The following is a 57,671-nucleotide window of genomic DNA, read 5'->3' on the forward strand; positions in this document are numbered from 1 at the left end:
GGTTGGGCTGACTTCCGCGACTCCACCTACACAGATTGGGCTGACTTCCGTAACTCCACCTACCAGGGCGGAGCTGACTTCCGCAACTCCACCTACACAGATTGGGCTGACTTCCGCGACTCCACCTACCAGGGCAGGGCTTACTTTAGCAGGTCTATTTTTTATAGTGAAACTTATTTTGGTAAAGACAAATACAGTAACAGCTTTTCTTGTTTTACAAACCGCGCCCCTCAATTTTATGACAAGAAGAACCGTAAGAATACGCTTTTTGGGTCACATAATAATGATTTCACAGTAGATATAGATAAAGGTTATCCTATTAATCTAGATTCCGAAGGCTTACCTCTTGGCTGTAAATTCCTTACTTCAGAGCAGAAGGAATACCTTGCAGATAAGTTCCAAGAAATAGAAAAAATAAATAATGAACTTCGTGAGATAAAAGACCCCAAAGAGAAAGCAGAACTCTCGAGAAAGCTGCAAGCTCTTAACAAAGAGCTCTATGAATGGTGGGAGGAAGCTACCACAGTAAAAGTGGAAGACGTAGCAGCAGAAGATACAGAGAGCTAATCAACCTGTAGAGTTTTGGGGACAGCTATTTCTTTAATAGCTGTCCCCAAAACTCTACAGCTCTCCCCTAGTACACGAAAATACCGGCGGCTTATGCATCCGCTCGTCCTTACTTCACCACCAAAGTTTTCAGGCTTAGTGGCGTACTAGTATCTTCACTAGATGTGCTCCAACCACATCAAAACCAGGACCTCACACAGAGCTCGATAAACCCCTGTGGCATATACTATTCATCTTCTTTGTAGACATAATCCTTGAAATAGTCAGGGTCACCGTCGCTGTCTAGCCAGAGCTCAAACCAGCCCAGGAAGTCCTGGCGTTCACAGCAGGGGCTAACGCCAACATCCGAAAAGCTCCACACCTCACCAGCGCACGGCCCGGCGGTGATCAGCTCATAGGTCATGCCGCATCCTTCATCCATGAGCTCAACGCCCTGGTTCCCCAGCTTATGTTCAAAGGACTCATCACTCAGCTGTTCTTCGTCCTCCTCATCCTCCCAAAGCCAGCCGTCCGTGAGCGTCATCGGGAGGGAAAGGTCTTTGCGCTCAATCTCTGCGAGCCGGTGAATGGAACCGGTGCTGATGTCCTCCGTCTCCGGGTCGTTCCAGCCGTCACCAACCTCTAGCAGAAAAAGCCGGTACGCCTGCGGCAGGCGGGTATTGCAGGCACTCTCAAAAGCAGCAATTTCCGTCTCCGAAACGGTAGGCCCCAGGTCGATATTCTTCTGAGCAACTTTAGCCTTAATACGCTCGATCACACTCGGGTATTCTTCAGGTGTATAGATGGGCACAAAAACTCCTCAAAATAGGTCATCGGTTTCACAGGGTCAGCGCGAGCCTTTGTACAAGCCACTGCACGCTGTTTTGTCTCCCAGCAGTCCTAAAGTTACGGGTGGACTATACCTTCACCCACCTGAAAAACATCTATGCCGAGGGAGAGCTGTTAGAAGAGCCAACCTGTCGGGATTTCCGACAGGTTGGCCAAGGTGTCAGGTAGGCTCAGCGCTCAAAACGCCTTTACTCCCCCACCAAAGTCTTCGGATCCAGCGGCGTGCTGGTGCCCTCCGCCAGGTGCTCTAGGCGCCTCAAGATTAAACCTTCGCGCAGTGCCCAGGGGGAAACACGCATCGTTTCGATACCGAACATCTCCATCGCAGCCTCAGCCGCCATCGCACCGGCGAGAACCTGGTCGGCGCGCATCCGGGAAACACCGGGCAAATCAGCGCGCTCGGTGGGAGCCATAGCCTCCATGCGGCGAGTCCACAGGCGCAAATCCGTCACATGCATTTCACGCTTCACATGCGGCCCCGCAGAATACGGTGCCGCCCCGCAAATACGCGCCAACGACCGGAACGTCTTCGAGGTGCCCACCACCATGTTCGGCTCGCCAAATGCCAGCAACCGCTGCGCCACCGGCTCAATCTGCTCGCGCACATACCTGCGCAGCCGTTTCGTCTGCTTCGGCGAAGGCGGCTGTTCATCAAAGAACTCGCGGGTCAGGCGACCGGCGCCCAACGGAACCGACATTGCCGCATCCGGCAGGGCATCCGTGCCCGTGGAGAACTCGAAAGACCCACCCCCAATATCAAAATTCAGGATGCGCCCCGCGCCCCACCCCTGCCAGCGGCGCACCGCGAAATAGGTGATAGCGGCCTCTTGATCGCCCGAAATCTCGCTCAAACTCACGCCGGTCTTCAACCGCACATACTGCAAAACCTCGGCACCATTACCGGCCTCACGAATAGCAGAAGTCGCGAAGGCGAGCAGGTCTTCGGCATTATTCTCAATGGCGAAATCGCGCGCAGACTTCACGAACTCGGTCAACGCGGCGCGGCCTTCATCAGAAATATCGCCCGACGGTGTCAAATACTGCACCAGCTGCAGCGGAATCTTATGCGAAGCATACGGCTCGGGGCGGGCGCCCGGGTGGCCGTCAAGCAACAACAGGTGAACAGTATTTGAGCCAACATCAAGAACACCGAGGCGCACGGCGCGCTCCTATCCCCCAGCCACCGCCGGGATAACGTACAACTTCATTAAGTGTGGCACACGTCGCCGCATGATGCGCGCAATCCACCGCCGGGTCTGCGCGAGTTCGCCCGTCACACATGGACGCACAGGCTAGGGAGCGCAAGTCGCGCATCCATGTAAATCTTGCCAAGCGCAACAATACGGATACGTAGCCCACGCTTTCGTGAGTAGCGCATCCGTATTGTTGGGAAGAAGAAAGGACTAGTCCTTCTTAGCCGCAGTCTTCTTTGCAGTAGTGGACTTTTTAGCGGTCGTTTTCTTCGCGGTACTCTTCTTGGCGGTCGTCTTCTTCGCCGCAGTCTTACGCTTCGCAGGCCCCTTAGCGCGCTTTTCGGCAAGCAGTTCGACGGCGCGCTCATGGGTGAGCGATTCGATGGTTTCCGAGCGCGGCACCGTAATGTTGGTAACGCCGTCGGTAATGTACGGCCCGAATCGTCCGTCTTTGACCACGATATTCTTTTCGCTGTTCGGGTCTACACCGAGCTCGGCGAGCGGGGGCTTAGCGGCGGCGCGTCCGCGCTGTTTAGGCTGCGCATAAATATCGAGCGCCTGTTCAAGGGTGATCGTGAAGATTTCTTCTTCAGACCCAATCGACCGCGAGTCGGTGCCCTTCTTCAGGTACGGGCCGAATCGCCCGTTCTGCACGGTGATTTCGTTGCCTTCCGCATCGGTACCGAGCACGCGCGGCAGGCTCAAGAGCTTGAGCGCATCCTCTAGGGTTACGGTCGCCAAATCCATCGATTTGAAGAGCGATGCGGTGCGCGGCTTAGCGGGCTTGGGTTTCTTCTTCGGCTTGGGTTTGCCGTTCTTGTAGTATTCGGTGGGCTGCGCATCCAGGTAGGCCTGAATCTGCTCCTCCGTCATCTCTTCGATAACTTCGGTGACGTAGGGGCCGTAGCGCCCGTCGCGGGCGATAATCTGGTTCCCGGAGGCGGGGTCGGTACCGAGCACACGCCCATCGGATTTGCCCTGCTCAAGCAGCTCTTTCGCCTTCTCGGCGGTCAGCTCGTCGGGCGCCAAATCGGTGGGAACGTTGGCACGCACGGGGTCAGATACCTCACCGGTTTCGGTATTGACGGTGCCTTCAGCCTCAAGGTAGGGACCAAATTTACCTACACGCAGCACAATGCCGTCAGCAATGCGGATCGAGTTAATATCGCGGGCATCAATATCGCCCAGATTATCCACGATCGGCTTGAGCCCGCGTTTCTTCTGCACCCCGCCGCCGAAGTAGAAGTCGCCCAGCCACTCCACGCGCGATTCTTCGCCGCGGGCAATGCGGTCAAGGTCTTCTTCCATCTGCGCAGTGAACTCGTAGTTCACGTAGGGGCCAAAACTGGTTTCGAGCAGGCGCACCACCGAGAACGCGGTCCACGAAGGCACGAGCGAACCGGAACGCACCTGCACATAGCCGCGATCCATAATCGTTGAAATCACGGCGGCGTAGGTGGAAGGGCGCCCAATGCCCAGCTCGTCAAGAGTTTTCACGAGCGAAGCCTCAGTGTAGCGTGGCGGGGGCAGGGTCTCATGCCCGGCGGCTTCAAGTTTTTCGGCGGTGAGCGAGTCGCCCTGCGCGAGCGCGGGCAGGCGTTTCTCGGCGTTCTTGGCGTCGCGTTCTGCCAGGCGGGTTGCGTCTACACCTTCCTCATAGGCGGCAAGGAAGCCGCGGAAGGTGATGACAGTGCCGGATGCTGCGAACTCGGCATCGCGCCCGTTGGATGCGGTTGCCCCTAACCGCACGGATGCGGTCGAACCGGTGGCGTCTGCCATCTGCGAGGCGATGGTGCGCTTCCAGATCAGCTCGTACAGTCGGTATTCGTCGTTGGAGAGCGTGCCGCGCACGGCGTCGGGGGTGCGGAAGGCGTCACCTGCGGGGCGGATTGCTTCGTGCGCTTCCTGCGCGTTTTTGCTCTTGGAGGCGTAGGTGCGCGGCGCGGAGGGCACGTATTCGGTGCCGTAGAGTTCGGAGGCTTGGCGGCGTGCCGCCTTCACGGCCTGGTCTGAGAGTGCCACCGAGTCGGTACGCATATAGGTGATGTAGCCGCTCTCGTAGAGGCGCTGGGCAACCTGCATGGTCACGCGCGATGAGAAGCGCAGCTTGCGTGCCGCCTCCTGTTGCAGGGTTGAGGTGGTGAACGGCGCAGCGGGGCGGCGTTTATAGGGTTTGGTTTCGACCGAGCGCACCGAGAAGGGAGCGGCGGTGAGGGCTTCGGCGAGGGTGCGCGCATCCGCTTCTGAGAGGTGGGTGACCTTAGTGGAAGTGAGGGTGCCGTCGTCGGCGAAGTCTTTACCGGTGGCAACTCGGGTGCCGTCGACCGCCACAAGTTTGGCGTCAAAGCCCTCGTTGCTGGTGGTGATGAAATGCCCGGTCAGATCCCAGTAGTTGGCGGCGACGAAGGCCATGCGTTCGCGTTCACGTTCAACAACGAGGCGGGTTGCCACGGACTGCACGCGGCCCGCGGATAGCCCGCGACCGACCTTGCGCCACAGCACGGGTGAGATTTCGTAACCGTAGATACGGTCAAGAATGCGGCGGGTTTCTTGAGCATCGACCAGGTGCAGGTCAATATCGCGCAGTTCCCCGAAGGCGCGTTCAATGGCTTCGCGGGTGATTTCGGGGAAGGTCATGCGGTAGACGGGAACCTTGGGTTTCAGAACCTCTTTGAGGTGCCAGGCGATCGCTTCACCTTCGCGGTCACCATCGGTTGCGAGGTAGAGGGCATCAACGTCTTTGAGTTTGCGTTTGAGTTCGGCGACTTTTTTCTTTTTGTCGGGGTTAACCACATAGTAGGGGTCAAAATCGTCGTCGATATTGACCGCGAACTTGCCGACCGGGCCCTTTTTCAGGTTTTCGGGCAGTTCGGAAGGCTGCGGCAGGTCACGAATATGTCCCATGGACGAATCCACCAGAAATTCGTTTCCTAAATAACCGCTGATAGTCTTCACCTTCGATGGTGACTCAACGATCAGCAGCGCTTTTCCGTTCTTTGCCTTGGTGGGCACGGCTCTCCTCATAATTGTGTGGTGTAGATGCGATACAACAATAGCGCACATTCTGGCGGTTACGCCTATTAGGTGCGCTTATCACGCATGTGTCTTATCACGTTTTACAGCTTGTGTTTGGATTAAGGGTGTGGATGCAACGATACCAGTTATTATGCACGTCTGTATTAAGTTGGCAACCGTAGATATGGGTCTTAGGCGAGCTGGCGGGCGAAATTAGTTGTACGGAAAATACCCTTCGCCCTGGGCGGGAAGAAGCGGGTATTCCCGGCCGTACACTTTGCGCGGCACAATGCGCACCCACTGCATGAGGTGCCCGCTTTCGTAGTGGCGCAGACCGAAAGTGTGCACGAGCGGCGGGGTCATTTCGGGCGGCAGCCAGTGCGCCACGCCCTGCACGATCACGGAGCGGATGCCGTTCTCTAATTCCTCGTCGATTTCAAAGGAGACGCGGCGGCTCATGACCACGGCGGAGAAACGGTCGCCGCGGGTGGTGCGCAGGTAGATTTCGTGGTCGGCTACCCCGTAGAGGACCGGCAGCACGTCTACAAAATTGCCGTCGGTGAGCACGAGTCGCCCTAAATTGTTGGCCTGCAGGCGCGCCCAGCAGTCTTCGGCGCTCATTTTCTTGGTGGTGTCTGGGGTGTCTTGCATAGTCATTCTTTTAGTGTAGGGGTTTCTTCGTGCCAAAATTTGTGATGTTCGGCGCGGCAAAGGCGTGTTTTACGGGTCCGCCGCTGGGGTGCCGGGGGTCAGCTGTTTTCGTCTGCGAAGTGCAGAAAACTTTTTTCGATGAGTTCTCGAATAGCGACCAGCAGGGTGTCACGCGGATGCTCGTTCTCGGTGCCGAAGGCGGCGCACGCATCCGGCGTGTAGTCTTCCCAGCCGAGAAGCACGGCGAGCGCACCTAAAATCTGCCCGATGCTCAGCTCGCCGTCGCATGCGGAGACGAATCCGGCGGTTTCGGTTGAGAGCAGAATTGTGCGGCACAGCCCGGATCCGGCACGCAGCAGAATCACGTTTGGATGCTCGGCGCCGGGGCGGCCGTGGCGTTCTTCGGTCACGTCTTCGGCGAGAACGAGGTGGGTTTCGGCGAGCGCCTGATCGGTCAGGGCGGTGAGGCGGTCGAAGCGTGCCACGGCCTCGGTGATGCTTTGCGCGATGGGCTGGGCTATGGGGTAGGTGATGTCCTCGAACCGGTTCAGGGGTGCGGTTTCGGTGGTGTGTGCCGGGCGGCGGAGCCAGAGCATCCCGAACCCAATAGAATGAACGTTCCGGTTTTTAAAGTCGTCGAGATAGGCTCGGTAGGTGTTCTCGTAGTGGTCACGGTCGCGGTTTTCGCTCGCGTCTTTGAGCCAGGTTTCCGCATAGGATTCGGGGGTGAGCACTTCGCGCTGAATTACCCACGCTTCGCTCGGAGTGCCGGTGGCTGATTCGGCGAACCAGGTGCGCAGGCGAGCATCCCAGGGCTGCGCCTCGCCTGTGTTGTCGCGGTGAATTTCCCAGTTGCCGAGCATCTGGGCGCGCCCGCCGGGCACCAGAACCTCGGGGATGCGCCGAATGAGCGTGCTGACAATATCGTCGCCGGGCAGCCCGCCGTCACGGTACGTAAACTGGTCGTCGCTGCTTTCGTCTGCGCGGCGCGGGGTAATGACGAACGGCGGGTTCGAGACCACAAGGTCAAACTGCTCCCCCGCCACGGGCTCCAGCAAAGAGCCTTGTCGAAGGCTGACGCGTGCTTCAAGGTTCTGCGGGTCGAGTTTCAGGGCGGGGGCATTCAGCAGCAGGTTAAATCGGGCGAAGGCGAGGGCGCGCGGCGAAATATCGGTGGCCGTCACGTGGTCTGCGTGGGCGAGCAGGTGGAAGGTCTGAATACCGCATCCGGTCCCCACGTCAAGGGCACGCGCCACGGGGGTGCGCTCGGTAATCTGTGCCAGGGTTAGGGATGCCTGCCCGATACCCAGCACGTGATCTTTGCGCAGCACCCCGGGTCGCTGATGCGCCCCCAAATCGGAGGCCACCCACAGCTCGGTGCCGTCGTCAGCCGAATGCGGTCGCAGGTCAAACACGGCGCGGTAATGCGGCGCTTCGCCGGGGTTCTCGGGGGTGCAGGTATTTTCTGACTCCGCCGGTTCCACGAGGTTTGCCGCGATAAAGTCGTTAAGCGCGGGTTCGCCGCCGAGCGCATCGGCAAGTTCCATGCGGGTTAGAGTGCGTGCGAACAGGAAAAACCCGATCATGTGCGCCAGGCGGCGGTCGGGGTCGGTGGTGTGTGCATCATCAAGGATGTTCTGTACCCGCCAGGTGCCGGGCACAACCTGGTCGCGCGCCATTGCCTCAAAAGCGCGCTCCCCCAGCAGGTCACGCACCCCGTCGTAGCTGTAGTTAAGCCTCTCAAGGGCGCCCCGGATGCGCTCAAGCCGGGCGGTATCGTCGCTTATGGGGGTGTCGGGGATGCGGGAGTACAGTTCATCAGCCATACTCCCCATTCTAAGCGCCCCGTTTCTTAACGCCGCGAGCAGGTGGTTTTTGGTCGAGCAAGTAGGAAAATACTACCTGCTCGTGTTATTCCCACTCGATCTTGGGGGCGGGACTCCGCTATGCCTTCACCGTCAGCGCAGGTTTGATGTCCTTCACAATGGATTCGAGCATCCGCAGGTTGAAGTCCACGCCCAACTGGTTCGGCACGGTCAACAGCACGGTATCTGCCGCCTGAACGGCAGCATCACGGGCGAGTTCTTCGGCAATCAGATCGGGTTCGCCAATATAGCTGCGCCCAAACCGCGAGAAGGTGTTGTCGATAATACCGGTGTAATCCTGCGAATCTTCCTGCGCGCGACGACCAAAATAACGCGCCGAATCGGCATCAATAATCGGGATCACCGAACGCGAAACCGAAACACGCGGCACGCGGGTATACCCAGCCTTGACCCATTCCTCGCGGTAAAGGCGAATCTGCTCTGCCTGCTGCTGATCGAAAGGCACACCTTTATCTTCGAGCATCAGCGTTGAAGACATGAGATTCAGCCCCTGCTGTGCGGTCCACACGGCGGTGCTGTCAGTTCCCGCGCCCCACCATATGCGCTCGCTCAGACCGGGCGACTGCGGCTGCACGGGGGCGTACTTGCCCTGCACCCGCGCGGAGGGTGCCATGCCCTCACCTCGAATAGCCTTCATAAAGATGTCGAGGTGACGGCGTGCCATCGCACTCTCATCTTCACCTTCGGCGGGGTAATAGCCGAAACTCTCGAAACCGCGGATAACGGATTCGGGCGAGCCGCGTGAGACACCCAGCTGCAGGCGCCCGGCAGAAATCAGGTCGGCCATCGCGGCGAGTTCGGCCATATACAGCGGGTTCTCGTAGCGCATGTCGATCACGCCGGTACCAAGCTCAATGCGGCTGGTTTTAGCGGCGATAGCAGACAGAAGCGGGTACGGGGTTGCCTGCTGCTGATCGAAATGGTGCACGCGGAAGAAAGCACCGTCTAGGCCAATGTCTTCGGCGCCTACCGCCAAATCGATAGCCTGGTGCAAAGATTCGGATGCGCTGTTCACGCGCGAACCGGGAATTTCGGCCCAGTGCCCAAAAGAAAGAAAACCAAGTTTTTTCTCTGTGCCCGGCTGTGGTTCAAGATTTTGTACCGCAAGTTCGGTTTTCTGAGTGTCTGATGCGTTCATTGTTATGCCTTTCGTATTGCCCTACAAGGGGTATTTCCTCGTGTATGAGCATTCAGCATACAATTATTTATTTTACAGAGCAAGCTTTAAATAATATGAGTAAAACCACTTATATAACTACTAGTCAATACGCTTTTCGACATAAAATATATGCGACATATTAGGTAATGATTCATTTATATTTTTTACGCGCAATACTTACCTCAAGGTAACGAATGTGCATTTCTTCTATCCTTAGCATATCCATACCTCGTTCAAATCTTTTATGTATAAGACCCCGGCAGAAAAACCATATGATTCATTATTTTCTAGGCACAGGTACTACAGACATTGCTTTTGTCGTAACTGCTTGCCTCAGATGACGTGAATCCGGGAGCGATGGTTTGTCGCGAGCCTGCCGACAGGTGTTTCCTGGAAAACACGCTTTATGATTCTTTACTCGCCTTGCGCTCATACCATTTCCCTACGCCCCACCACATCAGCGGCGTAAACGCCACCGCGATCAGCCAATACACAAGCCAGAAGCTACCCTTCAGGCCGGTCACAAAAATCCCGGCGATAAGCAAAGCCACCGCTATCAGACACGCCGCCACGCATTTTCTCAACTGCTGAGCGCTGCTGACCGCAACCCCCTCCGGGGCGGAGCCAGAGAATTTCCTGTCGAAAGCGTGAATAATACTCCGACCAAAAACGATTGAGAAAGCGATATAGAAGGCCGCGAATCCGTGCATAAATTCTGCCGCGCCACTCTGGCTCAGCGTGATATAAGAAAACACCAGCAATAACAGATCGATCACCGGGGTTGCCACTAATAATACGATTCCGGTTCTGGGCATCTTCAAGGTATAACGAAATACGCAGCCTAACACCAGGCATGCCCAAAACATCGCTTCAGCGACAACGGTGGCAACAAGCATCGATTTCCCTCATATACTGGCGGAAAGGTACGTAAAGTTTAGCATCAGAATAAGTTTTTATGATGTAAATCGAACGTATTTTCATAACTATACTTTGGTACTCGGCTCTTCAAGATGCACCTGAATTTTAGGAAATACTCGATATAAGACAGGTCATGACATAATGGCAACGCTCTGTCACAGTGGATCTCGCTGACCATGACGTCACGGCGCGGAACTCGTAGCCTAGAAGCATCTACACCACTGTGGGGCGCTCGAATCCTGTTCAGATGCGAGCGCCCCACAGGTACACCCGACCTCAATAATTTTTGGGCGGACCGCTGCTGTTTTACTTAAGAGCGCAGGTCTGCGGCGGTATAGTGGGTGGATGCGTATTTGGTCTGCCCACCCGTCCCTTCTTGACCGTCGCGCCCTGATCGCGTGCTGGCGTGAGAGCCTGCTTGCGCAGAAAGTGCTGCGCGGGCTCACCCGAGGGTACACGAATCACCCGCAGCTCATTCGGTTTCGTGCGCATTCTCAGCCGGTAGAGGCTATTGGGTCTTATCTGCATGGGCTCGCCGATGAGGCGCATCTGCGCGGGTACTCCTTCAACCGTTCGCTGATCGCCGCTGAGCGGGGTAAGAACCTGAGCTCTATTCCCGTGACCGAGGGTCAGCTTGCCTATGAATTGAGCTTTTTAGCGCACAAAGTTGCCGGGCGAGATGTCGATTGGGAGCCTATTCTTACCGAGCGTCTCGCGAAATTCACCCAAGCCGGTAAGCCCGCGGTGCACCCCGTGTTCGCGGTGATCCCCGGCGAAATAGAGGCTTGGGAGAAGACCAAGGAGTTCTAGTCGGAGCGCTTTATGCTGAGGCAGGAACCTCTAGCAGCGGAACCCACAGTTCCATCGTGTAGTCTGCCGCCTGCATATCGCCGCGACCGTACACCTCCAGGCCGCCTAGCGGGCGGTACTGCGGATGCGCCGGGAAGAACTCACGCTCAAAGCTCTCAAAACCTGCCGGGATAGACCGCGAAATCGGCCCGGTAACCTCAACCACCGCGTAGGTGCTCGCAGGAAGTTCCAGCAGCCCCAGCCCAAGTTTATGTGCCGAGGCGCGGTCATCAACCAAAATACCGGCCGTGTAGCGCACGAAACCGTCGGTACTGGGCTGAGTGCACACGCCAATGTACTGGGTGACCGCCAGAATATCGAGCATCGCCGGGGATGCCTTCTGATTCAGCTCATCCCACAGCGGCGTGAAATCGTCCCCCAGCTTATACACCTGGGATACTCCCGCGACCAGCAAAGAGCCGTGTTTCTCAATGCGCGCGGGTGAAACCGTCACGGGCGCCTGTACGGACTCGCTCATGAGATACCAGCGTGGGCGCTCTGGCGATCAGCCGCGCATTCGGGCACGCAGCGGCGTTTCGCATCATCGGTGGCGCACTCGGGGCACAGGAGCACAAGTTCGCGGCAGCTCTCATTCGAGCAGTTCTCAAATTTATTAGACGGTGCCGAGCAACGCTCACACTGACCGATCGTGACGGTATCCGGGGTGAACTCCATGTGCATGCGCTTATCGAATACGTAGAGCGAGCCCTCCCACAGGGACTTATCGCCGTATTTTTCGCCGTAGCGCACAATACCGCCGTCGATCTGGTAGATCTCTTTAAAACCGCGGTTTTTCATGAGGGCAGAGAGGATTTCACATCGAATACCGCCGGTGCAGTAGGTGACGACGGGCTTATCTTTCAGGTCGTCATACTTACCGGATTCGATCTCGCGAATAAAGTCATGGGTGGTGCGAACATCAGGCACCACAGCGTTCTTGAACTTACCGATTTTGGCCTCGAATGCGTTGCGTCCATCGAAAAAGACGACTTCATCGCCGCGTTCTTCTACAAGCTTGTTTACCTCTTCGGGTTTGAGGTGCACGCCACCGCCAACCACGCCGTTTTCGTCTACCTTGAGCTCGTCGGGAGCGCCGAACGCCACGATTTCATCGCGCGCTTTGACCGAAAGACGGGGAAAGTCTTCGGCGCCGCCCTCAGACCATTTGAATTCCATGTTCTTGAAGCCGGGGTACTGGCGGGTTTCTTTGGTGTACGCCTTAACCGCGCTGATTTCGCCGCCGAGCGTGCCGTTAATACCGTGTTTGGAAATGAGGATGCGCCCGCGCAAACCGAGCTTCTCGCACAGGGCACGCTGCCAGAGCATGACCGCCACGGGGTCGGTTATGGGGGCAAACTGGTAATACAAGATAATTCGATTCTGAGCCACCCTCCTATTTTACGCTTTCTGGGTACATCGTGTGTGCCGTGGCGGCGGAACTCGTCCCGTAACGTGGCCGATAATCCCTGTTCTCCCGCGGGATGCGCCCGCGATGATGGATTGCATGTGGTTTCTTCACCATGAGGTATGTCTCGTCGTTTTTCTGCCCCATCGCACCGGCTGGTTTCGCCATTTTCTGGTAGCGAATGCCTGCCTGCTGGGGTGGATGGAACATACCGGGCGCCCTGCGATTGCCCACGCCGGTTTACCGTACCCGAGGTTTTACAATGGTGTGATGCGCCCCGAACCTTCCTGCGACTCCCCGGCTGATGAGCACCCCGGGTTCTCCCCTGCCTCGCGCCCCGACGAGAACCTTCGCGAACAGCTGAGCAGGCTTATGCCCAAACTCCCCGGCGACGGTTCGCTGCCCCCGCAAATCACTCATGTGCACCGCATTCCCGCACGTGAAGGGCAGTATTCGCCGTGGCCGCACTGGCTGCACCCGCGCGTGATTGAGGCTTTCGAGTCGCTGGGCGTGCACGAACCATACACCCACCAGGTGCAGGCGGCACAGGCAGCGCATTGTGCATTCGATGCTGCACTCACCGAAGACGCGCACCGGCTCTCCTTCGGGCTAGCAGCCGGGCAGGGGCACGATGAGCCGGGCACAACGGCGCGGCACGTGATTGTAGCGACCGGTACCGCATCCGGAAAATCGCTGAGTTACCTCATGCCCGCCTTCGATGCTCTCTACCGCGGGGCGCACCGTGAACCGCTCAGCACCACGGCAGCGGATGCAGGTTCCACAGGTTTTCATCAGAGAGCGAACGTTCTATATATTTCACCGGCACGGGCACTCTCAGCCGACCAGCTCAACGCCATCACCGCCTACCACCTGCCCGGGCTCAACGCCGCCACCTATGACGGCGACACCCCGGCGCAGGAGCGGCGGTGGGTGCGCGAACACGCTAATTTTGTGCTCACCACCCCGGATATGCTCAACTACGGGATTCTGGGTAACCACCGGCAATGGGCAAACTTCCTGCGCGGGCTGCGCTATGTGGTGCTTGACGAAGTGCACAGCTACCGCGGCGTGTTCGGCGCGCATATCGCCAATCTGCTGCGCCGCCTACGCCGAGTCTGCGCGCTGTACCGGGTGAGCCCGGTATTCTACGGGGCATCCGCCACGAGCGCGAACCCTGCCGAGTCTTTCGCCAAGCTCATTGGAGTGCCCGAGGGGAACGTTGACGCGATTACCGCATCGACCGCACCACGTGGAGAATCCACCGTCATCCTGTGGGAACCGGAGTTCCTGCCCGATACGCAGGTGACCGATAAGCTCGCCGCCGGCGCGAGCGCCTTCGACACCCGTTCCGAGGCGGAAAAGCAGGCGCCACAGCGTATCTCCGCTATCGAACAGGGCGCCCAAATGCTCACCGACCTGGTACTCTCACGCACCCGCACGCTTGCCTTCACCCGGTCGCGGCGCGGTGCCGAGCTGATCTCCCAGCGAGCGCAGCGCTACCTTGACGAGACCGAGGCGGGGCTGGCGCATCGGGTGGCGGCGTACCGTTCGGGGTATATGCCCGAGGAACGCCGTGAGCTTGAGCATCGGCTGCGCACCGGCGAACTGCTCGGGCTGGCAAGTACCTCTGCGCTTGAGCTGGGTATCGATATTTCCGGGCTGGATGCGGTGCTCGTGGCGGGCTGGCCCGGAACCCGCGCATCCTTTATTCAGCGGATTGGGCGTGCCGGTCGCGGGGGTCAGGATGCGCTCGCTGTGCTTATCGCCGGGGACGATCCGTTGGATACGTACCTGGTGCATCATCCGCAGGCGATTTTTGGGCAGAGCGTGGAGGCTACCGTTTTCGACCCAACGAACCCTTACGTGCTTTCGCCGCATTTGTGCGCTGCCGCGGCGGAGTCGCCGCTGCGTACCGAGGAGCTTTCGCTGTTCGGCGAGCATACTGAGGCTCTGCTTAACCGGTTGGTGCAGCAGAATTATCTGCGCCGCCGGGCGGATGGCTGGTATTGGACGCACGCGGAGTCGGCGACGAATCTGGTGGATCTGCGTGCCACCGGCGGTGGTCCCTATCAGCTGATTGATGCCGAGGATGGTTCGCTGATCGGCACGATGGATTCGGCGCAGGCGATGACTCAGGGTCACCCGGGGGCTATCTATATTCACCAGAACGCCCAATACCTGGTGGAGTCCTTGGATGAAGCGGCGCGCGTTATTCTGCTCTCGCGAGTGTACCCCGACTATTACACGCGGGCGATTGAGGCGACCGAGGTGAAGATTCTGCAGGAAAAGGCGGGTGTGCGGTACGAGTTCGACGGCGCCCAGCCCGGTGCTGCTGGTCTGACGATGCATCGCGGGCGGGTTCAGGTGACCGATCAGGTTATGGGCTTTCAACGGTTCTCGGTGTACGGCAGTGAGTACCTGGGCGATGAGCCGATGGAGATGCCGCCGAGCATCCTGATGACCGAGGCTATCTGGTTTACCTTCGAGCCAAGTTACCTGTTTGCCGCCGGTGTGACCGAACCCGATGCACCCGGCACCCTGCACGCCGCAGAACACGCCGCCATCGGTCTGCTACCGCTGATTGCGACCTGCGACCGCTGGGATTTAGGCGGACTCTCCACCCTGTACCACGCCGATACGGAACGCCCCACCATCTTCGTGTACGATGCAGCACCCGGCGGAGCAGGCTTTACCCAGCGCGGGTTTGAGGCGGTTCGCACCTGGCTGGGCGCAACCCTGGACGCTATTGATTCCTGCGGATGCGAGAGCGGCTGCCCCTCCTGCGTACAGTCCCCCAAATGCGGCAACCGCAACGAACCGCTCTCCAAGGCGGGCGCACAAAACCTACTGCGGGTAATGCTGCACTCACTCGATGACGCAGAACGGGACATGCTGTAAGGCTAGAGCATTCCACGAGGTCTGACTAACACCTCCTATCGATCTCATCAGCCGGATTTTATGGGCTTTTCGGTTCTTCAGCAGATCGGTCAGAGGGAGCGTTTTCGGGAATCTCGTCGCCGGATAATCCCTCATCGGGTGCACCCTCCCCAGAGTCCGGATGCGGCGCACCGGCACGCGATGTACCTTGCGCATCACCGAGGAAAGCGAACGGCCCGTGCACGGCAGAGCTCACCCGAATATCCACGGTTTCGGGGCGGTCCGCGAGGGCGCATCCCACCAGATTGGCGTTATTATCGCGCGCTATCTGGGCGGCAATTTCGCAAGGGTCCCCAGGGGTGATGCCGCGCAGCGCATCCGCCGCGGCGAGCGCCGCCAGGTCTGCCGCCTGCGCCGCCCGCCGATTCGCCATGCTTACCCCGGCAAAACCGATGATGACGGTTGCCAGGATCAGCAGGGCGGCGATAATGCCTACCGCGAGTACGGTGCCGCTCCCCTCCTCCGGGTTTTCGGTCGGCTGTGGCCGATCAACCGCCTCGCACTGCGGTTTGGCAAACGGCGGCACGCATGCATTCCAGATGAAACTGGGCGTGACCATGTTTATTCGCCACCAGCCGTCGTGGCGTTATCCGAGCCGCCCTCAACCCGTGCGGTCGCGGTGGCCTGCAGCTTCCAGCCGGTTACCGAGCCGATAACCCCCGGCGCCGCACGCTCCACCTGAACCCGCACCTGCCGCGCCCCCGATGTTTCTTCCACGGTCTGCACCTGCAGGTTAATACTGGGGTCTATCCGCGAAACTTCATGCTGCACGGCGGCGAGGTTGTCTCCCCGCGCGAAGGCACGCGCCGCGACTCGCGAGGATTCTTCGAGCCGCGACTGGGCTATTCCCACCGCTGCCGCTGAGAGACAGAGCGCAAGCACCGCGATCACGGCGGGCAGAGCGACCGCGAATTCGGCAGTCACGGCGCCCTCATCACGTGCGCGTAACCGCCAGGCGCGCATCATGCGGTGTATAAGCCTCATAGACGTTCCTTTCGTGGGGTTTGGGCAGCTCTCGCGGTTTTCACGGGTAGTACCGGTTTAGAAAAGCCCAAAGGTCAGCCCTGAACCGCCTGTTGCAAGGGCGTTCTTGACCATATCTACGAGCATGCCGCGAATCTCGTCGGACTTGAGAATGGCGACCAGCAGACCGGCAAAACCGACGGCGGCGAGCATTACGATGCCGTATTCGGCGGTGCTGGCGCCCTCCTCCGGGTCGTTTTCGTCCGCGTATTCAACCTCGTCGGTGGGTGAGGTCATCTCTTGCAATTCGGTATCTTCGCCCTTACGAATTTCCGCGAAAAGTTCCTCGTGCTCGCTCAGGGAACGGCATTCTGCGGCGCATTCCTCAAGGGTGCAGCCGGCGGCGAGCGCCTGCGCCAGCTGCTGAGCAAGATGCGGTTCAAGCTGCTGCAGGTACATGTTCGTATATTCGTCGAGTGCCTGTCCCAAAAGTACGGGGTTCTCTTCCGTGTGGGCATAGGATTCAAGGCATTCCTGAATTCCCTTGTGCATGGTGTGCAGAACGGGAGCAGAGTGTACAACAGTCATCGTTGTTTCCTTTCATATAGTGTTATTTGATAATTTTTGTGGGTAGATTTGGTGCAACGTGTCTCGGGGTGAAGCCCACTGGATTCAGGCCAGCAGCCCCGGTAAAAGCGAGATCACAATCGGTATGATTCCGCAGCAGATAAAGGCCGGAAGCGAGCACAGCCCCAGCGGCAGAACCAGCGCCACGGCAAGTTTTGCGGATGCGCGCTCTGCCGCCCGGCGCTCTTCAAGCCGATATGTTGCCGCGCAGTGCCGCAGCAGTGCCGAGCTGGGTGTTCCCGCCGAATACGCCGGTGCCAGGATCCGAGCCAATTCCCGCAAGAGTGGATGGTCGTAACCGTCCCAGGCGGCCTGCCAATCGGCGCTTACCGTCAGGGTCAAGGTGATGTGCTCAAGCGCATCACTTATTGCCCGTTCTTCATGCGCGAGTGCCCGGCCAAGAGCCTGTAAGGCACCGGTCAGGCCGAGCCCCGCACGCAATTGTGCGGCAAGAAGCTCAAGCATCAGTGCCGGATCCAGCGGCTCAGTCTCTGCAGAACCGCTAAACCCTGCCAGTTCTTTCTGCGGTTTCTTTTCTCTTCGGCGCCGCCTAGTTCCTTGAGCGCGGGCATTCTTCTGCGCGGGTTCCTCGGCCAGCACGGAGCTGCGTTCGGCCCGGTGCACAAGCCGAGCCGTCCAGCGCCTCCCAAGAAGCGCCAGCGTAATGCCCAAAAAACCAGTCAGCAGACCAGCCAGCGAACCAGTCAGCGCGCCGACGGGATCCGTTCCCATCAGCCAGCCCATCACCAACCCGATAAACGGCAGCCACGACAGTATCTTGCCGGTCGTTTTCGGTCCCGTCAGCGCACTTTCTCGCCCAAGAAGAGCATCCAGGTGTTCTTCGGCGTGTTCGGCTGCAGCCCGTAGGGTCTGCGCCAGAGGTGCGCCGGTGGTTTCGTTCATGCGTAAGCACAGGCCGAGTTCGCGGATGCGCTCCCGGCTGTGTGCTCGCCGCGCGCTAAGGGCGCCCAGGGTTGTTCCCGCCGCGAAACCAAGCTGTTCTTCACGGGCCAAAATGTCTAATAGCTCGTCAATATCGTCTTGAGTTTGCCGGTATGCCCGCTCGCGTCTGCTGCCCGTCAGCCGGTGCAGCGCCCGGCGAAGGAGCGAGGACTTTTCGGGTCCGTTCCCATCAGCGTTCTCCGTTTCCCGACTTTGTGCTGCGGAACCGTGAACCGTAAAGCCGTCAACACCAGGCGGATGCCGGGTACGGTTTTCAGCCGTTGCCTCGCGCAGGCTCAGACCCGCATCCAGGGTTGCAGATATACCGCGCAACGCTTGCGGCCATAGACGCATCTCGGTTGAGGTTGGTGGAGTCGACGGGATAAGCCTTTGAAACCGTGTCTTTAGCCGAGGCTGTGTTGTGGCGGGCAGATACTCGCCAAATGCCATGCTGTCGTCTGCGTTTTTACGCGCCTTTCTCTGAGACGAACCGGCGGCGCGCGTCTTATGATCCACCATCAGGCTCATAGTTCCTCTCCTTCCTGGCTACTACGGTCGGTTTGTTCCCGTGGTGCGGTTGTGTAGGGCGGAACATCAGAATCGGTGCGAACCCCGGGGTCGTATCCATAGGTACATGCGGTCGGTGTAGTCTGCGTTTCGGGGGTTGCGCCGCGGTGTTCGTGTGCGGGCTGCGCGGTTGCCGAGCGTGCATGGGCAGCGTGCCTATCCGGTGAAATAGCGTCCCTGGGAGAGCTCGGCGGTAAGTTTTCCCCGTTACCCTCAGGTAGGGCGCCACCCGCCGAATTGTCTGCCGTTGAGCCTTCGTCCGCCAAGAGTTCACCCGCAGGCTCAGGCCCGCACGGCGTTACCACCAGCGCATCCTGGCGCAGGTCAAGCCGGTAAATTCCAGCAATCCGCCGCACGCCCTGCACCTGTTCCAGGTGAATAATGCGGTCAAATGCGGTAGAAGCGTGCAGGGCAACGGTGCGTTCATCCAAACCGGCGAGCGCGCCCAGCGCGGCAAGACGATGCGGCACAGCAAACGCGGAATTCGCATGCAGCGTTGTACCTGCGCCCTGGTGCCCGGTGTTCATGGCGTTAAGCAGGTGCAGGATTTCAGAGCCGCGACACTCCCCCACCATAAGCCGATCCGGTGCCATACGCAGAGCTTGCACCAGCAGGTCTCCCAACGTGATCTCTCCGGCGCCTTCGGCATTCGCGGCACGGGTTTTGAGGCTCACCGTATGCGGATGCTGCGGGCTCAGTTCCGGGGTATCTTCCAGGATCATGAGGCGTTCCCAGGCTTCGCATTCGCCCAAAAGCGCGTTGAGAAGCGTGGTTTTTCCGGTACCGGTTCCCCCGCTGACGACGAAGTTCTGCCGCCGCGCAATCATGGTGCGCAGGGCTTGCTCGGTCGCCGCATCAAACATGCCGCTTTCGCGGAGCGCGGTAAGTGTCAAACAGCTTTGGGCGGGCAGACGAATAGACAGGTGTGTGTTCTCGACCAGCGGCGGAATGACCGCGTGAATACGCCGACCGGAGTTGTCGTGCACGTCGTCCGCCGGATGCGCCGCATCAAGCCTGCCGCCATGCGCCCTAATGAGACGGTTGGCGAGTTGGCGTACCTGCGCCTCAGTCTCGAAGGTGAGGGTTACCGGTTGGGTTTGTCCGTGCGCCTGAACCCACACATCCTGCGGGGAATTCACGTAAATATCGGTGATTCCGGGAATATGTGTGAGAGTTTCAAGCGCACCCAGACCGTAAAGTTCGGCGTGCAGGCAGGATAACGCACGCGATACGAGGTCGGGCTCGTGCCCGACGGGAAACTCGTGGTTTTCGTCCCCGTACATCTCCTCTTCGCAAGCCTGCTGCACCGCTAACGTTAGGTCTTTACTCGACCACAATCGGGGATTTTCGCCGTCTGCCGAAGCAGCGGGTGAAGCATGCTCGGTCTCGGCGTGCGGGCTGGGCGGGCGAGCCAGCAGGTAGGTGAGGGCATGCCGGGCGATGCGCCGCGCGCGGTGATCCTCAAACACCGGAATAGGCGTGAGCCCCAGGCGCTCTCTCGTCTCGGCTGAAAAATCGGGTGCCATCAGCTCTTGAGGCGGCATGCAGGTGCCAACAATCGAGAGGGTTTCGGGCGGGGCATAGTTTCCGCAGGTGACGAAGTCTGTTTGCTCGGGGGCAAACCCGTCGGTGCCTGCTGTCTCGGCGCTATTCGATCTATAAGCGCTGTCGGCACCGCGAGAGAATGCTCGGAAAACGCCGTGTTCTGCCGTTTGGGTGCGAAATACTGCCTGGGGTGAAGGAGGTAAAGCTGCCATACCCCTATTTCACAGGTTTTCGCGCATGCGCACGGCAACCGAGCAGCAGACTGTGGATAACTTCGCCCTATGGGACACTTTTACGGGGTATCCACAGGGCAGGAGGCCATTCCCGTACCATCTCTCCGCCCGCCCAGCGTGCACACCGCGCTTTTATGTCGCTCTATGACGCGCCGCGCACAGCATAACCCGGTACACAGGTTCGTTCACCGTCGCCTTCGCATATTCGGGGTTCTCTCACCGATAATAGGAATGTGTACATTCTCGTTGTTCCCCTCGATGCGCCCGCCGGCGGTTCGGTCATTCCGCTGGATGCGCATCCCGCGCGTGCCCACACGGTCACGGGAACATCGGGGCATGGTTCCCCATCCTCCCCCGCTTTTTGGGGAGTTTTTCACGTCGAATCTCTCGCCCCGGCGCAACTGACCGGCATGCACACGAAGCTCAATATTCTGCGCGCCGACCGCGTGAGTACCGGAAATCTGCCCGCCTATGTGCGCGAAGTTGAACGCCGCTCTGACCCGCGCATTAACCCCGAGTCGAAGCAACCGCACGCACGCTGGATATGGGCTGACACCCGCACGATTGCGCCTATTCTGCTGCGCAAAGGGGTGCGAGTTCAGCTGTGCCACGATATGCGCCTGGTACAGCGAATTTTGCTCACCGCGAGTACTCACCCGAGCGGGCATGTTCGTTATGAACCCGTTCTCGACCTGGCGCAGGATACTGTCGAAAAACCTGCGGGTAAGCTGCCCGTCGCACGCCAAATTGCCGGTCAGGGCGAGCTTTTCGGGGACGACTTTTTGACGGCGGCGGAAGAAAATACTGTATCTGGTCATAAGGCGGCGCCCCCAACGCTGACATCGGCGGATACCGAGCTGGTGCACCGGCATCTTGACGAATTTACCGCGCAGCTGCGGGCGATCGCCACCGGTGCGCATCCCGAAAGGCTGCGGTTATTGGCGGCGGCGGAATCGGCAGGGTCCCTGGTTGCGGCAGAAATCGAATACTACGGAATTCCCTTTGACACCGCCGTGCATGATGCCCATTTGACTGAGATTTTGGGCCCGCGCCCGCCTGAAGGCGAGCATCCCGCCAAGCTGATGGAGCTTGCCGAGCAGATTCGTGCCGACCTTTTCGCGCCCCATCTGAATCCAGATTCCCCGCAGGAACTTTTACGCGCGCTTCACGCCGCCGGGGTGAACGTGCCCAGTACCCGCTCCTATGTGCTCAAGGGCTGGGCTGAGGAGACTGCCACGCAGCGGGAACGGCGGTGGGCGCTCATCGAGCCCATCCTCAGGTACAAGAAGCTGTACCGCATCTTTACGGCGAACGGGTGGTCTTGGGCGGATTCCTGGGTGCGCAACGGTCGTTTTCGCCCGCATCTTGAAGTTGGAGGCGCCGCGACCGGGCGGTGGGGCGCATCCGGCGGCGGGGCTCTGCAGCTTCCCGCCGAGATCCGTTCGTCAATTCTAGCGCCCGAAGGCGAGGTTTTTCTCGTTTCTGACGGTTCGCAGATTGAGCCGCGCATCCTGGCGGCGCTCAGCCACGACGAGGCGCTGGCATCGGCGGGCCGCGGCACCGATATGTATGCGGGAATCGCCGAACTCGCCCGGCTTGAGGGCGTGGCGCTCACCGAACGCGCACAGGCTAAGGTGGGGCTTCTCGCCATTATGTACGGCGGGCGCAGCGGAGAAATTGGGGCGCTGCTGCCGCATGTTGCCAAGCTTTTTCCGCGTGCGATGGAGTTTACGGAACGTGCGGCGCGCATCGGCGAGGTCGGCGGGCAGATCACCACCTTTTTGGGGCGCACCTCACCCGCCCCAGACGAACGTTTCAAACGGACGGTCGCAGACCGTTCTACCCCGGCGGCGGAGTCGCGTGCTGTCTCACTTTCGCGCTCTTACGGGCGTATGACCCGCAATTTTGTGGTGCAGGGCACGGCTGCGGAATGGGCGCTGTGCTGGATGGGCAGGGTGCGTTCGCGTCTGCTGACCGAGACGGTTTTCGGCATGCCCATGCGCACCAAAATTGTCTATTTTCTGCACGATGAGCTGCTGCTGTGCGGCCCCAAGCTTGAGGCGGAGCGTGTCGAGAGGATTCTGCGGGAGTCTGCTGCAGAGGCGGCGCGCCTGCTTTTCGGGACGGTGCCGGTGGAATTCCCGGTCTCAGTGACGGTCACAACCAACTATGCCGAAGGTAAATAGGTCCACGCCGCCTACGCTCGTTTCTCTTCCCTCCCGCGAGCCTTTAGACACCCGCCAACGGCTGCTTACCCAGATGCGGGCGCAGGTTTAAGTACCGAAGCATCCCACGGTACTGTCCAGGTGAGCGCATCAAAAATCTTATCGAGCACGATCGCGGTGAACCCCCACACGGTGAACTCGACCCGCGCATCACCGCTAGAGTGCACGACCTCAAACGCCGGGGTTTTATGGGTTATGCGCCCGCGCTTCACATATGCCGTATGCCGGTTGGCGGGGTTGAGCAAATCTCGCACGGGCACCCGCGCAATCAGGGCAGACTCGTTCGTATCGACCACGCCAACCCGCGTGGGTGAAGCCCACCACCCCAGCACCGGGGTCACCCTGAAATCGCTCACGGCAAGCGGCAGGGTCGGCAGCTCCCCCAGAATTTCAACACCCGCAGGGTCAAGCCCGGTCTCTTCCACAGCCTCGCGCAGGGCGGCGATGCGCCCTACCGGAACTCCCTGCTGGCGCGCCAGTTCGTAATCCTCGGGGTCGATTTTGCCGCCCGGGAATGCAGGCTGACCGGCGTGTGAGCGCAGAGTATCCGCCCGCACCAAAAGCAGAACGTCCAGGTTCTCTCCCACACACTCTGGGCATCCGTCAAAGTCTGCGGATGCGCTCGGTTCATCATCGAGTACTCCGAAGAGAACGAGCACTGCTGCCTCTTTGGAGAGCGTACTATTGGGCGCGTACCGCATGAGGGAGTCTATCTTGAAATCAAGTTTTCCTGCGGCAAGGTTCGCGAGTGCATTGCGGGCTTGTTCGGCGGCGGTGTTCAGGGTGTTAAGCACTCAGCGGGTATCCTTCGGCGTGCAGTTGGCGGCGTGTGGCACCGGTGAGGAAGCGCAGATGCAGGCGTTCACGACCGGGTGCCATTTCATATTTCATGAGTTTACGTGCTTTGGTTTCGTCCGTCTCGCCTTCACCCCAGGATGGGCACAGGTCGGCGATGGGGCAGACCCCGCAGGCGGGTTTGCGGGCGTGGCAGATGCGCCGCCCGTGGTAGACCATGCGGTGTGAGAAGTCGGTCCATTCGCGCGGTTCGATAAGCTCGGCAACATCGTGTTCGATTTTGACGGGATCGTCTTCGGTGGTGAATCCCATGCGCCGCGCGAGCCTGCCGAAATGGGTATCGACGGTCAGCCCGGGTACCCCGAAAGCGTTGCCGAGTACCACGTTTGCGGTTTTGCGCCCGACTCCTGCCAGTTTTACCAGTTTATCGAGTGTTCCGGGCACTTCTCCGTCGTAGTCGTCGGTGAGCTGGCGGGCGAGTTTGACGATAGATTTCGCTTTGGCGCGGTAGAACCCGAGGGATTGAATATAGGGTTCGACATCTTCTTCGGTGGCTGCGGCGAGGGCAGGCGCATCCGGGTAGCGGGCGAAGAGCGCCGGGGTTACTTGATTGACGCGCACATCGGTAGTTTGCGCCGAGAGCACTGTGGCGATCAGCAGTTCAAAGGCGTTCGTGAAGTCGAGTTCAGCCACGGCGTAGGGGTAAGTTTCACCCAGGATGCGGTTAATTTTGCGGGCGCGGCGCACGGTGGCAAGGTGACTTTCGGGGGCTTTGGCGAGTGCTTTCGCGCGGCGGCGTGCCGCCTGTGCTGCCTCAAACTCGGGCACGGTGCGGATGCTTAGCAGCTCACGTTCTTCTTCGGTGAGCTGTAGCTCTGGGGCTGTGTCGGTAGTGCTTTTCGGTGCGGATGCGCTCATAGCGCGAGCCTACCGTTTTTTGTCTGCTTTTCCCAGCTAGGGGTACCGAAGTTCGCCGTTACCGCACGGTTTCTGCCGCTTTTGAGCGGGTAAATATGCCACACTAGGGGTATGTCTGCAACGATTTTTGTTCTGAACGGCCCTAATCTGAATCTGCTGGGGCAGCGTCGCCCCGAGGTGTACGGGTACACAACCCTGCACGATATTGAACTGATGGTGCGCGAGCGCGCCGCCCTGCACGGCTTCGATATTGAGTTTATGCAGTCCAATCATGAGGGTGTGCTGGTGGATGAGATTCAGCGTGCACGCACCCGTGGCGCGGCGATTATTATCAACCCGGCGGCGTACACGCACACGTCGGTGGCGCTTCACGATGCGCTGGAGGCCGCCGAGCTGCCCGTCGTCGAGGTTCACCTCTCGAATGTGCACCGACGCGAGGAGTTTAGGCATCATTCGTATGTGTCCCCGCAGGCAACAGCGGTGATCGCCGGGGCAGGCGCCTACGGGTACGTGATGGCGGTAGATTTCTTAGCACAGCATCTAGAGTCGGAGTAGATTTCTGCGTTAATTGAAGCACCCAGATGGGTTACGTTCTGTTCTAGGGGTAGCTACGATTAACCAACCCGCATTTTTCGATTCCACAGCGGGAAGGTGTACCTGCCCCTGAAGGATTTCTTAAGGAGGACACATGAAGATCGCTCTTGTAGGTGCCACCGGAACAGCTGGTCGCGCCACCGCTCACGCCGCCCAGCAAGCAGGTCACGAGGTCATTGCTCTCTCTCGTGCCACAGGCGTTGATCTGCATACCGGAGAAGGACTAGCTGAGGCTCTGAACGGCGCCCAGGTGGTCATCGACACGTCCAACGCTTTTCCAGCAGACCCCGCGGCCAGCCTGGTTGATACTTTTTCAGACGTTACCAAAACCCTAGAGAAAGCCTGCCAGCATGCTGGGGTACAGCATCTGGTTCACCTTTCCATCTGCAATATTGACCACCCCGCATTCGACGATTTTGACTACTATCTCGCCAAGCGAGCGCAGGAGAAGGTTTTAGAAGACAGTTCCCTTCCGCACTCTATCGTCCGTTCTGCGCAGTGGATGGAGTTCGCTCTTAACCCTGCAGCCGTCACACAGACCGAGACCAACGTGAAGGTTCAAAACTGGCTGATTCAACCCATCGCTGTGGAGACTGTGGCTAAGGTACTTGTTCAAACTGCAGCCGAAAGCCCGCGCAACCGGCAGATCGCTGGGCCCGAGCAAATTCGGCTTCCAGAACTGACCCAAACCTACCTGCACGCCATAGGTGATCGTCGAAAAGTAAGCGTTGTAGATCCTGTCTTAGATGCGCTCGCTGAGGGTGTTCTGCTTGCCCCCAAGAATGCAGAGTTACTTGGGCCCATGGTCGCTCAGTGGGCGGAGGATCAGACACCCACAAACAGGTGACGTATTGGCACAGCATCTAGAGTCGGAGTAGAGCCGAGAAAGTTCGTCGTAGGGCCACTGCGTCGAGCGGTGAGGCGGGTACACATAAGGTGCCTCACGCATCCAATGGTAAGGATACGTGAGGCACCTTATATCTTGGTTGTCATCGCACAGTTACCCAGCGATAACATTATGCGTTTATCGTGTTACAGCAGTTAGTTCTTGCAGGTTCCGGTCGCCACGGAAGCGGTGTTGCTGCCGCCAGCCTCAAGCGCCTGCTTCAGAGTAGATGCGGTTATCGCATAACCGGTCTGCCCCGTGCTGCTTTCACCGTCGGGAGCTTTACCGAAGACCACACCCACAACGTTACCGTTCTCGTCAAGAACAGGCCCGCCGGAGTTACCGTGCTGCACATCTGCGGCAAGCTGGTAGACCTGGCGCATCGGGTTAGGCTTACCGGTCTCTACATCAATGGTCTGGGTATTGCCCACACCCTGCACGGTCGCAGGGAGCGCCTTGAACGGTCCACCCTGGGGGTACCCCATGAAGGTTACGGTCTCGCCAGGATTAGCGTTCCTGCCGATCGGCAGCGGATCCAGGTTCATCCCGGGCACGCGGATAAAGGCAAGATCCTGGGCGGTATCCATATAGACCACCTCGCCCTGCCAGGTGCGCCCGCGCTGATCCCTCACCATAGGCGAGTTCACGCCCGAAAGCACGTGTGCGTTCGTTGCGATAAGCCCATGATCCACCACGAACCCGGAACCGGTTGAAGTGTATCCGCACTGTTCGGCGGCGCCAAGAATCTGCACAACAGAGGCAGAGGCGTTATCGAGCGCCTCCGTCTCTACGCCCTGGGTTGGCGCGCTGGTTTCCGGGGCGATCAGCTGGCGCACCTCGGGAATAGTGCCGGATGCGAGCACATCGTTACGAATATTTTCGATGCCGTTGCGCAGACCATCCGGGGTGTTCTCGACCATCCATGAGAGGGTCTTTGAGTTGTTCAACGCGGCGTTGAACTGCGGCAGGGGTACGGTGCGCATCGTGAGCGTCAAAACCACGAGCACAAGCGCGCAGGCGGCAACATTGAGCACGCCGCCAAAGAAACGTTCCACGCCTTTAAGCGGGGTTATATCTGTGACGCGGCGCAGGCTGTGGCCGCCAATGAGTCCCAACCACTGCCCCAGCGTTAGGCAGAGGATCAGGATACCGATAGCGGTAATCAGCCCCCATTTAGACCCCACAGCCGCAACGGCAAGCGGGATGAGCCACGCGGCGGCGCATACGCCTAGAGCAAGACCGATGAAGGTGCCTAGCGTGGTGAAGAAGCCACTGCGCAGACCGGCGATGAAATAAAGCACGAGAATGACAGGAATAATAATGTCAAGGGGGCTAAAAGTTGCTGGCATGAGCGTCCTCCTTGGTGAATACATAAAATGCGGTGAATCCGCACGGCGCGTCCGGAAGGCACGCCTGAGCATGAGAGAAGTCGAAGAGTTCGTGCGCTGCTCAACGCCCTCTCACACTGTACATGCTGATGCTAGAGTGCGAAGCTGTGAATTTCTTAAGTTTTCCCCGTAAGCGCAGAAAACTTTTCCTCCTGGATGTTGTTTTTTAGATGCGGAAATAAAAAATATGAGGTACGCTCAGTATTAGTATTAGTTGAATATGTCACACACCAGCGATGCGGTTCACATCGTATCCGTCTCGCAGATGCGACCGTGTGACGCACAGATTTTCGAGCGAAAGAATCGCCCGCTATCCCACTCAAGGAGTAACTATGGATCTCGATATCCTTCGTCGTTCCCCGCTTTTCGCGACTCTCGATGACGCCGCGTTCAAGCTGCTTACAGACGATATCCAAGAAATTGATTTGTCCCGCAACGCCGTGCTCTTCTACGAGGGCGATCAGGGCGACCAGCTCTTTGCTGTGCTCTCCGGCAAGGTCAAGCTCGGGCGCACCGCCGCAGATGGGCGCGAAAACATGGTTGCACTCATGGGACCCGGTGACGTCTTCGGCGAGATGGCGCTCTTCGACCCATCGCCCCGCTCCACCAATGCCGTAGCGGTTTCCGAAACACGCCTGGCTGCTATCAAGCACGAATCCTTCAAACGTGCACAGCGACAGGATCCCAGCATCTCCGACCAGGTTATCAAAACCCTGGCACGCCGCCTGCGCCACTCCAACGAAGCGCTGGCAGACCTCGTCTTCTCCGACGTCCCCGGTCGCCTCGCTAAGGCTCTCCTCGACCTTGCAGACCGCTTTGGGCGCCCCGCAACCGACGGCATCCTTGTTGCCCACGAACTCACCCAGGAAGAGCTGGCACAGCTTGTCGGTGCATCCCGCGAGACCGTTAATAAGGCACTGGCAGAGTTCGTCTCCCGCGGTTGGATTCGCCTAGAGGCTCGCGCAGTCGTGATTCTCGATTTGCCGCGACTGCGCCAACGCTCGCGCTAAGCTCTCTGACAGCGCACAAAGTCTTTACAGAAAACCGCATCCGATACGTCGTGTTATTCAACGATTTCGGATGCGGTTTTTGCGTGCTCTGCATCGAATCAGTTCCAAGGCTCAGGAGGATACTCCACACTCGCTTGACAAGGCGACCAGTCATCCTCGATGCCGCTTCGCTTTGCCGTGGATGACAGCCTTAGGCGCTCGTTGCGGATATCCTCCTGAGCCCAAGCAAGAGTGCGGGAAGCCAGACGTTCCCGATGGGATACTCGTCATAAGCGTCTAAGGGTGGATCGCCTCCAGGCGATACGGGTCCCCTTGTAAAGCGAATGATGAGTATCCCACCGGGATAAACGTCTTCCCTGTGTGCACGTGCCCAGACGGTTCTTCGCGAGGTATCTCCTAGTTAGCAACATAGACATGCTGTCGGTTCAGGTCCTCACGTTCGGCAATATCGAGCAACGCAGTAGCCATATCTGCAGGGGTAATCATCCAGCCGCGTCGAAGCGGCTTGTGGGCATCTAGCCGATAAGAACCTTTAGCTTTCATCGGCTGAATGCGAGGGGCACGCACCGCCGTCCACTGCGCGGTGCTTTCCCACAACACCACGTCCATACGCCGCATATCATCGTAGGTCGCGCCCAAAAAGTGTTGTAGCAGCGGCAATACCACCCAGAGCTTGAAGAGCCCTTGATGAGCCCAATGTTCGGCGACCTCCGAAGAGATCACAACCAAACGTGATACCCCATGCTCTTGCATGGCGTCCAGAAGATTGTTTGTCCCGGCAGAGTAAAGGGTTGTCGGCGTTTTCGAGGTGCCAATCCCTACGGTACTAATGACCGCATCTACGCCTTGAAGCCAGGGTTTGAGGGCCTGAGCATCAAGAATATCTACAGCGCCCGTGGTTAGGTTCGGGTGTTCAAGCTGAAGATTCTGCGGATTCCGGGCAAGTGCAACTACCTCATGACCACGCGCAAGCGCCTGTTCCACGACCAAACGACCCACGTTTCCGGTAGCACCAGATACTAAAATTTTCATAGTTTTCGACTTTTGTTAGGGAATAGTGACCACAAGTTTACCGCGCACATGTTCCGTGCCCAGTTCCTTATAACCGTCACGGATGGAATCAAGCTTGAACGGGTACACATGCGCTAAGGTCACGTCAATATCTCCCGATGCCACCAGATCGGCGACTTCTTTCAGGTCACCGGGCTGAGCATGCCGCGCCCCCGTAAACTGCGCGCCCTTCATCATCGCCTTCGGTGTAGGAATCAGCGTGCCCATAGCGGACCCTTTCAGGCCGAGCTCTGCCCCTAATGGGATATAGTCCCCGCCGTAGCAGTCAAGTATTTTCGTAACCGGGGTCGGTGCTGCCTTGAGAATACGCTCCTTCAAACCGTCACCGTATGCAACCGGAATAGCCCCCAGAGAGCGCACAAACTCCGCGTTTTTCTCCGATGCGATACCGATAACTGTTGCTCCCCGATGCACCGCAAGCTGAACCGCCACGGCTCCCACACCGCCGGATGCGGCACTGATAACCAGCACATCCTCGGGTTTCAGATCGATTGCACGGAACGCCCCGCATGCGCTCTCTCCGGCGACACCCAAGGCTGCGGCAACCTCAAAGTTCAGGTTCTCAGGTTTCGCAACAATATTCTGGGCAGAAGTTACCAGCTTCTCAGCCAGGGAGCCTTTCGTCACTCCGGAACCGGGAGCGCTGCGCAGGGTTCCCAGTACCGCATCGCCCACAGCAACATTGTTCACACCGGGGCCGAGAGCATCTATCACACCGGAGAAGTCACGCCCCACACCCTTCGGAAAACGTGCGGGACCGCGGCCAAACCACCAGGACGGGTGACGCAAACGGTTAATCGTCTCTACGACGCGAAGCGGCTTGAACCCCTCGAAAGTCTTCATCTCCAGAGGGTTCAGTCCAACCGCTTTGACCGTCACACGAACCTCGTCCTCCCCCGGCGTAGGCTCATCTGTCTCAACCATTTCTAGTACGCTGGGATCGCCATAGGCGTTGTACTGAATTTTGCGAATCATGAGATTTTTTCCTTTCACTGTGACTATCTGCCTACAACAAAGGCCGGATTCTCCACACAATGCGGAAAATCCGGCCTTCCAAGTCTTATGAGGGGGCAACAGAGGCCGACTTGAGTGGACCAACTGTGCCAAGCGTTCCTGTTTTAGACGACACCGGTACAACTTCAGTAAACGAAAGCATACACGCGCCGTCATTCTTCACGAGCACGGGCTTCTTCACCTCAACGGTACGACGCTTTGCCAGCCACGATACCCCGGTTTCTGCGGCGGCGAGCGACTCAAGCATACACATCACGGCGGGAGTCACCAGTTCCTCAAGGGTTTTACCCACCGTATTCGGCTGCCCGATACGATCCCCCAGTTCCGAGGTATCCCTACTCTCCATGAGCGTGCGCACATTCACCCAGCTGCCCCACACGCCCTTGCCTTCCAGCAGCTTGGCGTTCTGCCCCACAGGAACGACCGTGGTGAAATAGGCGATGTCGTAGCGTTTATGGAAGAAGTCTGGCGACTGCCAACGCGATACCGGGCGCAACAGGTCTGTGCGTAGTTTCAGCCCGCATGAGGTTAAGAACTGCCCGAAGCTCTTGTCTTGATCGGCGATTGCCTCACGCTGACTCATCTGCTCTTCACCCGCGCCACTCTCGGCGACGCTCTGCCCGTCCTCACCGGCAAGAAGCAGACCGGTCTCTTCAAAGGACTCGCGAATAGCAGCGATCACGGTGCGGCGCGCGCAGGTTACATTTTTGAATTTGAACTTGGCAGACCATTCATCGGGGGTCGGACCATACCAGGGGGTTGCGTCGTCATCGCCGGAGGTCACGGTACCGCCCGGAAAAGCGACAACGCCCAAGGGTGAGGACCCCGGACGGTAGGTCAGAATGGTTTCAAGACCGTCTTCGCCGTCACGCACAAAGATGACTGATGCCGCTTGGCGGAGCGAGCATGCCCCTCCAGCATCCTCACCGCCCTCGGATGCCCAGGTTTCGGCGGCGGTGCGCATAAACTCCGGGATTTTATAAAGACGCTGAATCTGCTCGGTGCGTGCGGCAGGTGCAGAAGACCGCCCGGTAAAGATGCGCGGCTTTTGTTCTTCACCAACCACCGGAACTACTCCGGTGTACAACTTCTGAGAAGGTGTCGTAGTCATGATCCTGAGAATATTAGACGTACTCGACGATGATTTCAACCTCAACGGGAGAGTCCAGCGGAAGCACCGGAACACCGACCGCCGAGCGGGCATGCGTACCAGCCTCACCAAAGATCTCACCCAACAGCTCAGAGGCACCATTGATCACCCCGGGCTGACCGGTAAATTCCGGGTCTGATGCCACGAACCCCACAACTTTCACGACCTTCTTCACCCGGTCAAGGTCGCCGATAACGGACTTCACGGCGGCAAGCGCATTCAGCACTGCAATAGCGGCGTACTTCTTGGCGTCCTGAGGGGTCACGAATGTTGAGTCACCCGAATCCGAGACTTTACCGGTGGCGGGTAGCTGACCGCTGACGAACGGAAGCTGCCCGGAGGTATACACATAGTTCCCGCTCACCACAGCGGGTACATAGGCGGCGACAGGGGCTGCGACTTCGGGAAGTTGGTAGCCAAGTTCACGAATGCTCAGTTCGTAACGGGATTCAGTCATGGGGTTCTCCAGGGATGTGGTTGGTGGCACGTGCGCCGCATATATGTAGTGTTTGTAGAAGCATATCGCAAAAGGGACGCTAAACCCGGCAACCGGAGGATTCAGGTTACCGGGCGTGGTGCAAGGCTTTAGCCTTCAACTTTCTCGCGTTTGAGGTAGGCAATGGGGTTACCCTGGGTGGGTGCCACCATGTTGCCTGCAGGGGTCGGTCCGCTGGGTGCGGGTGCACCGGGCAGAACCGCAACAAGTTCCCACCCTTCCTCACCGTAGTTATCAAGGATTGCCTTGGTGGTGTGCACGATCAACGGCACAGTCAAATATTCCCATTTCTTCATAGCTCTAGGGTAGTCCTGTTCCCCGGCTCGAACAAGGTCATTGCGCTCTATTGCAGGTTCAACGCTCTAGGCGTAACAAAGGGGCAGAACGTGACGCCGAACGGTCACCTCGTGCACCGGGTACGCCGGTCAGCCCCGCACAGAGTACATAACCCGCGAGATGCCGCGGATTTTCGGGGCATAGACGCGGTGTTTTCACGATATAACCAAGGAAGTACATCCGGCGCGTTGCCCGCGAAGACGGGAAACCGGCAAGTTAAACCTAGAGTTTAACCCTTTTGAGGGATGCGTTCTCAGGTGTATCCGCTAAACTGAATGAATGGCTTCACGAAAAAAATCGCGCGCGCAACGGCGTCGCCCCAGTGACTTTTTGCAGTTTGTGGCGTTCAGTATCATTGCCGGGTTCTTGGTAGCAATTATCGTGGTACCCCCGGCGGTAGGTGTTGGCATGGTCGCTAATGCCTCAATGACGTGGTTCCAGGATCTTCCGGAAGACATTTCAGAAGGCCCCTTCTCACGCCCATCGACTCTGTACGCCTCTGATGGTAAGACCGAGCTTGCGACCTTCTTCGAGGAAAACCGCACAGAGGTTAAGCTCGATCAGATGTCACCGCATATGCGTGATGCCATTATCTCGGTGGAAGACCGCGACTTCTACAACCACGGTGCCGTATCAGCTATCGGCATTGGTCGTGCGTTCGCGAATAACTTCCTGAACCCGAAGAAACGTCAGGGTGCATCGACACTCACACAGCAGTACGTGAACAACCTGATCGTTGATTCCGATGTGCAGCGCGGCGCAGACCCCACAACTCTGGGCGGGAATAAAGGCTATCTCGATAAGATCAAAGAGATGAAGCTCGCTATCTCGATGGAGCAGAACAAGTCTAAAGACGAGATTCTTGAGGGCTATCTGAACATCGTGAACTTGGGCGGCACCAACTACGGTGTTGAGGCGGCGGCCCAATACTATTGGGGTATTCCCGCGAAGGATCTTTCGGTAGCCCAATCGGCACTTCTCGCGGGTCTAGTGCAGTCACCGAACACTTATGACCCAACGACGCACCCCGATTTGGCGCGTGAACGCCGCGATGTGGTACTTAGCACCATGCTTCGTGACGGTAAGATTTCACAGCAAGAATACGATGAAGCCATTGCATCGCCTATTAAGCTCAATGTTCATCCGCCTGAGAAGGGCTGCTCTGTTGCGGGCGAAAGCTCATTCTTCTGTAACTACGTGGTGAACTATGTTGCGCTTGACGAATCTTTCGGGGCAACTCCTGAGGAGCGTTTGAACCTGCTCAACCGCGGCGGTTTTAAGCTTGTGAGTACTCTGAACCCCGAAGCGCAGAAGATCGCTAAACAGTCTGTGGAGGCTGTTCAGCCCGGTTCCACCAACACCAACAACGTGAACGCCGCTTTGACCAGTGTGGAGCCTGGCAGCGGTCGCGTGGTGGCGATGGCTCAGAACGCCGAATGGGGTAAACCTAAGGATGCGAACGACCACTCGCAGACTCAGTTTAACTTCAACGTAGATTCGCTCTATGGCGGTACCCCCGGATTCCAGCCGGGCTCGACATTCAAGCCCGTGGTGCTGTCCCAGTGGATTAACTCTGGTCGAGGTGTGAACGCCCAAATCGATGGTACGGCTCTATCCTACCCAAGCAACTTTGGGTGGAACGCCCGCTGTGTGGAGGGCGGTAAGTATTACTACCGCGACTCCGCTAACGGCTGGTCCTTCAAGAACGCGGTTCCGGGATACCAGACCTGGGGTACGGTCACCCACGGTATTCGTGTTTCGGCTAACTCCTACCTGTACTCGATGGTCAGTAAGCTCGACCTCTGCGATATCAGCGATATGGCGAATAAGCTGCACCTGCACGACGGTCTGGGTCAGCAGCTGTACGATCCGGGTCTGCTCAGTGCCAACATTGGTGGTACCAGGTACGGTGCTACCCCGCTGACCATGGCGAGCGCATACGCAACTTTCGCGAGCGAAGGTAAGTACTGTGAGCCGCGCCCACTTGAGAAGATTACTAAGAGTGATGGTTCGCCCATGAAGACTTACGAGTCTAAGTGTGAGCAGGCGATTAGCCCGGATATTGCTAACGGTGTGAGCTACGTGCTCAAGGGCGTGCTTGCCTCCGGAGGTTCAGCGCCTAAGCGCGCTATCGGTCTGCCGGATGCTTCCGCCGCGAAGACCGGTACGAACGATAACTCCTCGCAGACCTGGATGGTCGGTTACACCCGCGGCCTGGCAACTGCTTCATGGGTGGGCAGTAACGACTTGGGTTACCGCTCGATGAACGGTATTGCGATTAACGGTCGCGTGCTGGAGTACGTGGACGGTGCGACCTATGCGGGTGCCCAGTGGCAGCAGTTCATGCAGGCCATGGCACCGAAGTACAACACCGAGAAGTTTACTGAGCCCCCGGCATCGGTGACGTCAACAAACGTCAACGGTAACTAAGAGGGCGTACTGAAGAAAGGCACACGATGTGTGAGAACGCATCCGGTGCCCGCGCATCCGTGGCGGCTTCTGAAGCGGCACATGGTTCGCACTTCACACAGAGTATGGTGAAGTTTGCGGCTGCAGGGCTTGCTTTGGGAGCCGCCACGGCGGCGTATGGGCGCTTTGTTGAATTGAATAATTTTCAGGTGCGCGAGGAAACTCTCGCGGTGCTTCCGGTGGGGTCGCCAAACTTTAGGATTCTGCATATCTCGGATATGCATATGATTCCTGGGCAGAGGGCGAAGACCGAGTTCATGCATTCTTTGGCGGGCCTGAACCCGGATTTGGTGGTGAATACGGGCGATAACCTCTCGCATGTGGGCGGGCTTGATCCTCTCTTGGAGGCGCTTGATCCTCTCCTGGATTTTCCGGGGGTTTTTGTGCCCGGCTCGAACTGCTATTTTGCCCCGGTGCTGAAGAATCCTGCACGGTATCTGTGGCAGGCGCGCACACCTCAGGAGATTGAGGAGGGTTCGCGTGTGCCGCTTCCGATTGAGCGTATGCATAACGCCTTTGAGTCGCGCGGATGGATGGGGCTTATTAACCGGTACGACGGCATCACGTTGGGTGGGCTGCGCCTGGAATTTTCGGGGGTGGATGATCCGCATCTGCGTTATGATGCTCATCCGGGGTTCTCACCGCAGGCGTTTGAGTCTTCGGATGTGCCGAGTATTCGTGTGGGTGTTGCCCATGCACCGTATATGCGCACTCTGCACAGATTTGTGCAGGATGGTGCCGAACTTATTTTTGCCGGTCACACGCACGGCGGGCAGGTGTGTCTGCCGGGCGGTCGTGCGCTCGTGAGTAACTGTGATTTGCCGCCTTCGCGTGCGAAGGGTGTGAGCTATCAGGGCAACGTTCCGGTGCAGGTTTCGGCAGGGTTGGGGACCTCACGGTTCGCGCCGGTGCGCCTCTTCTGTACCCCGGAGGCGGTGCTCGTCACCCTCACGGCAAAGAACGGGTAGATTTTCTTCCCCTTCAGATTCCGCGAGCAGGTGGTTTTTGGTCGAGCAGGTAGTATTTTCCTACCTGCTCGGCCAAAAGCTACCTGCTCGCGTGTGGAGAATGAGTCTTTACGGGGAGATTGATTCTAAGTTTTGTCAGAATTGATTCTACATTGGTGTACATAGCAGGTTTGGTTTTCTCATACTCCAGATATTTCAAAGTAACTTCGCTAGGTGTAAGATTTTTTGTTTTATTTCATGATCTTGGGGATTTTGCTTGTTAATGTGCTAGATATTTTTGATGATAGTTCTTCCTTGTAAATTATTTAGTATTTTTACTTGTGAGCTTGTTTTATTGTTCTTGAATAGATTTTTATTTGACTTTTACTATTCAATTCGTGAGAGATATTTCCAAAATCTGTTTTGATTTTTTTCTATACTATAATGGTTTCATGTAAGTTATTAAAAATACCTTACAAAATGGTGGCAGTTTATAACTAGGATATTTTGTCTTTACTATATCTGCCTCTAGGATCAAATATATAAATAGACATAAAGAGGAGGTGATTTAAATGATAGAAATAATTACTATCATCTTGGCATACGCACTATTAGCATCCAAGATGAAATAAAGTAAAATCATGTGGGTGTGCCACAGTAATATGGCACACCCACATGCATACCACTCATCTCTACACACCGAAAAATATCAACCACTCATAAAAATATAGAGGGCTAGTCTGCATTACCTATCTGCTTCCACTTAATATGCTACACTGCACGACATCTCTTAGTATTACAACTTTCGTTTGCAAACGAAAAATACTGTAAACTAGGGAGAAATCCCCAAGTTTGTATGAGTTAGGAGGTAGCAGTCATGACTGCCCAGCACACTCAAACTTTTGCGGCTGAGCCTCTGCAAGAACAGATTATCCCGTTATCAAAAGAGTTCGTCCAAAGTCTCACAGTTCAGGGGACTCTGCCGAATGGGCAAAAGGTTCAAGCCCCTGAACCCGTTGCCGACTTTGTTCGTGCATAATTTCGAGCGATTCTTGCTCACCATGTTGTTTCCGTGCAGTTCAGCCCAGAAATTTTAACGACCAGCGAAGCAGCCGCAATCCTGGGACTGTCCCGCCCCACCCTTGCCAAGTGGGCTGATGAAGGACGGATACCTTCGCATAAAGCTGGCACTCACCGCCGGTTCAAACGTGAAGATGTTTTTGCTTTTCGCGAGCAGCGCCGTACCGAGAAGAAGCAAGCATTGCATGATCTCCTTGACTTTCAGAGTGCGCATCCTGAGCTTGATGAGGGCTAGGTTCAATTCGCCATGTTGTATAAGCTACGCCCATCTCAGCGAGTCTTAGTAGGTGCGAATATCTTTTTTAGCCAGACTCTAACCAATTGGCTATTCTTCCTACATACCTATCTTCCCGAGTCTTTTACAATTCTATGCACTGAAGATATTCTCGCAGAAGTTCGGTATCACCTGCGCAGACGTCACCCTACTGCCAGCAGCAAAACCATTAAGACTAAAATTTCTAAAATCAGAATGTGCATAGATGATTTTGTTGAATTCTCGGGGTCTTCTTCGGGGGTATCTGATATCTACGATCTACACGTACACTCCGCAGCCCTAGACGGACATATTGATGTTCTGCTGACCGAAAACGTTAAAGATTTTCCTTCTCCATCTAAGTACAACGTTTCTACAGCCGACGATTTTTTCATAAAAATTGTTACTGATACACAAGGTTATAAAGAGGTTCTTGAAATCATACAGATGCAAAGAGAATACATGAGGCGAAGACATAAAAGTCTAGATCTAAGCGCATACCTTGAAAGAGCTAACTGCCCCAAATTTGCATCCCTAATTAGAGACCTACAAAGAGATCATCTATCTTCAACACAGGACAAATAGATTTACATTCGTTACTACCCAGCAGGTTAACACATCCCATAACCTGCTCGCGTGTAGAGTAAATACCGGAAGACACTCTTCCCTACTACTGCAATGCATTGGAAAGGCCCATGCGATATAACGACTACCAGCAACCTATCGGCGATGCCCTGCCCGACTACCGCGCGGGCGATACTCCCAGCATTGATTGTTTACAGGGGCGCTACTGCCGCCTCGAAAAACTTGATGCAAAACGCCACGGCAACGACCTGTACGAGGTCTACGGTCCTGAAGCTCCCAAACCAAGTTTCACCTATTTATCCTTGAATCCTGTTGCTGACCGGGCAGAGTTAGGGACCCTCCTCAAGCGCATGGAGGAATCCACCGACCCGTACTATCTGGCTGTGATAGACCAGGATGGGCGTGCGATTGGTACTCTAGCGCTCATGCGCATCAACCCGGCCCACCGTGTTATCGAGGTGGGCAGCGTGACGTATGGCGAACGTCTAAAACGCACTCGCGCCGCCACGGAGGTGCAGTACCTTCTGGCGCAGTACGTGTTTGAGACGCTGCGCTATCGCCGCTACGAGTGGAAATGCGATGCACTGAATGAGCCTTCACGCCGCGCAGCCGAGCGCCTGGGCTTCACCTATGAGGGAACATTCCGCCAAGCCGTCGTGTATAAAGACCGCAACCGCGATACGGCGTGGTATTCAATGCTGGATACCGAATGGGAGCAGCGTAAACACCGGTTGCTGCAATGGCTGGATACGAAGAATTTTGATGCGCGCGGTCAGCAGCGCACCTCCTTGCAAGAGATCGCTTTATAGCCGTTAGCCGAAAGGGTACTCTGCGGTATTGTCAGAGCCAAACGGCATGGATACTACGGTATTTTCTCAAGTCGAACGGAAGGGAATACCATGAAAACCCTTGTGATTGTCACGCATCCTAATATCCATGATTCTATGGTCAGCAAAATCTGGGTTCACATGCTGCGCCAGCATCCGGATCGGTTTACCGTGCATGAGCTGTACAGCGAGTACCCCGACGGTGTGATTGATGTAGAGCGCGAGCAGGCTCTCGTGGAAGAGCACCAGAACATTGTGCTTCAGTTTCCGGTGTACTGGTTTAACTGCCCGCCGCTTCTGAAACAGTGGTGCGACGAGGTGCTGACATACGGGTGGGCCTACGGCTCGAAAGGCAAGGCATTCGAGAATAAGAAACTCGGCATTGCCGTCTCGCTGGGCGCTCCTGCCCCAGAGTACAGTGCGGAAGGTTCCGTTGGGTATACCGTCGCCGAAACCCTGCGTCCCTTCGAGCTGACGGTCAACTATATCAGCGCTGATTATCAGCCTCTCTTCGCGTTCCACACCATCGACACCTATGAGAGCTACGATGAAGCCGCTGCCCAGCAGGTGGCAGATAGCGCGGATGATTACCTGGCGCATCTGAACACCTACTACGCCTAGGCTATGGCCGCGTAGCCTCTGCGAGCAGGTGGTTTTTGGCCGAGCAGGTAGGAAAATACTACCTGCTCGGTCAAAAGCTGCCTGCTCGCGTGCTAGGAGAAGAGGAAACGGGTTAAGCTCACCGATAAGAACGGGACGCTCAGGGCAGAACCGTAGGGGGCGCATCCGGGATGCCGCTCTATAATTAAGAGCACTAACGCTCACACCATGTAGAAACGTTGAACCGCTAAGCAGGAGGAACCGAGTACGACCCGCACACACGCCCCCGGTACTTCTCGACGACGCAATCCCTTCCTGGAAACCGCCCCAGAACCTATTCCCGCACCTGTAAATTACGATGAGGGCGAGCGCGCGCCTCTCAAATTCCTGCCGTATATTGCCCCGATTCGGTGGCGCTGGACTATCGGCATGCTGGTTGCTATTGGCGCGGCGATTCTCGAAATTTCTATTCCGCAGATGCTTCGGTTCATTGTCGATGAGCTTGTGCAGAATACGACCGAGGCGGGTGTCTGGATTGGCGGCGGACTAGTACTTTTGATCGGCGCGGGGAACGCATCGTTGGCGTATTGGCGGCGGTGGCTGATCGTGGATCCTACCTCCACGCTTGAAATCCGCATGCGCATGAACTTTTTTGACCGGATTTTGCGGGCGCCGCTGAGCGTTCTTGACCGGTGGTCTTCTGGGCAGCTGCTCACCCGTTCCATGGGTGATTTGGGTACGATTCGCCGGTGGCTTTCGTTTGCGCTGGTGCAGATGACCTCGGTTGTGGTCATGTTCGTAACGGGCGGGTATTTTATGGTGACCGCGTCCGCCCCGCTTGCGGTTATTTTTGGGGTGGCTATTCCGGTGCTGGTGCTGTCACTCATCAGCTATGTGCGCAAATATGAGGCTTATACCCGCGAGATTCAGCGGCTCACCAGCGATCTTTCGACCCGCATTGAGGAGTCTGTGCGCGGTATTCGGGTGGTGAAAGCGCTGGGTCGCTCCCCCGAGCAGATTACCGAGTATACCCGCGATGCCGAACATTTGAATGAGGTGGAGCATCGCCGTGCCATGTTGGTGGCGCGCGTGGGATTTTATCAGCGCGTGATTGTGGGGGCGGTAACGATGCTCGCCCTGCTGGTAGGCGCGCCGCAGGTGGCATCGGGTAGTCTTTCTTTGGGTGCGATGACCGCCTATTTTGCGGTGCTGACGGTGGTGTTGGGGCATGTGCTCCGTTCGACCGCGCTGATGGCATCATATTTGAATTATCGGGTTGCGTTTGAACGTCACGTTGAGGTGATGGCGGATCCCGGCGATGAACAGGTACGACTAGTTGAGGAGGAGACCGTGGCCTATCCTTCGGGTGGCGCAATTTCTGTGGCGTGTGAGGCGGTGAGCTTCAGCTATGCCGAGCAGGCGAACACCGTAGATGCCGCCGATTCTGATACGGTGGCTCGCGCGCACGAAGATTCCGCTGATACTCAGGCGCGCACGGCTGAGGTTCCTGAGGAGCATTCCGGGCAGGATGGGGCTTCAACGGATCACGCCGAGCAGAGCGGTTTGGGCGGTTTTCTGGCGAAGATTCTAGGTTTTGCCAAGGGCTCGCAGGGTCACCAGGACAGTGCCGGTTCCGCGCAGGAGGCAGACCCCGCGGCGTTCCCGGAGTTACAGGCTGATATGCAGGATCCAAGCCCCGAGCCTACGGAGCAGGAACGTGAGTTTGCGCGTGCGCAGCAGAAGGCTGCAACCTCCAAAACTCCGTCGGTACTTCACGATATTACGTTTAAGGCTTTTGCGGGTGAGATTTTGGCGCTCGTGGGGGCTACCGGCAGCGGAAAATCGACAATTCTCAACCTGATTCCGCGGTTCTATGAGCCCTCGTCGGGAAAGATTCTGCTGGGCGGTCGCGATGCCGCCGATATGCCGCTGCCCGAGGTACGCGCGCAAATGGCCTCTGTTTTTGAGGAGGCCGTGCTGTTCTCGGGGTCGGTGCGTGAAAATGTCCTGCTAGGGGTGCACGATCTTAGCTCTTCTGAGGAGGCGGATCAGCGTGTGCGCGCCGCCCTCACGATCGCGGTCTGCGATTTCGTGGACGACCTTCCCGAAGGGGTCAATACCATTATTGGCGAAGAGGGGTTGAGCCTCTCGGGTGGTCAGCGGCAGCGGCTTTCTTTGGCGCGTGCCCTGGCGGTCCGCCCGAGCGTACTGCTGCTTGATGATCCGTTCTCGGCGCTGGATGTTCACACGGAAGAGAAGATTATTGAGGCGCTGCGCACCGGGCACGAAGGACTAGGCGGGGCTACCACCCTGCTGACCGCGCATCGTCCTTCAACGGTGGCGCTTGCCGACCGGGTGCTGCTGCTGGAGGATGGCCGTATTACCGCCCAGGGCACCCACACCGAGCTTATGAAGCTGCCGCAGTACCGCCGCCTAATGAGTGTGCAGGACGAGGATTAATGCCCACGCGCCTCGTGCCGAATTCCGACGAACGCACGAACCTGACCCCCGAAGAACGGCGGCAGGCTCGGAAGCGTTCGTATCGTCTACTGCGCGAGATTTTGCGCCCGCATCGGCTGTCCCTGGCGATTTCGGTGGCGGCGGTAATACTTGGGGCGATCGCATCCGCCGTACAGCCCTGGCTGATTGCGCGCGTGCTCGATACCGCGATTGAACCGCTCACCCGCGGCGACAGCGCCCCGCTTATGTTCTTTGTGGTACTTTTTGGGGCGACCGTGCTCGCTAACGGCACCCTGACCTGGGTGAATGTGGTGTATACGGTGAGGGTTTCGCTGGGTGTGCTGTTGAGCCTGCGCACGCGCGTGTTCCAGCATTCGCAGTCACTGAGCGTCTCGTTCCACGAGTCATATACGTCAGGCCGCGTAATTTCGCGGCTGACAAGCGATATTGATACGATTCGCACCTTTTTAGACAGCGGTATAAGTCAGCTTGCCACAACCCTGCTGGGGATTGCGTTCTCGGTAATCGCCATTTTCCTGTTGGATTGGCGCATCGGGCTGCTTCTGGTGGCTATGACGGTTCCCATCTGGCTGATAACCCGCTGGTTCCGCACCCGCTCAGAAACCGCATTCCGTGCCATGCGTAACGAATCTGCCCAACTGACAAGCCGTTTTGTTGAAACCTACACCGGTATTCGAGCCATCAAGAGTTTCGGTGCAGAGGCGGATGCGCGCGCATCGTACGCACGCAACGCCGAGCGGTACCGGGTTGCGGTCATGGATTCTATCAAGCTCTTCGGCATCTACTCCCCCGTGCTGATTCTGCTGGGCAATATTTTTGTGGCGGCGGCACTTGTGATTGGTGGGTATGCGGTGCTCGGCGGCACCATGCAGGTGGGCACCCTGCTTGCGCTCATTATTTATGCGAACCGGGTGTTTGAGCCGATTATGACGCTCTCCGAGTTTTATAACGTACTCCAGTCGGCGTTTTCGGCGTTGGAGAAGGTTTCTGGGTTCTTAGCGGAGAAGCCGCAGATTCAAGACCCGCAGCATCCGGTAAGCCTGCCGCAGTCCCCCACCGCGCCGGTGAGCACCGAGAGTTCGGTGGAAGCAGCCCCGCTGGGTGAGATCGTTCTTGAGGATGCCGCATTCGGTTACACTGCGGGTCAGCACGCGCTCATGCCTACGTCGCTGAGGATTGCACCGGGGCAGACGGTGGCACTCGTGGGTGAAACCGGTGCCGGAAAGTCTACGATTGCCAAATTAATTGCCCGTTTCTATGACGTTGATACCGGCAGGGTGCTTCTCGACGGCGTAGATGTGCGTTCCCTGACCGACCGGGAGCTGCGCCGAAACGTCGTCATGCTCACCCAGGAAGTCTTTCTGTTCTCAGCCTCGATTACCGAGAACATTCGTTTGGGGAACCCGCAGGCGACCGACGACCAGGTACGCCGGGCGGCGCAGGCTGTCGGCGCGGATGAGTTTATTCAGACCCTCCCGCAGGGGTACGGCACGATGCTCGGGCGCGGCGGTGTGAACCTTTCAACCGGGCAGCGTCAGCTTGTGTCTTTTGCCCGCGTTTTCCTGGCAAATCCGCGGGTACTGATTTTGGATGAGGCCACCGCATCCCTCGATATTCCCAGCGAACGTGCGGTGCAGCGGGCGCTCAATGCCCTGTTGGCGGGGCGTACCGCCGTGGTGATTGCGCATCGTCTTTCGACCGTGCTGAGTGCGGACCGGGTGCTGGTTGTTTCTGCGGGGTCTATTGTTGAGGATGGTTCACCGCAGGAGCTGATTGCCGCCGGTGGCGAGTTTGCCGCAATGTACACCTCGTGGGAGGATGCGCGGCAGGATTCAGACTCCCCCGGCGCCTAACTCTTATGCGCACGTTTACCTATTGTGATACGTGCATGAGAGCCCTAAACGTCATAGTTCTTAGCTGTAACCGCCCAAGTAGACACGGCAAAGTTTTTTGTGGATGATAAAGGTGTCTTGCCGCTTCGTGGAGCGTGCAGATACTCATTCACTTAAACTCTTATAACCTCATGGAGGAAAATATGTCACGCAATGATGCGAGGAAGTTTCTGGCTCAGGGCACCGCTTCTGCACTCACTCTTGCTCTTGGCTTGACCTTTGCCGCTCAGCCTGCTTTTGCGGAAACTGCGAAGGCGGCGGATCCTGCGCCGAGCGCATCCGCAGCCCCCAGCGCACCGGCGGCTGAAACGAACCCCGGGCTCTCGGTAGATCCGACTCCTGCGGCGCCTGTGCCCGCACCGGCTCCGAGTGACGGCCCGTCTCCGGAGGCTCCCGCACCTGCACCGAGCGAAAAGCCAGCGGCGGTGGTCTTCAAGGATGTGCCCCAGACCCACATGTTCTATCAGGAGATCACGTGGCTGGGAGAGACCGGTATTTCGACGGGCTGGCCCGATGGCACCTTCCGCCCGTCCCAGAATATTGAGCGCGCCGCAATTGCCGTATACTTCTACCGTATGGCTGGCTCACCCGATGTTGTTCTGCCCAAGCAGTCGCCGTTCACCGACGTTGCTCCGAGCGATCCTTTCTACAAGGAGATCGTGTGGATGCACCAGCAGCACATCACGACCGGCTGGTCGGATGGCACGTTCCGCCCGCATGATCCCGTTACTCGTGAGGCTCTGGCGGCGTTCTTCTATCGCGCCGCTAATATGAACGACGATGCGGCACCGACTCAGGATCCCTTTACGGATGTGACCTCGGCGAACCCGTTCTACCGCGAAATCTCGTGGTTTAAGGCCCAGAAGATCACAACCGGTTGGCCCGACGGCACCTTCCGCCCGCATGAACCCGTTACTCGTGAAGCGACTGCCGCGTTTGTGTTCCGAATCGCCAAGATCTAGGCGCGTAATCTTGTATAGCCGCTGCGGGAAATGTTGAGCGTTTCTCTCAGGCGTCGCGTGTGCTTCCGCGTTTTTAGTGCATCAAGCAGAAGGCGGAAGCACACGCACAAGACACCGCGCCTACTCCCCTGGAAATGCAGGGTTTACAGGTTTTTGAGAGGGCTTATTCGTGTTGCTTTCCCTGGGCTCTTCGGCTATTATTGATGAGTTGCCTGCGGGTTGCCCCGACAGGTTAACACCGGGATGTGGCGCAGCTTGGTAGCGCGCGTCGTTCGGGACGACGAGGTCGCAGGTTCAAATCCTGTCATCCCGACCAAAAAATTCCTCTCAGAACCATATGTATCTGAGAGGAATTTTTATATTATTTTCACTTACTTTATTCTTACCTTCCATAGTTGTTTCACTTAGAGCATAATCTCTGAATGATAACATCACCTCCACAATTCTGACGTGCCATAATTTATCTATGGCAAATGTAACTCTACTAGTCACTGCAGAAGTAGCTGAAGAACGACTCAACGACCTAATCACTGAGGGCTATACCTTGCGTGAAAAACTATCTTCTCTAGATTTACCTACAGCATGGAATGAATGGCAAAATTGGACTGAAAAGACAAAAAATGCATTAGAAAATATGTATAAAAAGAATGGAGGATTTTTCTCTCAATCCCCTAGCGAACAGTTCACCGCTTCCTTAAATACAATACTTCTTTCTGCAAAATTATCTGGAATCAAGAAATTAAATGATACAGACCAAGAAGAACTCAGAATAAATCTACCCGACGAACTGTCCGAGCGAATTAGGCGCCTTGAATCATTCCGTAGCCAACTCTCAGATTATGCATTAAATTATCAATTAAAAGAAGAAAATACTGAAATTGAGCACACTCAAGATAGTATATTTATCGTTCATGGACGTAATGATACACGCCGCTTAGAGGTTAGGAATTTTATTGATTCCCACACGGATCTGCAGCCAATTACACTAAGTGATCAGCCAAATAAAGGCCTTGATCTCCTTGGTAAATTTGTTGAAAATGCTCAGAAAGCACGTTTTGCAGTAGTCATAGTTACAGGTGACGATGAAGGAAGAATAAAAGGAGGCAAAGATCTGAAGCCCAGGGCTCGACAAAATGTGATTTTTGAGCTCGGATACTTTATTGGATTACTAGGACGCGATAAAGTCGCAGTATTATATGAAGATAATACCGAGTTACCAAGCGACTTTGGCGGCATCGTTTATATACCGTTATCTCGCGACTGGAAAATTCAGCTTGGACGCGAGTTAAAAAATGCAGGTATCCAGGTAGATCTGAATAAGTCTCTATCAACAAACTAAATAAAAATCTAAAAGTGATCTTCAGGGGGTTTGCTGTATATACCTTCTGCTCGGGTCACCCATTGAGCCGAGTCGAAAGTCTAAATATCCAATGTACGCAGCAGTTCGCGCGGCGGAATCACACCGTCCTCAATATAGGCGCGGAAGATAGGCGCCGCCTGCTCACCCGTGAAAACCTCTTCGGGGTGCACTTGAACGGGCAGACGGTTACCAACCCATGTGATGGTTGTCCACGCATCGGGGTCGGTCACGGGTTTGCGGGCCACCGTGTACTGTTCGTACGAACCATCTTCGGCAGTCACCCTAATTTCCACCATCATCGCATGCGTAGAACCAGCACACTGTATATAGTTGCCGTGCGCCACCGAATCCTGGGGAACGTCATCAACATGGTTCACGCCTTCAGGCAGAGCCCACACCACGAGGGCAAAACGTTTGTCACCCTCCAAAAAGTCGGGATCAGTGAGGCGCTGCTCGGTATCGTCGGCGAAAGACTGCGGAGTCTGGGGGACATCAAATCCGTTATATTCAGTCTTCCCCACCACCCTGTACGCAAAGTACGTCACGGACTTATTCCTCTCTCACGTGTTCTTCAGTAGGCACCAGAGTATCGAAGAGAAACCGTGCGTGCTAGCATATTCGTCACTTCGCCGGGCTAACCCCGCCCACTCATGAGGGCGAGCGCCATTTCGAGGGGGCCGCGCTGCTGAATTTTCTCCCACAGGGTGCACAGCATCATCGCCAGCACCCACCATACGAGCAGGAACCCGAACCAAAGCGCATATCCATAGACGCTCCCCTGCTGCGGGGCGCGATAACCTTCACCGGCGACCATCGTCACAAGCCGTCCGCCACCGTAGAATGCCAGCCCCAGCATCACAATGGATGCGCTCAGCGACATTCGACCCAGCCGCGCGAACGGTTCCAGCACACCTTTTCCGGCGCTGAGCCGCGCAAATTCGCCCCAGGTGCAGACGGTTCCCACCACTCCCACGATGGTGAGTACGATCGGCCACGTGAGCGGTCCCAGTTGGGCATGCGGATACACCCACAGGTAGATGCTCACGGCAAGAGAACCCAGCGCCACCGGTATGCCCAAGCGTGCGCCGAGTTTTTCGTATCCTCGCCACAGCACCATGCCCAAGCCCATAAGCCAAATAAGTTTGAATCCATCCTGAAACATGGTTCCCGCGCTCTCGTTCACGATTGCTGGGATTGTGCGATGCAGCCAGTCGTCGGCAGTCCACCCGCCCACGCTCAGCCGCTCGTAAGTGAACGGCACGGCGGGGCTGGCGAGCACGGTCACGGCAAGCTGCACCCAAAACGGCATGTACACCAGCCCGATGCTCAGCAGGGTCAGCACGGCTAGGGGCAGAAGCATATCGAAACGGATGGGGAAGTCTTTCCACCCGGAAAAAGCTTGATCCGCAAAGGCGCTGTGTGGAAGTTGGGCGAGAACCCAGCCGAGCACGCAGAACGCCAGAAAACGCACGATACTGCTCGCAAAAAACTGCGGAAAAGCCACCTTGCGGGAGTATAAATATGCAGCCGCGCCCAGAATCACGGCGAACAGGCTCAACGCCTGCGGAAGCACCTGCGAAAGCCAGCTCAGATGTTTGCCGGGCACCAGGTTAAGGCTTACGCTCACGGGAATGAGCATGAGCAGAAGCGCAAAAGCGCGAGCGCTGTCTAACCCGGTATCTCGCCGGGTGTTGGTTTCCGGTAGCATGCGTCTCCTGCTCGCTCGTGCCTGTGGTGGTGCATTCTACGGTACCGTGTTCTGCGGGCGGTTTCTAGCGGGGCCTGATGCTGTGACGGTTCGTGTTGAGGGTATGCCGCATCATGTGATGTCAATGCGTTTTGCCCCAACTCAGAACGCAGATGTGCGGGGCGGAGGAGAGATACCGAACCGTTGTGTGCGGATTATCCGCTGACTTCAGAACATGATGTGATACCTTGGGCAGCTGGAGTAGATTTCTTCGCCCGCTGTACTTACGCCTAGTCTTTTTGAAAGAACACAGTCAGCCCCTCCTATGTGAATAACCCGAAGTATCTAAGGTATGCTTTCTTCACTATGAACGTTCTGGATGTTTCTCAGCTTGCCCAGCCCCTCGCCGCCGCGCACACGCATATTCTTGCTGCGGGTCCGCACGAGGCGTCCGGGGTTGAGGGTACCGCGCAGTATGTCTCGATTTTCTGGGTGACCTTAGCGGCGCTGCTTTCGCCCATCATGTCGCGGCTAACGGGCAAGCGCATCCCTGATGTGGTGTTCTTGCTGATCTGCGGTGTGCTCATTGGCCCGAACGTGCTGGGGCTGGCATCCGGCAGTGACGGCGGTATTCCGCTGCTGAAAGAGCTGGGCTTAGGCATGCTCTTTCTGATTGCCGGGTTTGAGATTAACGTCGATTCGCTGCGTAACCGCCAGGGTAAAAGCGCGATCGTAACCTGGTTTATCTGTTTTGCGCTGGGCGTGCTGGGGGCGGCGCTCATCACCGGTTTCACCAGGGGTTTTAACACCTATATTGCGGTGGGTATTGCGCTGAGTTCCACGGCTCTGGGTACGCTGCTGCCCATGCTCAAATCCCATGGTGCGGCGGGTACTCGGGTGGGTAATGCGGTGCTGGTGCACGGTGCCGTTGGCGAGCTTTTCCCGATTTTTGCGATGTCGCTGCTGCTGTCTTCGTATTCACCGGGTTTGGCGATTTTGATTCTTCTGGGGTTCATGGCGATTGCTGTGGTGATGGCGATTATTCCGCATCGTCTTCTGCAGAAGGTGCCCGGGCTGCGCCAGATTATGGCGGTAGAAACTAACACAACCAGTCAGCTTGTGCTGCGTCTTGCTATGTTTCTGCTGGCTACCCTCATTATGTTTACGGCACTTTTCGGGCTGGATGCGGTGCTCGGTGCCTTCGCTGCGGGTATTATTATGCGTTCGCTCACCCCGGTGGGCGCACTTCATATGATCACGGCACGGTTAGAGACGGTCGGGTTTACGTTCATGATTCCGCTGTTTTTCGTGGTCAGCGGTATGGGGATTAACCCTTCTGTGGTGGCGTCTTCGCCTCTGCTGCTGGCAATGGTGGTTATTGGTATTCTGCTGGTGCGCGGGGTGCCGGTGTTTATTGCGGAGCGGTTCACGAACACGGGTTCGGGTCTGCAGTCGATGAGCGAGAAGGTTGAGTTAGCGCTGTATTCGGCGGCAGGTCTGCCTATTATCGTGGCGGTCACGAGTATCGCCACGAGTTCGGGGCTGTTGGAGAGCTCTACCGCATCGCTTCTGGTGGCTGGTGGTGCTCTCACGGTTCTGCTGTTCCCGCTGTGGGCTGCAGCCATTAAGCGGGCTTTTAGGTCGCAGACGGCTGAGGCTGAGTCCGGTGTTTCTAAGCGTGCCCAGATTGATGCGTTGAAGGCGCACCGCAACGCGACGGTGAAGCTCACAACCGGTATGATTCCGGTTGTGAAACCGACGAAAGAAACGCACAGTCCTCTGCGGGGCAAAGGCTCTTCGGGGTCCTCCAAAACTCAGAAACCGCCTAAGAAATAGCTTTTAGCCGATGTTGCCGTTTGACTCTTCTGGCTGACCTAACCCCCTAGAAAAGCGTATTTAGGTGAGGGTTTTAGGGTGACGGTCGTGCCCACCGGCGACCCCAGCAGGTTCACGAGCGTATCCTGCCGTTGAGCGGATTCTGCGGCGGTGGGTTTGAGCGCGGCATACATGCGGGAGAACCACCCGGCGCGGTAGGCCGCGAAGTCCCGCGCTAACGATGCCAGGCACGCATCCAGCAGATGTTCCCGGGGAACCAGCCCCTCGGCGGACGCGTCAAGCAGTTCTCTCTGCCAGGTGTTTCTGAACGTATTTTTATCTACCGTCGTGAACGACCTTTCGGGGGTTCCCTCGACGGTGAATAGGTGCCACAGCAGCTCGTCACGAAATTGCTGGTCGTGGCGCAGCAGGCTCTGCCGAAGCGAAACGTTCAGGTTCATAAGCGCCAGAAAATAGTCGTCGTCATGGTTCAGCTGCAGCCCATCGTAGAGCTCGGCTAACCGAAAGAACCCCTGATCGCACCAGTGAGGTGCGGGACTGGCCATTCGTTCGATTTCCTCGCGGAACCCGCCCGCGCGCAGGCTGCCATAATTCTCGGCTTTGTACAGGGCATATACCTGTTCGGGGCCTCTGTCCGCGAGAAGCTGGGGTAAGTCCTGGATGAATTTCTTATAGGAGGTGCGAAGATCCATATCATTGCTCATCTGCTGCTCCTGTAGACTTGACGCAAGGCATTGCTCGTTCGGCGTTTATGGTTCATTGTAGGGATTTTCCCGCGCGGATGCGTTCGCTGCGGTCACACCGTCCGAAGTTCGTGGTCCCCCCCTCCCATGCCAGAAATCCGCACGATTATAGGGGACGGGACTACCTGCGAGATTCCGGGGTTTAGACGGTATATGACGTCCCGTGACGAGCATCTGTCAGATAGATGTCCGTTATTTAGAAAAAATATATATACATGTTGCGTTGGGCATCCACCGGCTTTTTGAGGCACATCAGCTGCATATATCCCTTATATGGGGCTATAACACATCATTTTCGCGTGTATACCAAACATCTCATCAATATTTATTCACAACTCACAGATATTTATTCATAAATATGGATAATTTTATAATTCTACAGCCTTGCTTTCTGGGTGATTTACGCTAGATTTGAGATACATCACAAAAACGTGCTGTACCACTCACATGGTTCTGTTGGACTGGATGCTCAGTCCCCTCATCTCGAAAGAATCCAAAGCTATGAAAAGGCTTCTCTCCGCCATTACCTGCCTTGCTCTCCTGTGTTCAGCATGTTCAAGCGGACCCCACACAGGTGAACCTCAGGGTGATCCTAGTGCCGGAAAAGATTTAAATTATTCAAAATTTTCAGATGTTAAAGCAACCTTTGATAACGAACATATGGAAATTATTCTTCCACTCAACAAATATATGATGTCTACACCAGAAGGGCTTATAACACTCAGCGCAAATATTTACAATAACAATGACTGTTCAGTAGCGCGAGGAGTTCCAAGCGGCAGCACCGGAGATGGTGTTGAAATTAAACCACATTTTCAGTACGGAATTTGGAATAAAGACTACGTCTCCAAATACGGATACTCTATCGACCATGATGTAACAAAAATTCGTATAGTTACATTACTTCCCCAAAAAGAATATTCGGAAGCCCAGATGGAAATATATAGCGAATGCCAAAATACAGTCCGTCAGCTGGGCGATTTCCCCGCTCGAATGCCCGAAGCCAACACCATCGTTGCTCAGGCTGATCTTGAAGCAGACTCCGCATGGATGCGCGATGAAGACGTCAAAAAATGGCACGGAGAATGGGAACAATGCCTCAAAGATAAAGGTATTTCTATTCCCAAAGACTACTACTGGGCACCAGAAGTTCCCGGCGATAAAGAAAAAGAAATTGAAGTCGCTCTCGCCGATCTAGACTGCAAAGACAGCACCGGATATTTCATGAAAACTATGAACCGCCGGGCACAATATCAGGCCGCAGCCATCGAAAAGTACAAGCCGCAGCTTGATGAATACCGCAAAAACCTTGACGCCCAAATCGAAGAGGCTAAAAAAGTATTAGCCGATCACGGAGAGCCGCTGCCCTCATGGTAAAAAATACGTCACATGTTTCTTTGGAGCGCATTCCCCGCTCGCGCATCCTCATTATTTTTATCTGCGCTAACCTGCTTTTTCTGGTTCTAGGTTTAATCGTGGGTAAAAATATGAGTACCGCACAGTCAGAGGCCCTTGCCAGCTCTCAAGAAAAACTCACCGTCACCACCAAAATCGAAAAACGTCAGGTAGGGCAGGCGACGGTACTTCAAGGGAAAGTGCAGCTGGGTAAAACTGAGCCCTACTCCCCTGCTGTAGGGGCTGAACGTGCCGTGGTTACTCGCGTTGCGGTAGAACCTGGGCGCACTATTCACCCCGGTGACCTTGTGGCAACTATCTCTGATGTGCCCATTATTGCCATGCCCGATTCCATTCCCTTCTACCGCACCATCAAGAAAGACGATTCGGGGTCTGATGTGCTGGCGCTCCAACAGACCCTCACCAATTGGGGGTATGCCCCCGGTACAGACGGCACCTGGTCGGAGCAAAGTATGAAGGCCTATCAGTCCTTCCTCTACAACTTAGGGGTTGCCAGCGGCGATGTCGAAAGCATCGACTGGAAAACCTTTATGCTGGTGCCCTCTGCGGGGCGCACCGTCGAAACTATCGCAGCACAGGGTACGGTACTGGGGGAGAATCCGCTGTTGACTACACGGAACGGCTCTCCCACGATCGTGGCACGTGCAACCATCGATGTCACCCGTGACCTGCACGTGGGCAGCACCGCCGAAGCAAAATCCACCGGTGGGGCCTCAGGAACGGCAACCGTTACCGCAATATCAGAGTTTAACGCCACCGGCGATATACCAGGTAAAGACGTGACCTTCACCGTGCCGGAAGGGTTCCAAGCGCCCGATGGTGCATCCGCAACTCTTGAGGTGAAAAGCAGCGGCGACCCCACACTAGCCGTACCTATTACAGCCCTGCGTGAGAAAAACGGTGAAGAGTATCTGCGCCTACACAACGGAGAAGAAGTCACCGTGACCGTAGTACGCCAGGCTGAAGGCTGGGCGGCCATTAAAAGCGACCACGAGCTGCGGGAAGGAACCGACGTTGAAATCCCAACCCCGTAGCGCCGACTTGCCCTACGAAACCGAACACGAAGAATCCATCGACAACGGGCATGAGCCTATTCTTGAGCTCGTAGGCATATCCAAAACCTACACCAGGGCCGATACTCCCGTTCTGCAGAACCTAGACCTGCGGGTGTACCCGGGCGATATGCTCGCAATTATCGGCCCTTCCGGATCCGGTAAATCTACGCTCTTGAATGTGCTCGGCCTCTTAGATACCCCCACGCACGGCAGCTATTTTCTTCGTGGACGTGACATTACCCATGCACCGACCCGCGACCTGGACATTCTGCGCAGCCGACATCTCGGGTTCGTTTTTCAGGACGCACATCTGCTGCCCCACGAAAGCGTGATACGCAATGTTGCACTTCCCCTTCGGGTACAGGGAGTGGGTCTTCACGAACAACTACGCATTAGTGAAGAGACGCTCACCCAGTTGGGGCTGGAACACCGGCTTATGTATTCCGGAGGTGCGCTTTCCGGCGGTGAACGCCAACGGGTTGCTATAGCCCGTGCCCTGAGCACGCACCCGGATATTCTTCTTGCTGATGAGCCCACCGGAAACCTGGACCGTGTAACTACCGAGCGAGTCATGCAAGATTTCAAAAGGCTCAATGCGGTGGGTACTACCATTGTTTTGATTACCCACGATGAAGATGTTGCCCGTCAGGCAAGCCGGTGTCTGCGCATGGTAGACGGCCGTCTAGAAGAGGTGCACTTCGAGGACGCAGAATCAAGTACCGCCCCACAGCATAATATGTCTGAACGGCAGCAGAAAAAGCAGCCCCTGGAACGCAGCGGTGTTCGCGCCTGGTTCTCCTCCGTCTGGGATGCGGCGGCCGCCATGACAACACGGCTAGGACGCTCAGCTTTGCTCTGCACCGCCTATGCGCTCGCGGTCACCGGGCTGGTGGCATCCTCGGGGCTCTTGAACAGCACCGCTCATCAGGTCAGTGAACGCCTGGAAGCGGCGGCTCTCGATGAGGTTCGACTTTCACCCGTCTCCCAAGATTTTTCCTCCGAAGAAGCCGGGGAGGTTTCCCAAAAACTCACGGCGATTAACGGGGTTACCGCTGTCGGATACCGCACGAGCATCGCCGGTGATGTCTCAAAGTTCCCGCTTGACGTACCGGTTCCCATCAATAAAATAAGCGTGCTCACCTACGCTATCGACACGGGGTACCTGGAAGCGGCCGAGGCGGTCACCAAACCAGGCAACGCCCGCACCCTTTTTACCCGCGCGCATACGAATCAAGACCGCCCTTCGGCTCTCGTAGGAAAGCACGCAGCGGAACAGCTTGGGATTTCCGGTTCTGGTGCCGGCTCCATCGTGACACTCAAAGGGCGGGAGTATAGTGTGGTCGGCATTATTGAGGAAGCTCCCCGAGATGCCCTCCTGCTTAATGCTGTGGTGCTTGATATGAAGAGCGCATCGTCATACCCGCAAAACGAGCACCTTTTTCTCATGCGCACTAAACCAGGCTACCCCGCGCCTGTTTCTGAGGTAGCGCCCTTAAGCGTGGATGCGGCGCATCCGGAAAATTACAAGGTTCAGACGGTCACAGACTTGAGGTCTTTGCATCGCGGGGTCTCGAACGATATTGCGACCCTCTCGCTTGTATCCTCCTGGGGTATTCTTCTGCTGGCGGCACTGAGCGCGGGCACAACTCTGTACTTAAGCGTGCAAACCAGGCGCGGCGAGATCGCGTTACGGCGTGCGGTGGGAGCGTCGAAAGCGGCGGTACGGCGCATGTTTCTGCTTGAAGGGCTTTTTATTGGGCTTGCGGGCGGTATTTTGGGGATTACGCTAGGCACGCTCCTGACCTTACTGATATGCCAACTCAATGGCTGGAAACCTATTCTGGAGGCGACTCCCCTATTCCTGGGGCTCGGCGCAGGTGGGATCTCCGGACTGGTATCTGCCATGGTTCCGGCTATTGTGGCCTCTCGCGCGCAGCCCGCCGATGCAATCCGCACGGTCTAGAGTCAGGATTCTACCCCCAGATATTATGTCGGCGAGCAGATAACAATCCGCTATCTGCTCGCCGACATAATATCTACTCACGCTCTAGGTACGGGCGGGGAGATACGCCCGACCAAGCCTCATCTGCTGCGTTCGCGTGCATCCTGCATACTTCGGTTCTCAGGGTGCCGACGAGTTGAGGTGTCTGAAACCATAAAATAAGAACATGTAATTTTGGTTTAATCGCTCTAAACCCACAAAAAGGGTATCCTAAGTTTTCATACATATAACCTCTTAAATTCCATAATTTACCCGTCACGTAATCGTTATCCGGCAGCATTACTTAAGGTCATTAACACCCTCAAAAGTCCGTAATATTCGGTATTTTTACGACAAATTTTCGGCGTGTTACGACTCTTATCTTTTGCGAGTGACACTGTGTCAGCTAAGATGAAATAGATACGGCAGGGCTCCTCATAAATCCCACAGAATCCAATATCTCATGTGGGGTTGCAGGTTAGTCGAGACATGACTCTTCCGGGTAGTCCCGCGTTGACAGACGAGCTCTACAGGGACGGAGAACGATATGGATTCAACCTCTGAATAGCTCATCAGAGCATCTCAACTTTACGGCCTCACACACTAATTCCATACGCACACACAGTCATTCTAAGGAAGACAAATGCACCAAACACTCATGATGAGTGCCGGTGGTGTAGCACTAGACTTTCCTGCCTGGCTGCGCATCACCCACTTCATTAACTTTCTGATGATTGGACTTCTCATCCGATCCGGTTGGGAAGTTATTGCCTCACATCCGCGTTTTTACTGGAACAACCACTGCACCCCCGGGTCTGAGTGGCTCAAGTTCACGAAGGATAAGGTTTCAACCGTCCCTGGCGAATACACCGCCCGCGACGATCAACGAAGCCTCTCCCCTCTGATCTCGCTCCCCGGTAAGGCTCAGATTGGCTTGGGACGTGCTTGGCACGCTCTCACTACCGTCATCTGGATTGCTAATGGTCTGGTTTATGTGAGCCTACTCTTTATTACGGGTCAGTGGCGCCGTATTGTTCCTACCTCCTGGGATATTTTCCCCGAGGCATGGCAGTCCATCCAGATTTACGCGGGTTTCCAAATCCCCTCTATTGAGCATTTCCAACCCTACGATGCGCTTCAGAAGCTCATGTACTTCACCGTGGTTTTCATCGTGGCACCGCTGATGATTGCCACCGGTCCTATCATGAGCCCCGCGTTCTGCGGTCGCTTCCCACGCTACGTGCGGTTGTTCCGTAACCGCCAGACCGCCCGCTCAATTCACTTCTTGGGCATGGCGTTCTACTGCGTCTTCACGATTATGCACGTGGCGCTGGTACTCATCGTTCACCCGCAGTACAACATTGCGCACATGATGCTCAACAAGAACTACAACGAGATTGATGCGGCACAGTTCGCCCAAGCAGTGACCATGCTGATCGTTGGCGTCGTCGTGGTTCTCGCGGTCTGGATCGGTGCTTCTTACTGGTCGCATCGAGACCTGCGCTTCGCCCAGACCTTCGTTTGGGGCCTGACCCAGCCGGTTCGCAACCTGTTCCTGGATCGCATTTCCTCACGCCAGGTCAAGAAGCAGACCTTCACGGACGCCGATATTTCGCCGTTCCACTGGGTTAACACACGCCCGCCTACAGAGCGTGAAAGCACCGAATGGAACCGACTGCGTGAACAGGACTTCGTGGATTATCGCCTGGAGCTGGGCGGTTTGGTGAAAGAGCCGAAGTCGCTAAGCATCGACGATTTGAAGTCCTTGGGCAAGGAAGTCAATATTACGATGCACACCTGCATGCAGGGGTGGACGGGCATCGCCAAATGGGAAGGCGTTCGCCTGCGTGATGTACTCGCCCTTGTCGAAAAGGACGATAACGCACGGTACGTTATGGTGACTTCCTTCGGGCACGTGGGTCACACTTACGATGGTCGACCCACCGAACCCTACTACGAATGCTTGGATATCTCCATGGCAATGGAGGACGAAACCATTCTGGCTTGGGGTATGAACGATAAGCCCCTCCCAGATGTTTACGGTGGTCCCCTACGCTTGCGTGCAGATTCCATGCACGGCTACAAGATGGTCAAGTGGGTTCAGAAAATTGAATGGATCAGCGATTACCGCGATGTTGGCGACGGTCAAGGCGGTAGCCGCGAAGATTCCGGTCTGCAGCACTTCGACGCTCGCGCGTAAAGTTCTGTAGCTTGTTCCTAGAAGCCCCTGCTGGGCACCGGGTACTCTCCCGGATGCGCGGCGGGGGCTTCGCTGTGCTCGTGCTGCGGGCGGGGTGACTGACTTTGCCTCTGCACGCCTGCCGTATCCACCTCCGTGCTGTTCTCATGCTGCCCGGGTGGTGCGGTGGCATTGCATACTGGGTATGCAATGCAGCAGGCTTCTTCGACTACCTCTGCTCCTTTGCCTCCCTTACCCTGCTCGCAATATAGCTACCTACCACGTAAACCTAATACTCCCCCATGCGGTAGAGTAAATACACTAGCCATAATGCGTAGAAAGCGAGACCCGATGAGTTCTGTACACCTGCCCACACGCAGAACCATTCTCACCCTCGGACTCACCGCCACAACCATGACACTCAGCGGATGCGCACCATCAACACGCACTAAAGAAAAACCAAGCCCCTCATACCCCTCACCAACACAATCATTTGTCCGCGAGCCCGAGTATGGGTACGGCTACGATGGAATTATTCGGCTTGATAATTATGAAAAATCTGGAAAATACGCCCCAGCGACTCACGACCATAAAGCACTAAACGTCCCCAAACCCCTAAAACCCGAGTACATTAATGAGTACAGCCATGATGGTATCTGTGCTTTCCTAGCATATTGGATAGAATCAACCAACTACGCCTATCTCACCGGAGACCTTAAACCCCTAAGCCAGATAACAGATCCGTATAAAATTATCCATCCTGAAATCCTCAAAATGTATGAGGACAACACAGGATGGGTTATCGGACCACAACATATTTATACTCTTGAACTGGTTACACCAGCTTCAGGAAACGATTTCAAAGATTCCACAATCTATGAATGGCAAAGTGTGCTACGAGTTTCACCAGAAGCTACGGTCTACGTAACTGCCAATAAATCAGAGAAATTATTTACAGATTTTATTGGTGCCCGCGAAAAAGCTGATATAAGTAGCGATGTACGTTACACAGACGGAGAATGGCATCTTGTGAATGACGACGGTTCTAATGTCGAGAAGAAACCACTCTAAAACCTCTCACGAGACCTGATAAACAACATCATAAGCAGTCTCAGACCTCCACTTACCCTCCACATACGCAATCTGCAAC

At 56.5% G+C, this 57,671-nt stretch carries 52 protein-coding genes and 1 tRNA gene (1 of these 53 only partly in view); 26 read left to right on the forward strand and 27 right to left on the reverse strand.

The window, feature by feature from the left end; all coding sequences use genetic code 11:
* Positions 1–567 (forward strand): pentapeptide repeat-containing protein (locus HMPREF2981_RS00990; RefSeq protein ID WP_210398806.1); only part of this gene is annotated, 567 nt, incomplete at its 5' end.
* Positions 568–793: 226 nt separating this feature from the next.
* Here the strand turns inward: HMPREF2981_RS00990 and HMPREF2981_RS00995 are convergent.
* From HMPREF2981_RS00995 to HMPREF2981_RS01025, 7 genes are all read right to left on the reverse strand, one after another.
* Complete coding sequence (locus tag HMPREF2981_RS00995; protein ID WP_004005450.1) at positions 794–1,357, reverse strand: SMI1/KNR4 family protein; 564 nt, start codon at positions 1,355–1,357, stop codon at positions 794–796.
* A gap of 226 nt (positions 1,358–1,583) precedes the next feature.
* On the reverse strand, positions 1,584–2,555 hold the full coding sequence (locus HMPREF2981_RS01000; RefSeq protein WP_004005451.1) for a Ppx/GppA phosphatase family protein: 972 nt from the start codon (positions 2,553–2,555) through the stop codon (positions 1,584–1,586).
* A gap of 243 nt (positions 2,556–2,798) precedes the next feature.
* On the reverse strand, positions 2,799–5,600 hold the full coding sequence (gene topA / locus HMPREF2981_RS01005; RefSeq protein ID WP_004005452.1) for a type I DNA topoisomerase: 2,802 nt from the start codon (positions 5,598–5,600) through the stop codon (positions 2,799–2,801).
* A gap of 216 nt (positions 5,601–5,816) precedes the next feature.
* On the reverse strand, positions 5,817–6,254 hold the full coding sequence (locus HMPREF2981_RS01010) for a pyridoxamine 5'-phosphate oxidase family protein (protein WP_238382334.1): 438 nt from the start codon (positions 6,252–6,254) through the stop codon (positions 5,817–5,819).
* Between the two features lie 98 nt (positions 6,255–6,352).
* Entirely contained in the window at positions 6,353–8,080 is a 1,728-nt protein-coding gene (locus tag HMPREF2981_RS01015; protein ID WP_004005454.1) for a DUF7059 domain-containing protein, read from the reverse strand.
* Between the two features lie 118 nt (positions 8,081–8,198).
* Positions 8,199–9,278 carry an LLM class flavin-dependent oxidoreductase gene (locus tag HMPREF2981_RS01020; protein ID WP_210398807.1) on the reverse strand — a complete coding sequence of 360 codons (1,080 nt, stop codon included), beginning with the start codon at positions 9,276–9,278 and terminating at the stop codon, positions 8,199–8,201.
* A 425-nt stretch (positions 9,279–9,703) separates the two neighbouring features.
* Positions 9,704–10,195, reverse strand: a complete 492-nt coding sequence (locus HMPREF2981_RS01025) for a hypothetical protein (protein WP_070522179.1) — start codon at positions 10,193–10,195, stop codon at positions 9,704–9,706.
* 367 nt (positions 10,196–10,562) lie between these two features.
* On the opposite strand from HMPREF2981_RS01025, the gene HMPREF2981_RS01030 reads away from it, so the two are divergent.
* Positions 10,563–11,027, forward strand: a complete 465-nt coding sequence (locus HMPREF2981_RS01030) for a pyrimidine dimer DNA glycosylase/endonuclease V (RefSeq protein WP_048754221.1) — start codon at positions 10,563–10,565, stop codon at positions 11,025–11,027.
* Between the two features lie 10 nt (positions 11,028–11,037).
* Here the strand turns inward: HMPREF2981_RS01030 and HMPREF2981_RS01035 are convergent, their stop codons facing one another.
* The 3 genes from HMPREF2981_RS01035 to HMPREF2981_RS10505 are packed head-to-tail and all read right to left on the reverse strand — an operon-like array spanning position 11,038 to position 12,681.
* A complete protein-coding gene (locus HMPREF2981_RS01035; protein WP_037235796.1) occupies positions 11,038–11,544 on the reverse strand; it encodes a GyrI-like domain-containing protein in 507 nt (168 codons plus the stop codon).
* Complete coding sequence (locus HMPREF2981_RS01040; RefSeq protein ID WP_004005468.1) at positions 11,541–12,455, reverse strand: oxygen-dependent tRNA uridine(34) hydroxylase TrhO; 915 nt, start codon at positions 12,453–12,455, stop codon at positions 11,541–11,543. Before HMPREF2981_RS01040 ends, HMPREF2981_RS01035 begins: the two co-directional genes overlap by 4 nt.
* Positions 12,456–12,459: 4 nt before the next feature.
* Positions 12,460–12,681, reverse strand: a complete 222-nt coding sequence (locus HMPREF2981_RS10505; RefSeq protein ID WP_083313834.1) for a hypothetical protein — start codon at positions 12,679–12,681, stop codon at positions 12,460–12,462.
* Positions 12,682–12,843: 162 nt separating this feature from the next.
* Between HMPREF2981_RS10505 and HMPREF2981_RS01045 the strand changes: the two genes are divergently transcribed.
* Complete coding sequence (locus tag HMPREF2981_RS01045; RefSeq protein WP_070660395.1) at positions 12,844–15,369, forward strand: DEAD/DEAH box helicase; 2,526 nt, start codon at positions 12,844–12,846, stop codon at positions 15,367–15,369.
* A gap of 58 nt (positions 15,370–15,427) precedes the next feature.
* On the opposite strand, the gene HMPREF2981_RS01050 is transcribed toward HMPREF2981_RS01045, so the two are convergent.
* The 5 genes from HMPREF2981_RS01050 to HMPREF2981_RS01070 form a co-directional block, all read right to left on the reverse strand.
* Positions 15,428–15,967, reverse strand: coding sequence for an Rv3654c family TadE-like protein (locus HMPREF2981_RS01050; protein ID WP_070660020.1), 540 nt, complete (start codon positions 15,965–15,967; stop codon positions 15,428–15,430).
* A gap of 2 nt (positions 15,968–15,969) precedes the next feature.
* On the reverse strand, positions 15,970–16,392 hold the full coding sequence (locus tag HMPREF2981_RS01055) for a TadE/TadG family type IV pilus assembly protein (RefSeq protein ID WP_070660024.1): 423 nt from the start codon (positions 16,390–16,392) through the stop codon (positions 15,970–15,972).
* 57 nt (positions 16,393–16,449) lie between these two features.
* A complete protein-coding gene (locus HMPREF2981_RS01060) occupies positions 16,450–16,959 on the reverse strand; it encodes a DUF4244 domain-containing protein (RefSeq protein WP_070660026.1) in 510 nt (169 codons plus the stop codon).
* Positions 16,960–17,043: 84 nt separating this feature from the next.
* Complete coding sequence (locus HMPREF2981_RS01065; protein ID WP_070660030.1) at positions 17,044–18,468, reverse strand: type II secretion system F family protein; 1,425 nt, start codon at positions 18,466–18,468, stop codon at positions 17,044–17,046.
* On the reverse strand, positions 18,465–20,264 hold the full coding sequence (locus HMPREF2981_RS01070; protein WP_070660034.1) for a TadA family conjugal transfer-associated ATPase: 1,800 nt from the start codon (positions 20,262–20,264) through the stop codon (positions 18,465–18,467). The genes HMPREF2981_RS01065 and HMPREF2981_RS01070 overlap by 4 nt, the downstream gene beginning before the upstream one ends.
* A 254-nt stretch (positions 20,265–20,518) precedes the next feature.
* On the opposite strand from HMPREF2981_RS01070, the gene HMPREF2981_RS01075 reads away from it, so the two are divergent.
* A complete protein-coding gene (locus tag HMPREF2981_RS01075; RefSeq protein ID WP_070660036.1) occupies positions 20,519–22,471 on the forward strand; it encodes a bifunctional 3'-5' exonuclease/DNA polymerase in 1,953 nt (650 codons plus the stop codon).
* Positions 22,472–22,536: 65 nt separating this feature from the next.
* On the opposite strand, the gene HMPREF2981_RS01080 is transcribed toward HMPREF2981_RS01075, so the two are convergent.
* Together HMPREF2981_RS01080 and nth are read right to left on the reverse strand one after the other, a co-directional pair.
* Positions 22,537–23,304: an NUDIX hydrolase gene (locus HMPREF2981_RS01080; RefSeq protein WP_070660039.1), complete on the reverse strand. Its 768-nt coding sequence runs from the start codon at positions 23,302–23,304 to the stop codon at positions 22,537–22,539.
* On the reverse strand, positions 23,297–24,223 hold the full coding sequence (gene nth, locus HMPREF2981_RS01085; RefSeq protein ID WP_070660042.1) for an endonuclease III: 927 nt from the start codon (positions 24,221–24,223) through the stop codon (positions 23,297–23,299). Before nth ends, HMPREF2981_RS01080 begins: the two co-directional genes overlap by 8 nt.
* A gap of 111 nt (positions 24,224–24,334) precedes the next feature.
* Here nth and aroQ point away from each other — a divergent pair, with 111 nt between their 5' ends.
* Positions 24,335–24,778 (forward strand): type II 3-dehydroquinate dehydratase, encoded by a 444-nt coding sequence (gene aroQ / locus HMPREF2981_RS01090; RefSeq protein ID WP_004005487.1) that lies wholly within the window; start codon positions 24,335–24,337, stop codon positions 24,776–24,778.
* A 133-nt stretch (positions 24,779–24,911) separates the two neighbouring features.
* Entirely contained in the window at positions 24,912–25,664 is a 753-nt protein-coding gene (locus tag HMPREF2981_RS01095) for an SDR family oxidoreductase (protein WP_070660045.1), read from the forward strand.
* A 194-nt stretch (positions 25,665–25,858) separates the two neighbouring features.
* Here HMPREF2981_RS01095 and HMPREF2981_RS01100 read toward each other — a convergent pair whose 3' ends face one another.
* Positions 25,859–27,052, reverse strand: a complete 1,194-nt coding sequence (locus HMPREF2981_RS01100; RefSeq protein WP_070660048.1) for a MarP family serine protease — start codon at positions 27,050–27,052, stop codon at positions 25,859–25,861.
* A gap of 371 nt (positions 27,053–27,423) precedes the next feature.
* Here HMPREF2981_RS01100 and HMPREF2981_RS01105 point away from each other — a divergent pair, with 371 nt between their 5' ends.
* On the forward strand, positions 27,424–28,101 hold the full coding sequence (locus HMPREF2981_RS01105) for a Crp/Fnr family transcriptional regulator (protein WP_004005489.1): 678 nt from the start codon (positions 27,424–27,426) through the stop codon (positions 28,099–28,101).
* 396 nt (positions 28,102–28,497) lie between these two features.
* Here HMPREF2981_RS01105 and HMPREF2981_RS01110 read toward each other — a convergent pair whose 3' ends face one another.
* The 5 genes from HMPREF2981_RS01110 to HMPREF2981_RS01130 all read right to left on the reverse strand — a co-directional run bounded on the left by HMPREF2981_RS01110 (position 28,498) and on the right by HMPREF2981_RS01130 (position 32,128).
* Positions 28,498–29,133, reverse strand: a complete 636-nt coding sequence (locus HMPREF2981_RS01110) for an NAD(P)-dependent oxidoreductase (RefSeq protein ID WP_070660051.1) — start codon at positions 29,131–29,133, stop codon at positions 28,498–28,500.
* A gap of 15 nt (positions 29,134–29,148) precedes the next feature.
* The gene (locus HMPREF2981_RS01115) at positions 29,149–30,147 is read right to left on the reverse strand and encodes an NADP-dependent oxidoreductase (RefSeq protein WP_070660054.1); all 999 of its coding nucleotides are present in this window, start codon (positions 30,145–30,147) and stop codon (positions 29,149–29,151) included.
* Between the two features lie 85 nt (positions 30,148–30,232).
* The gene (locus tag HMPREF2981_RS01120; protein ID WP_070660057.1) at positions 30,233–31,297 is read right to left on the reverse strand and encodes an NUDIX hydrolase; all 1,065 of its coding nucleotides are present in this window, start codon (positions 31,295–31,297) and stop codon (positions 30,233–30,235) included.
* Positions 31,298–31,310: 13 nt separating this feature from the next.
* Positions 31,311–31,793, reverse strand: coding sequence for a RidA family protein (locus HMPREF2981_RS01125; RefSeq protein WP_013397767.1), 483 nt, complete (start codon positions 31,791–31,793; stop codon positions 31,311–31,313).
* A 128-nt stretch (positions 31,794–31,921) separates the two neighbouring features.
* Positions 31,922–32,128 carry a DUF4177 domain-containing protein gene (locus tag HMPREF2981_RS01130; RefSeq protein WP_048754236.1) on the reverse strand — a complete coding sequence of 69 codons (207 nt, stop codon included), beginning with the start codon at positions 32,126–32,128 and terminating at the stop codon, positions 31,922–31,924.
* Positions 32,129–32,447: 319 nt separating this feature from the next.
* On the opposite strand from HMPREF2981_RS01130, the gene HMPREF2981_RS01135 reads away from it, so the two are divergent.
* From HMPREF2981_RS01135 to HMPREF2981_RS01185, 12 genes are all read left to right on the forward strand, one after another.
* Entirely contained in the window at positions 32,448–34,598 is a 2,151-nt protein-coding gene (locus tag HMPREF2981_RS01135; RefSeq protein ID WP_070660060.1) for a transglycosylase domain-containing protein, read from the forward strand.
* A gap of 26 nt (positions 34,599–34,624) precedes the next feature.
* A complete protein-coding gene (locus HMPREF2981_RS01140; protein WP_070660063.1) occupies positions 34,625–35,605 on the forward strand; it encodes a metallophosphoesterase in 981 nt (326 codons plus the stop codon).
* Between the two features lie 856 nt (positions 35,606–36,461).
* Positions 36,462–36,623, forward strand: a complete 162-nt coding sequence (locus HMPREF2981_RS10825) for a hypothetical protein (protein WP_168165916.1) — start codon at positions 36,462–36,464, stop codon at positions 36,621–36,623.
* A gap of 33 nt (positions 36,624–36,656) precedes the next feature.
* Positions 36,657–36,899 (forward strand): helix-turn-helix domain-containing protein, encoded by a 243-nt coding sequence (locus HMPREF2981_RS01145; protein WP_070660065.1) that lies wholly within the window; start codon positions 36,657–36,659, stop codon positions 36,897–36,899.
* Between the two features lie 12 nt (positions 36,900–36,911).
* On the forward strand, positions 36,912–37,502 hold the full coding sequence (locus HMPREF2981_RS11225) for a PIN domain-containing protein (RefSeq protein ID WP_070660068.1): 591 nt from the start codon (positions 36,912–36,914) through the stop codon (positions 37,500–37,502).
* A gap of 110 nt (positions 37,503–37,612) precedes the next feature.
* Positions 37,613–38,311 (forward strand): GNAT family N-acetyltransferase, encoded by a 699-nt coding sequence (locus HMPREF2981_RS01155; protein WP_070660071.1) that lies wholly within the window; start codon positions 37,613–37,615, stop codon positions 38,309–38,311.
* A 90-nt stretch (positions 38,312–38,401) separates the two neighbouring features.
* Positions 38,402–38,950: an NAD(P)H-dependent oxidoreductase gene (locus tag HMPREF2981_RS01160; protein WP_070660074.1), complete on the forward strand. Its 549-nt coding sequence runs from the start codon at positions 38,402–38,404 to the stop codon at positions 38,948–38,950.
* Between the two features lie 408 nt (positions 38,951–39,358).
* Complete coding sequence (locus HMPREF2981_RS01165) at positions 39,359–41,389, forward strand: ABC transporter ATP-binding protein (protein ID WP_246825186.1); 2,031 nt, start codon at positions 39,359–39,361, stop codon at positions 41,387–41,389.
* Positions 41,389–43,263 (forward strand): ABC transporter ATP-binding protein, encoded by a 1,875-nt coding sequence (locus HMPREF2981_RS01170; RefSeq protein ID WP_070660080.1) that lies wholly within the window; start codon positions 41,389–41,391, stop codon positions 43,261–43,263. Before HMPREF2981_RS01165 ends, HMPREF2981_RS01170 begins: the two co-directional genes overlap by 1 nt.
* A gap of 182 nt (positions 43,264–43,445) precedes the next feature.
* Positions 43,446–44,264 carry an S-layer homology domain-containing protein gene (locus tag HMPREF2981_RS11195; protein ID WP_279742837.1) on the forward strand — a complete coding sequence of 273 codons (819 nt, stop codon included), beginning with the start codon at positions 43,446–43,448 and terminating at the stop codon, positions 44,262–44,264.
* Positions 44,265–44,503: 239 nt separating this feature from the next.
* A tRNA-Pro gene (locus tag HMPREF2981_RS01180) sits at positions 44,504–44,580 on the forward strand.
* 150 nt (positions 44,581–44,730) lie between these two features.
* On the forward strand, positions 44,731–45,603 hold the full coding sequence (locus HMPREF2981_RS01185) for a TIR domain-containing protein (protein WP_083313826.1): 873 nt from the start codon (positions 44,731–44,733) through the stop codon (positions 45,601–45,603).
* An 80-nt stretch (positions 45,604–45,683) separates the two neighbouring features.
* Here the strand turns inward: HMPREF2981_RS01185 and HMPREF2981_RS01190 are convergent, their stop codons facing one another.
* On the reverse strand, positions 45,684–46,169 hold the full coding sequence (locus tag HMPREF2981_RS01190; RefSeq protein WP_070660090.1) for an NTP pyrophosphohydrolase: 486 nt from the start codon (positions 46,167–46,169) through the stop codon (positions 45,684–45,686).
* An 89-nt stretch (positions 46,170–46,258) separates the two neighbouring features.
* On the reverse strand, positions 46,259–47,332 hold the full coding sequence (locus tag HMPREF2981_RS01195) for a DUF418 domain-containing protein (protein ID WP_048777891.1): 1,074 nt from the start codon (positions 47,330–47,332) through the stop codon (positions 46,259–46,261).
* On the opposite strand from HMPREF2981_RS01195, the gene HMPREF2981_RS10915 reads away from it, so the two are divergent.
* On the forward strand, positions 47,331–47,537 hold the full coding sequence (locus tag HMPREF2981_RS10915; protein ID WP_070660092.1) for a hypothetical protein: 207 nt from the start codon (positions 47,331–47,333) through the stop codon (positions 47,535–47,537). The two genes, HMPREF2981_RS01195 and HMPREF2981_RS10915, sit on opposite strands and share 2 nt — an antisense overlap.
* A gap of 140 nt (positions 47,538–47,677) precedes the next feature.
* Entirely contained in the window at positions 47,678–49,147 is a 1,470-nt protein-coding gene (locus HMPREF2981_RS01205; RefSeq protein ID WP_070660096.1) for a cation:proton antiporter, read from the forward strand.
* Positions 49,148–49,185: 38 nt separating this feature from the next.
* Here HMPREF2981_RS01205 and HMPREF2981_RS01210 read toward each other — a convergent pair whose 3' ends face one another.
* Positions 49,186–49,851 (reverse strand): DUF6493 family protein, encoded by a 666-nt coding sequence (locus HMPREF2981_RS01210; protein WP_070660099.1) that lies wholly within the window; start codon positions 49,849–49,851, stop codon positions 49,186–49,188.
* Positions 49,852–50,391: 540 nt separating this feature from the next.
* On the opposite strand from HMPREF2981_RS01210, the gene HMPREF2981_RS01215 reads away from it, so the two are divergent.
* The 5 genes from HMPREF2981_RS01215 to HMPREF2981_RS01235 all read left to right on the forward strand — a co-directional run bounded on the left by HMPREF2981_RS01215 (position 50,392) and on the right by HMPREF2981_RS01235 (position 57,592).
* Entirely contained in the window at positions 50,392–51,267 is an 876-nt protein-coding gene (locus tag HMPREF2981_RS01215; RefSeq protein ID WP_141756650.1) for a hypothetical protein, read from the forward strand.
* Positions 51,261–52,340, forward strand: a complete 1,080-nt coding sequence (locus tag HMPREF2981_RS01220) for an efflux RND transporter periplasmic adaptor subunit (protein WP_004005511.1) — start codon at positions 51,261–51,263, stop codon at positions 52,338–52,340. The genes HMPREF2981_RS01215 and HMPREF2981_RS01220 overlap by 7 nt, the downstream gene beginning before the upstream one ends.
* The gene (locus tag HMPREF2981_RS01225; RefSeq protein WP_070660106.1) at positions 52,321–54,324 is read left to right on the forward strand and encodes an ABC transporter ATP-binding protein/permease; all 2,004 of its coding nucleotides are present in this window, start codon (positions 52,321–52,323) and stop codon (positions 54,322–54,324) included. Before HMPREF2981_RS01220 ends, HMPREF2981_RS01225 begins: the two co-directional genes overlap by 20 nt.
* Positions 54,325–54,985: 661 nt before the next feature.
* Positions 54,986–56,542: a molybdopterin-dependent oxidoreductase gene (locus tag HMPREF2981_RS01230; protein WP_004005513.1), complete on the forward strand. Its 1,557-nt coding sequence runs from the start codon at positions 54,986–54,988 to the stop codon at positions 56,540–56,542.
* Positions 56,543–56,872: 330 nt separating this feature from the next.
* On the forward strand, positions 56,873–57,592 hold the full coding sequence (locus tag HMPREF2981_RS01235; RefSeq protein WP_070660112.1) for a DUF6318 family protein: 720 nt from the start codon (positions 56,873–56,875) through the stop codon (positions 57,590–57,592).
* A gap of 6 nt (positions 57,593–57,598) precedes the next feature.
* On the opposite strand, the gene HMPREF2981_RS11000 is transcribed toward HMPREF2981_RS01235, so the two are convergent.
* On the reverse strand, positions 57,599–57,671 hold the final stretch of the coding sequence (locus tag HMPREF2981_RS11000; protein ID WP_246825187.1) for a DUF6318 family protein. Its footprint extends 647 nt past the window's final position; only the last 73 of its 720 coding nucleotides appear in the window; the start codon falls outside the window, past its right edge — the gene reads right to left on this strand; the stop codon is at positions 57,599–57,601.

The organism is Rothia sp. HMSC069C01 (assembly GCF_001814655.1).
Classification (GTDB): Bacteria; Actinomycetota; Actinomycetes; order Actinomycetales; family Micrococcaceae; genus Rothia; species Rothia dentocariosa.

Coding starts and splice junctions, on each gene's coding strand:
- HMPREF2981_RS01010 (WP_238382334.1), bottom strand. CDS start 6,254: ATGCAAGACACCCCAGACACCACCAAGAAAATGAGCGCCGAAGACTGC.
- HMPREF2981_RS01015 (WP_004005454.1), bottom strand. CDS start 8,080: ATGGCTGATGAACTGTACTCCCGCATCCCCGACACCCCCATAAGCGAC.
- HMPREF2981_RS01020 (WP_210398807.1), bottom strand. CDS start 9,278: ATGAACGCATCAGACACTCAGAAAACCGAACTTGCGGTACAAAATCTT.
- HMPREF2981_RS01025 (WP_070522179.1), bottom strand. CDS start 10,195: ATGCTTGTTGCCACCGTTGTCGCTGAAGCGATGTTTTGGGCATGCCTG.
- HMPREF2981_RS01030 (WP_048754221.1), top strand. CDS start 10,563: ATGCGTATTTGGTCTGCCCACCCGTCCCTTCTTGACCGTCGCGCCCTG.
- HMPREF2981_RS01035 (WP_037235796.1), bottom strand. CDS start 11,544: ATGAGCGAGTCCGTACAGGCGCCCGTGACGGTTTCACCCGCGCGCATT.
- HMPREF2981_RS10505 (WP_083313834.1), bottom strand. CDS start 12,681: ATGTTCCATCCACCCCAGCAGGCAGGCATTCGCTACCAGAAAATGGCG.
- HMPREF2981_RS01045 (WP_070660395.1), top strand. CDS start 12,844: ATGCCCAAACTCCCCGGCGACGGTTCGCTGCCCCCGCAAATCACTCAT.
- HMPREF2981_RS01050 (WP_070660020.1), bottom strand. CDS start 15,967: ATGGTCACGCCCAGTTTCATCTGGAATGCATGCGTGCCGCCGTTTGCC.
- HMPREF2981_RS01055 (WP_070660024.1), bottom strand. CDS start 16,392: ATGAGGCTTATACACCGCATGATGCGCGCCTGGCGGTTACGCGCACGT.
- HMPREF2981_RS01060 (WP_070660026.1), bottom strand. CDS start 16,959: ATGACTGTTGTACACTCTGCTCCCGTTCTGCACACCATGCACAAGGGA.
- HMPREF2981_RS01065 (WP_070660030.1), bottom strand. CDS start 18,468: ATGAGCCTGATGGTGGATCATAAGACGCGCGCCGCCGGTTCGTCTCAG.
- HMPREF2981_RS01070 (WP_070660034.1), bottom strand. CDS start 20,264: ATGGCAGCTTTACCTCCTTCACCCCAGGCAGTATTTCGCACCCAAACG.
- nth (WP_070660042.1), bottom strand. CDS start 24,223: ATGAGCGCATCCGCACCGAAAAGCACTACCGACACAGCCCCAGAGCTA.
- aroQ (WP_004005487.1), top strand. CDS start 24,335: ATGTCTGCAACGATTTTTGTTCTGAACGGCCCTAATCTGAATCTGCTG.
- HMPREF2981_RS01095 (WP_070660045.1), top strand. CDS start 24,912: ATGAAGATCGCTCTTGTAGGTGCCACCGGAACAGCTGGTCGCGCCACC.
- HMPREF2981_RS01100 (WP_070660048.1), bottom strand. CDS start 27,052: ATGCCAGCAACTTTTAGCCCCCTTGACATTATTATTCCTGTCATTCTC.
- HMPREF2981_RS01105 (WP_004005489.1), top strand. CDS start 27,424: ATGGATCTCGATATCCTTCGTCGTTCCCCGCTTTTCGCGACTCTCGAT.
- HMPREF2981_RS01110 (WP_070660051.1), bottom strand. CDS start 29,133: ATGAAAATTTTAGTATCTGGTGCTACCGGAAACGTGGGTCGTTTGGTC.
- HMPREF2981_RS01115 (WP_070660054.1), bottom strand. CDS start 30,147: ATGATTCGCAAAATTCAGTACAACGCCTATGGCGATCCCAGCGTACTA.
- HMPREF2981_RS01120 (WP_070660057.1), bottom strand. CDS start 31,297: ATGACTACGACACCTTCTCAGAAGTTGTACACCGGAGTAGTTCCGGTG.
- HMPREF2981_RS01125 (WP_013397767.1), bottom strand. CDS start 31,793: ATGACTGAATCCCGTTACGAACTGAGCATTCGTGAACTTGGCTACCAA.
- HMPREF2981_RS01130 (WP_048754236.1), bottom strand. CDS start 32,128: ATGAAGAAATGGGAATATTTGACTGTGCCGTTGATCGTGCACACCACC.
- HMPREF2981_RS01135 (WP_070660060.1), top strand. CDS start 32,448: ATGGCTTCACGAAAAAAATCGCGCGCGCAACGGCGTCGCCCCAGTGAC.
- HMPREF2981_RS01140 (WP_070660063.1), top strand. CDS start 34,625: ATGTGTGAGAACGCATCCGGTGCCCGCGCATCCGTGGCGGCTTCTGAA.
- HMPREF2981_RS10825 (WP_168165916.1), top strand. CDS start 36,462: ATGACTGCCCAGCACACTCAAACTTTTGCGGCTGAGCCTCTGCAAGAA.
- HMPREF2981_RS11225 (WP_070660068.1), top strand. CDS start 36,912: ATGTTGTATAAGCTACGCCCATCTCAGCGAGTCTTAGTAGGTGCGAAT.
- HMPREF2981_RS01155 (WP_070660071.1), top strand. CDS start 37,613: ATGCGATATAACGACTACCAGCAACCTATCGGCGATGCCCTGCCCGAC.
- HMPREF2981_RS01160 (WP_070660074.1), top strand. CDS start 38,402: ATGAAAACCCTTGTGATTGTCACGCATCCTAATATCCATGATTCTATG.
- HMPREF2981_RS01165 (WP_246825186.1), top strand. CDS start 39,359: ATGCTGGTTGCTATTGGCGCGGCGATTCTCGAAATTTCTATTCCGCAG.
- HMPREF2981_RS01170 (WP_070660080.1), top strand. CDS start 41,389: ATGCCCACGCGCCTCGTGCCGAATTCCGACGAACGCACGAACCTGACC.
- HMPREF2981_RS11195 (WP_279742837.1), top strand. CDS start 43,446: ATGTCACGCAATGATGCGAGGAAGTTTCTGGCTCAGGGCACCGCTTCT.
- HMPREF2981_RS01185 (WP_083313826.1), top strand. CDS start 44,731: ATGGCAAATGTAACTCTACTAGTCACTGCAGAAGTAGCTGAAGAACGA.
- HMPREF2981_RS10915 (WP_070660092.1), top strand. CDS start 47,331: ATGCGTCTCCTGCTCGCTCGTGCCTGTGGTGGTGCATTCTACGGTACC.
- HMPREF2981_RS01195 (WP_048777891.1), bottom strand. CDS start 47,332: ATGCTACCGGAAACCAACACCCGGCGAGATACCGGGTTAGACAGCGCT.
- HMPREF2981_RS01205 (WP_070660096.1), top strand. CDS start 47,678: ATGAACGTTCTGGATGTTTCTCAGCTTGCCCAGCCCCTCGCCGCCGCG.
- HMPREF2981_RS01210 (WP_070660099.1), bottom strand. CDS start 49,851: ATGAGCAATGATATGGATCTTCGCACCTCCTATAAGAAATTCATCCAG.
- HMPREF2981_RS01215 (WP_141756650.1), top strand. CDS start 50,392: ATGAAAAGGCTTCTCTCCGCCATTACCTGCCTTGCTCTCCTGTGTTCA.
- HMPREF2981_RS01220 (WP_004005511.1), top strand. CDS start 51,261: ATGGTAAAAAATACGTCACATGTTTCTTTGGAGCGCATTCCCCGCTCG.
- HMPREF2981_RS01230 (WP_004005513.1), top strand. CDS start 54,986: ATGCACCAAACACTCATGATGAGTGCCGGTGGTGTAGCACTAGACTTT.
- HMPREF2981_RS01235 (WP_070660112.1), top strand. CDS start 56,873: ATGAGTTCTGTACACCTGCCCACACGCAGAACCATTCTCACCCTCGGA.